At 68.3% G+C, this 55,524-nt stretch carries 60 protein-coding genes and 2 pseudogenes (2 of these 62 running past the window's edge); 26 read left to right on the top strand and 36 right to left on the bottom strand.

Annotated elements, in window-relative coordinates; genetic code table 11:
- A protein-coding gene (locus LK06_RS21780) for a glycoside hydrolase family 18 protein (protein ID WP_052270338.1) crosses the window boundary here: on the bottom strand, nucleotides 1-906 show its 5' portion. The gene continues 156 nt to the left of window position 1, outside the view; only the first 906 of its 1,062 coding nucleotides appear in the window; it begins with the start codon at nucleotides 904-906; its stop codon lies beyond the left edge, outside the window.
- A gap of 290 nt (nucleotides 907-1,196) precedes the next feature.
- Between LK06_RS21780 and LK06_RS21775 the strand changes: the two genes are divergently transcribed.
- Entirely contained in the window at nucleotides 1,197-2,762 is a 1,566-nt protein-coding gene (locus tag LK06_RS21775) for a hypothetical protein (protein WP_043408949.1), read from the top strand.
- A gap of 40 nt (nucleotides 2,763-2,802) precedes the next feature.
- On the opposite strand, the gene LK06_RS21770 is transcribed toward LK06_RS21775, so the two are convergent.
- The 7 genes from LK06_RS21770 to LK06_RS21740 form a co-directional block, all read right to left on the bottom strand.
- Nucleotides 2,803-5,445: a SpoIIE family protein phosphatase gene (locus tag LK06_RS21770; protein ID WP_039657966.1), complete on the bottom strand. Its 2,643-nt coding sequence runs from the start codon at nucleotides 5,443-5,445 to the stop codon at nucleotides 2,803-2,805.
- A 289-nt stretch (nucleotides 5,446-5,734) separates the two neighbouring features.
- On the bottom strand, nucleotides 5,735-6,193 hold the full coding sequence (locus tag LK06_RS21765) for an ATP-binding protein (RefSeq protein WP_071659284.1): 459 nt from the start codon (nucleotides 6,191-6,193) through the stop codon (nucleotides 5,735-5,737).
- A 309-nt stretch (nucleotides 6,194-6,502) separates the two neighbouring features.
- Nucleotides 6,503-6,940, bottom strand: a complete 438-nt coding sequence (locus LK06_RS21760) for a (deoxy)nucleoside triphosphate pyrophosphohydrolase (protein ID WP_039657959.1) — start codon at nucleotides 6,938-6,940, stop codon at nucleotides 6,503-6,505.
- Between the two features lie 30 nt (nucleotides 6,941-6,970).
- Nucleotides 6,971-7,162 carry an SPOR domain-containing protein gene (locus LK06_RS21755; protein ID WP_174673911.1) on the bottom strand — a complete coding sequence of 64 codons (192 nt, stop codon included), beginning with the start codon at nucleotides 7,160-7,162 and terminating at the stop codon, nucleotides 6,971-6,973.
- A gap of 434 nt (nucleotides 7,163-7,596) precedes the next feature.
- Nucleotides 7,597-8,349 carry a GntR family transcriptional regulator gene (locus LK06_RS21750; RefSeq protein ID WP_039657962.1) on the bottom strand — a complete coding sequence of 251 codons (753 nt, stop codon included), beginning with the start codon at nucleotides 8,347-8,349 and terminating at the stop codon, nucleotides 7,597-7,599.
- A gap of 234 nt (nucleotides 8,350-8,583) precedes the next feature.
- A complete protein-coding gene (locus LK06_RS21745) occupies nucleotides 8,584-9,813 on the bottom strand; it encodes a DUF4190 domain-containing protein (protein WP_234367475.1) in 1,230 nt (409 codons plus the stop codon).
- 375 nt (nucleotides 9,814-10,188) lie between these two features.
- A complete protein-coding gene (locus tag LK06_RS21740; protein ID WP_043433460.1) occupies nucleotides 10,189-10,629 on the bottom strand; it encodes a MarR family winged helix-turn-helix transcriptional regulator in 441 nt (146 codons plus the stop codon).
- 115 nt (nucleotides 10,630-10,744) lie between these two features.
- Between LK06_RS21740 and LK06_RS21735 the strand changes: the two genes are divergently transcribed.
- A complete protein-coding gene (locus LK06_RS21735) occupies nucleotides 10,745-11,731 on the top strand; it encodes an SMP-30/gluconolactonase/LRE family protein (protein ID WP_234367474.1) in 987 nt (328 codons plus the stop codon).
- A gap of 64 nt (nucleotides 11,732-11,795) precedes the next feature.
- Here the strand turns inward: LK06_RS21735 and LK06_RS21730 are convergent, their stop codons facing one another.
- The 3 genes from LK06_RS21730 to LK06_RS21720 are packed head-to-tail and all read right to left on the bottom strand — an operon-like array spanning nucleotide 11,796 to nucleotide 13,626.
- A complete protein-coding gene (locus tag LK06_RS21730; RefSeq protein ID WP_043408952.1) occupies nucleotides 11,796-12,758 on the bottom strand; it encodes a hypothetical protein in 963 nt (320 codons plus the stop codon).
- On the bottom strand, nucleotides 12,755-13,441 hold the full coding sequence (locus LK06_RS21725) for a cytochrome b N-terminal domain-containing protein (RefSeq protein ID WP_052318911.1): 687 nt from the start codon (nucleotides 13,439-13,441) through the stop codon (nucleotides 12,755-12,757). The genes LK06_RS21730 and LK06_RS21725 overlap by 4 nt, the downstream gene beginning before the upstream one ends.
- Nucleotides 13,438-13,626, bottom strand: a complete 189-nt coding sequence (locus LK06_RS21720; protein WP_043433455.1) for a hypothetical protein — start codon at nucleotides 13,624-13,626, stop codon at nucleotides 13,438-13,440. The genes LK06_RS21725 and LK06_RS21720 overlap by 4 nt, the downstream gene beginning before the upstream one ends.
- A 410-nt stretch (nucleotides 13,627-14,036) precedes the next feature.
- On the opposite strand from LK06_RS21720, the gene LK06_RS33825 reads away from it, so the two are divergent.
- The 4 genes and pseudogenes from LK06_RS33825 (at nucleotide 14,037) to LK06_RS21700 (ending at nucleotide 15,874) form a co-directional block, all read left to right on the top strand.
- A complete protein-coding gene (locus LK06_RS33825) occupies nucleotides 14,037-14,384 on the top strand; it encodes a hypothetical protein (protein ID WP_167747928.1) in 348 nt (115 codons plus the stop codon).
- 79 nt (nucleotides 14,385-14,463) lie between these two features.
- A pseudogene (locus LK06_RS21710) lies at nucleotides 14,464-14,871 on the top strand (type II toxin-antitoxin system VapC family toxin).
- 477 nt (nucleotides 14,872-15,348) lie between these two features.
- Nucleotides 15,349-15,618 (top strand): type II toxin-antitoxin system Phd/YefM family antitoxin, encoded by a 270-nt coding sequence (locus LK06_RS21705; RefSeq protein WP_039658109.1) that lies wholly within the window; start codon nucleotides 15,349-15,351, stop codon nucleotides 15,616-15,618.
- Nucleotides 15,611-15,874 (top strand): type II toxin-antitoxin system RelE family toxin, encoded by a 264-nt coding sequence (locus LK06_RS21700; RefSeq protein ID WP_039658108.1) that lies wholly within the window; start codon nucleotides 15,611-15,613, stop codon nucleotides 15,872-15,874. The genes LK06_RS21705 and LK06_RS21700 overlap by 8 nt, the downstream gene beginning before the upstream one ends.
- Before the next feature lie 17 nt (nucleotides 15,875-15,891).
- Here LK06_RS21700 and LK06_RS21695 read toward each other — a convergent pair whose 3' ends face one another.
- Nucleotides 15,892-16,929 (bottom strand): tyrosine-type recombinase/integrase, encoded by a 1,038-nt coding sequence (locus LK06_RS21695; RefSeq protein ID WP_234367473.1) that lies wholly within the window; start codon nucleotides 16,927-16,929, stop codon nucleotides 15,892-15,894.
- Between the two features lie 376 nt (nucleotides 16,930-17,305).
- Here LK06_RS21695 and LK06_RS21690 point away from each other — a divergent pair, with 376 nt between their 5' ends.
- The 5 genes from LK06_RS21690 (at nucleotide 17,306) to LK06_RS21670 (ending at nucleotide 20,845) form a co-directional block, all read left to right on the top strand.
- Nucleotides 17,306-17,572, top strand: a complete 267-nt coding sequence (locus tag LK06_RS21690) for a hypothetical protein (protein WP_039658197.1) — start codon at nucleotides 17,306-17,308, stop codon at nucleotides 17,570-17,572.
- Entirely contained in the window at nucleotides 17,569-17,961 is a 393-nt protein-coding gene (locus tag LK06_RS21685; protein WP_039658199.1) for a PIN domain-containing protein, read from the top strand. Before LK06_RS21690 ends, LK06_RS21685 begins: the two co-directional genes overlap by 4 nt.
- A 1,136-nt stretch (nucleotides 17,962-19,097) precedes the next feature.
- A complete protein-coding gene (locus LK06_RS21680; protein ID WP_039658200.1) occupies nucleotides 19,098-19,484 on the top strand; it encodes a CPCC family cysteine-rich protein in 387 nt (128 codons plus the stop codon).
- The gene (locus LK06_RS21675; RefSeq protein ID WP_039658202.1) at nucleotides 19,481-20,212 is read left to right on the top strand and encodes a HEAT repeat domain-containing protein; all 732 of its coding nucleotides are present in this window, start codon (nucleotides 19,481-19,483) and stop codon (nucleotides 20,210-20,212) included. Before LK06_RS21680 ends, LK06_RS21675 begins: the two co-directional genes overlap by 4 nt.
- A gap of 3 nt (nucleotides 20,213-20,215) precedes the next feature.
- On the top strand, nucleotides 20,216-20,845 hold the full coding sequence (locus tag LK06_RS21670; protein WP_078858898.1) for a DUF6000 family protein: 630 nt from the start codon (nucleotides 20,216-20,218) through the stop codon (nucleotides 20,843-20,845).
- A gap of 17 nt (nucleotides 20,846-20,862) precedes the next feature.
- On the opposite strand, the gene LK06_RS21665 is transcribed toward LK06_RS21670, so the two are convergent.
- Both LK06_RS21665 and LK06_RS21660 read right to left on the bottom strand, forming a co-directional pair.
- Complete coding sequence (locus LK06_RS21665; protein ID WP_039658229.1) at nucleotides 20,863-21,399, bottom strand: CbrC family protein; 537 nt, start codon at nucleotides 21,397-21,399, stop codon at nucleotides 20,863-20,865.
- A gap of 66 nt (nucleotides 21,400-21,465) precedes the next feature.
- Complete coding sequence (locus LK06_RS21660; RefSeq protein WP_039658204.1) at nucleotides 21,466-21,822, bottom strand: hypothetical protein; 357 nt, start codon at nucleotides 21,820-21,822, stop codon at nucleotides 21,466-21,468.
- A gap of 97 nt (nucleotides 21,823-21,919) precedes the next feature.
- Between LK06_RS21660 and LK06_RS21655 the strand changes: the two genes are divergently transcribed.
- On the top strand, nucleotides 21,920-22,462 hold the full coding sequence (locus LK06_RS21655) for a hypothetical protein (RefSeq protein WP_039658206.1): 543 nt from the start codon (nucleotides 21,920-21,922) through the stop codon (nucleotides 22,460-22,462).
- A gap of 18 nt (nucleotides 22,463-22,480) precedes the next feature.
- Here the strand turns inward: LK06_RS21655 and LK06_RS21650 are convergent, their stop codons facing one another.
- Genes LK06_RS21650 through LK06_RS21640 form a run of 3 tightly spaced genes read right to left on the bottom strand, consistent with a single transcriptional unit; the run spans nucleotide 22,481 to nucleotide 24,832 of the window.
- Nucleotides 22,481-22,942 carry a hypothetical protein gene (locus tag LK06_RS21650; protein ID WP_052270360.1) on the bottom strand — a complete coding sequence of 154 codons (462 nt, stop codon included), beginning with the start codon at nucleotides 22,940-22,942 and terminating at the stop codon, nucleotides 22,481-22,483.
- On the bottom strand, nucleotides 22,939-23,475 hold the full coding sequence (locus tag LK06_RS21645; RefSeq protein ID WP_039658207.1) for an NUDIX domain-containing protein: 537 nt from the start codon (nucleotides 23,473-23,475) through the stop codon (nucleotides 22,939-22,941). The genes LK06_RS21650 and LK06_RS21645 overlap by 4 nt, the downstream gene beginning before the upstream one ends.
- A 1-nt stretch (nucleotide 23,476) precedes the next feature.
- Nucleotides 23,477-24,832, bottom strand: coding sequence for an NsdA family TPR-like regulatory protein (locus LK06_RS21640; protein WP_039658232.1), 1,356 nt, complete (start codon nucleotides 24,830-24,832; stop codon nucleotides 23,477-23,479).
- A 223-nt stretch (nucleotides 24,833-25,055) separates the two neighbouring features.
- Here LK06_RS21640 and LK06_RS21635 point away from each other — a divergent pair, with 223 nt between their 5' ends.
- The 4 genes and pseudogenes from LK06_RS21635 to LK06_RS21620 all read left to right on the top strand — a co-directional run bounded on the left by LK06_RS21635 (nucleotide 25,056) and on the right by LK06_RS21620 (nucleotide 28,069).
- The gene (locus LK06_RS21635; RefSeq protein WP_039658209.1) at nucleotides 25,056-25,805 is read left to right on the top strand and encodes a hypothetical protein; all 750 of its coding nucleotides are present in this window, start codon (nucleotides 25,056-25,058) and stop codon (nucleotides 25,803-25,805) included.
- Between the two features lie 76 nt (nucleotides 25,806-25,881).
- Complete coding sequence (locus tag LK06_RS21630; protein ID WP_039658210.1) at nucleotides 25,882-26,793, top strand: phosphotransferase family protein; 912 nt, start codon at nucleotides 25,882-25,884, stop codon at nucleotides 26,791-26,793.
- A gap of 1 nt (nucleotide 26,794) precedes the next feature.
- A pseudogene (locus LK06_RS21625) lies at nucleotides 26,795-27,488 on the top strand (class I SAM-dependent methyltransferase).
- A gap of 35 nt (nucleotides 27,489-27,523) precedes the next feature.
- Nucleotides 27,524-28,069 (top strand): HAD domain-containing protein, encoded by a 546-nt coding sequence (locus tag LK06_RS21620; RefSeq protein ID WP_039658214.1) that lies wholly within the window; start codon nucleotides 27,524-27,526, stop codon nucleotides 28,067-28,069.
- Nucleotides 28,070-28,189: 120 nt separating this feature from the next.
- On the opposite strand, the gene LK06_RS21615 is transcribed toward LK06_RS21620, so the two are convergent.
- The 4 genes from LK06_RS21615 to LK06_RS21600 form a co-directional block, all read right to left on the bottom strand.
- Complete coding sequence (locus LK06_RS21615) at nucleotides 28,190-28,762, bottom strand: hypothetical protein (RefSeq protein ID WP_039658216.1); 573 nt, start codon at nucleotides 28,760-28,762, stop codon at nucleotides 28,190-28,192.
- Between the two features lie 169 nt (nucleotides 28,763-28,931).
- Complete coding sequence (locus LK06_RS21610) at nucleotides 28,932-29,372, bottom strand: FHA domain-containing protein (RefSeq protein ID WP_039658218.1); 441 nt, start codon at nucleotides 29,370-29,372, stop codon at nucleotides 28,932-28,934.
- Between the two features lie 56 nt (nucleotides 29,373-29,428).
- Nucleotides 29,429-31,126: a relaxase/mobilization nuclease domain-containing protein gene (locus LK06_RS21605; RefSeq protein WP_043433765.1), complete on the bottom strand. Its 1,698-nt coding sequence runs from the start codon at nucleotides 31,124-31,126 to the stop codon at nucleotides 29,429-29,431.
- The gene (locus LK06_RS21600) at nucleotides 31,116-31,613 is read right to left on the bottom strand and encodes a hypothetical protein (protein ID WP_052318940.1); all 498 of its coding nucleotides are present in this window, start codon (nucleotides 31,611-31,613) and stop codon (nucleotides 31,116-31,118) included. Before LK06_RS21600 ends, LK06_RS21605 begins: the two co-directional genes overlap by 11 nt.
- Here LK06_RS21600 and LK06_RS21595 point away from each other — a divergent pair.
- Nucleotides 31,594-32,160: a site-specific integrase gene (locus LK06_RS21595; protein ID WP_234367472.1), complete on the top strand. Its 567-nt coding sequence runs from the start codon at nucleotides 31,594-31,596 to the stop codon at nucleotides 32,158-32,160. The two genes, LK06_RS21600 and LK06_RS21595, sit on opposite strands and share 20 nt — an antisense overlap.
- A 227-nt stretch (nucleotides 32,161-32,387) precedes the next feature.
- On the opposite strand, the gene LK06_RS21590 is transcribed toward LK06_RS21595, so the two are convergent.
- Together LK06_RS21590 and LK06_RS21585 are read right to left on the bottom strand one after the other, a co-directional pair.
- Nucleotides 32,388-33,566: a tyrosine-type recombinase/integrase gene (locus tag LK06_RS21590; protein ID WP_078858897.1), complete on the bottom strand. Its 1,179-nt coding sequence runs from the start codon at nucleotides 33,564-33,566 to the stop codon at nucleotides 32,388-32,390.
- Complete coding sequence (locus tag LK06_RS21585) at nucleotides 33,541-34,107, bottom strand: hypothetical protein (protein ID WP_052318939.1); 567 nt, start codon at nucleotides 34,105-34,107, stop codon at nucleotides 33,541-33,543. Before LK06_RS21585 ends, LK06_RS21590 begins: the two co-directional genes overlap by 26 nt.
- Before the next feature lie 129 nt (nucleotides 34,108-34,236).
- Here LK06_RS21585 and LK06_RS21580 point away from each other — a divergent pair, with 129 nt between their 5' ends.
- Complete coding sequence (locus LK06_RS21580; protein ID WP_043433762.1) at nucleotides 34,237-34,419, top strand: helix-turn-helix domain-containing protein; 183 nt, start codon at nucleotides 34,237-34,239, stop codon at nucleotides 34,417-34,419.
- A gap of 114 nt (nucleotides 34,420-34,533) precedes the next feature.
- Nucleotides 34,534-35,493, top strand: a complete 960-nt coding sequence (locus LK06_RS21575) for an AAA family ATPase (protein ID WP_043433760.1) — start codon at nucleotides 34,534-34,536, stop codon at nucleotides 35,491-35,493.
- Nucleotides 35,494-36,362: 869 nt separating this feature from the next.
- On the opposite strand, the gene LK06_RS21570 is transcribed toward LK06_RS21575, so the two are convergent.
- Entirely contained in the window at nucleotides 36,363-41,258 is a 4,896-nt protein-coding gene (locus tag LK06_RS21570; protein ID WP_043433758.1) for a DEAD/DEAH box helicase, read from the bottom strand.
- A gap of 234 nt (nucleotides 41,259-41,492) precedes the next feature.
- On the opposite strand from LK06_RS21570, the gene LK06_RS21565 reads away from it, so the two are divergent.
- On the top strand, nucleotides 41,493-41,708 hold the full coding sequence (locus tag LK06_RS21565; RefSeq protein WP_043433757.1) for a hypothetical protein: 216 nt from the start codon (nucleotides 41,493-41,495) through the stop codon (nucleotides 41,706-41,708).
- A 134-nt stretch (nucleotides 41,709-41,842) separates the two neighbouring features.
- Here the strand turns inward: LK06_RS21565 and LK06_RS21560 are convergent, their stop codons facing one another.
- The 7 genes from LK06_RS21560 to ychF form a co-directional block, all read right to left on the bottom strand.
- On the bottom strand, nucleotides 41,843-42,049 hold the full coding sequence (locus tag LK06_RS21560) for a hypothetical protein (protein WP_043433755.1): 207 nt from the start codon (nucleotides 42,047-42,049) through the stop codon (nucleotides 41,843-41,845).
- Nucleotides 42,050-42,124: 75 nt separating this feature from the next.
- Nucleotides 42,125-42,367 (bottom strand): DUF7848 domain-containing protein, encoded by a 243-nt coding sequence (locus tag LK06_RS35455; RefSeq protein ID WP_043433754.1) that lies wholly within the window; start codon nucleotides 42,365-42,367, stop codon nucleotides 42,125-42,127.
- On the bottom strand, nucleotides 42,364-42,585 hold the full coding sequence (locus LK06_RS21550; protein WP_043433781.1) for a hypothetical protein: 222 nt from the start codon (nucleotides 42,583-42,585) through the stop codon (nucleotides 42,364-42,366). Before LK06_RS21550 ends, LK06_RS35455 begins: the two co-directional genes overlap by 4 nt.
- Before the next feature lie 263 nt (nucleotides 42,586-42,848).
- On the bottom strand, nucleotides 42,849-43,655 hold the full coding sequence (locus LK06_RS21540; protein WP_267894090.1) for a helix-turn-helix domain-containing protein: 807 nt from the start codon (nucleotides 43,653-43,655) through the stop codon (nucleotides 42,849-42,851).
- A 23-nt stretch (nucleotides 43,656-43,678) separates the two neighbouring features.
- Nucleotides 43,679-44,188, bottom strand: a complete 510-nt coding sequence (locus tag LK06_RS21535) for a DUF6879 family protein (protein WP_043433750.1) — start codon at nucleotides 44,186-44,188, stop codon at nucleotides 43,679-43,681.
- On the bottom strand, nucleotides 44,175-44,390 hold the full coding sequence (locus LK06_RS21530; RefSeq protein ID WP_199838666.1) for a hypothetical protein: 216 nt from the start codon (nucleotides 44,388-44,390) through the stop codon (nucleotides 44,175-44,177). Before LK06_RS21530 ends, LK06_RS21535 begins: the two co-directional genes overlap by 14 nt.
- Nucleotides 44,391-44,756: 366 nt before the next feature.
- Nucleotides 44,757-45,845, bottom strand: coding sequence for a redox-regulated ATPase YchF (gene ychF / locus LK06_RS21525; protein WP_039653123.1), 1,089 nt, complete (start codon nucleotides 45,843-45,845; stop codon nucleotides 44,757-44,759).
- Between the two features lie 178 nt (nucleotides 45,846-46,023).
- Here ychF and LK06_RS21520 point away from each other — a divergent pair, with 178 nt between their 5' ends.
- A complete protein-coding gene (locus LK06_RS21520) occupies nucleotides 46,024-46,581 on the top strand; it encodes a DUF6542 domain-containing protein (RefSeq protein ID WP_174673910.1) in 558 nt (185 codons plus the stop codon).
- A 43-nt stretch (nucleotides 46,582-46,624) separates the two neighbouring features.
- Here LK06_RS21520 and ppgK read toward each other — a convergent pair whose 3' ends face one another.
- Entirely contained in the window at nucleotides 46,625-47,377 is a 753-nt protein-coding gene (gene ppgK, locus LK06_RS21515; RefSeq protein WP_039653119.1) for a polyphosphate--glucose phosphotransferase, read from the bottom strand.
- 64 nt (nucleotides 47,378-47,441) lie between these two features.
- Nucleotides 47,442-48,467: a 4-hydroxy-3-methylbut-2-enyl diphosphate reductase gene (locus LK06_RS21510; RefSeq protein ID WP_086083453.1), complete on the bottom strand. Its 1,026-nt coding sequence runs from the start codon at nucleotides 48,465-48,467 to the stop codon at nucleotides 47,442-47,444.
- A 348-nt stretch (nucleotides 48,468-48,815) separates the two neighbouring features.
- Here LK06_RS21510 and xseA point away from each other — a divergent pair, with 348 nt between their 5' ends.
- The 3 genes from xseA to LK06_RS21495 all read left to right on the top strand — a co-directional run bounded on the left by xseA (nucleotide 48,816) and on the right by LK06_RS21495 (nucleotide 50,974).
- Entirely contained in the window at nucleotides 48,816-50,024 is a 1,209-nt protein-coding gene (xseA, locus tag LK06_RS21505) for an exodeoxyribonuclease VII large subunit (protein WP_043406049.1), read from the top strand.
- Entirely contained in the window at nucleotides 50,021-50,251 is a 231-nt protein-coding gene (locus LK06_RS21500; RefSeq protein WP_039653113.1) for an exodeoxyribonuclease VII small subunit, read from the top strand. Before xseA ends, LK06_RS21500 begins: the two co-directional genes overlap by 4 nt.
- Before the next feature lie 132 nt (nucleotides 50,252-50,383).
- Complete coding sequence (locus LK06_RS21495; protein WP_043433748.1) at nucleotides 50,384-50,974, top strand: malonic semialdehyde reductase; 591 nt, start codon at nucleotides 50,384-50,386, stop codon at nucleotides 50,972-50,974.
- 78 nt (nucleotides 50,975-51,052) lie between these two features.
- On the opposite strand, the gene LK06_RS21490 is transcribed toward LK06_RS21495, so the two are convergent.
- Nucleotides 51,053-51,580, bottom strand: coding sequence for a DUF4245 domain-containing protein (locus tag LK06_RS21490; protein ID WP_039653110.1), 528 nt, complete (start codon nucleotides 51,578-51,580; stop codon nucleotides 51,053-51,055).
- Nucleotides 51,581-51,707: 127 nt separating this feature from the next.
- Here LK06_RS21490 and glpX point away from each other — a divergent pair, with 127 nt between their 5' ends.
- Nucleotides 51,708-52,742, top strand: coding sequence for a class II fructose-bisphosphatase (gene glpX / locus LK06_RS21485; RefSeq protein WP_039653108.1), 1,035 nt, complete (start codon nucleotides 51,708-51,710; stop codon nucleotides 52,740-52,742).
- A gap of 198 nt (nucleotides 52,743-52,940) precedes the next feature.
- On the opposite strand, the gene LK06_RS21480 is transcribed toward glpX, so the two are convergent.
- Together LK06_RS21480 and LK06_RS21475 are read right to left on the bottom strand one after the other, a co-directional pair.
- A complete protein-coding gene (locus LK06_RS21480) occupies nucleotides 52,941-53,315 on the bottom strand; it encodes a WhiB family transcriptional regulator (RefSeq protein ID WP_039653107.1) in 375 nt (124 codons plus the stop codon).
- A 177-nt stretch (nucleotides 53,316-53,492) separates the two neighbouring features.
- Entirely contained in the window at nucleotides 53,493-54,206 is a 714-nt protein-coding gene (locus LK06_RS21475) for a DUF1707 SHOCT-like domain-containing protein (RefSeq protein WP_039653105.1), read from the bottom strand.
- Between the two features lie 167 nt (nucleotides 54,207-54,373).
- On the opposite strand from LK06_RS21475, the gene LK06_RS21470 reads away from it, so the two are divergent.
- Nucleotides 54,374-55,524 carry the 5' portion of a fumarate hydratase gene (locus tag LK06_RS21470; protein WP_039653103.1) on the top strand. The gene runs 538 nt beyond the window's last position, so only the first 1,151 of its 1,689 coding nucleotides appear in the window; it begins with the start codon at nucleotides 54,374-54,376; the stop codon falls past the right edge of the window.

Here is a 55,524-nt window from a genome sequence, read left to right as displayed (position 1 = left end):
CCAGTGGCCGAAGCGGTTCTCGTGATAGAACGGCAGGCCCATGAGGAGGTCGGTGGTGTCCGGGGTGACCTCCAGGGCCAGGCTGGTCTGCTCGGCCACATATCCGCCGTACAGGCTCTGCAACGGCTGCATGGTGTCGTACGACATCACGGCGATCTGGTCGACGCGTCGGGCCACCTGCCCGAAGTAGGACTGCGACCACCATTTGGGGTGGCCGGTGGCCGCACCCCAGAACGAGTGGAAGGCCGGAAGCGGGTCGATCTGGTGCGCGGCGACGGAGAGGACGGCATGGTGGGCGTGGGTGAGGGTGCGCAGGTCGTCCAGGAGACCGAGGTAGTCCTCGTCACCGGAGTGCAGCGGCTCCAGGTCGAAGTGAGCGCCCTCGAAACCGACGCCCAGGACACGGCGGGTGGAAGCGACGATCGCGGCCCGGGTGGCCGGTCGTTCCAGGTGCAGGCCGTCCGGACTCTCGGTGGCGAGCTTGTCGCCGAGCCAGGCCTGCACCCTCACCCCGGGAAGTTCGCGGTGGACGGCCGAGATCAGCCAACGAGCCCTCGGGTAGGCCGAGTCGGGCAGTGTGCCGTCGTGCTCCAGCGGCCCCGAATGGACGTACAGATCGCGGATTCCGGTGCCGCGCAGCCGCACGGCGAGGTCATGGAGATCCTTGTCGGTCTTACGTCCGTCCACCCAGGCGTGGCCCAGCCAGATGGCGTCCCGGTGCCGGGTGCGGGTACCGGGGGCCGGATCGCCGGTGTAGTTGAGCCGGAGGGCCGTTTCGGCGGTGAGGAGGGGGAGGAGGAGAAGGACGAGCGCGCCGAGGGCGCGCCGGAGGATCCGCCGCCCTCGCACACCCGTCCTCCCCCGCGGCTCGGCCCCTTCCCCGGACCACTGCGCCCCTGACGGCATCGCGGCACCGGCGCCGTCCGCAGTCCCCTCCGGCGGCGTTCCTTCCGCAGCGCCCTCCCCGGACACGGCACCGGAATCGTCCCCACCGGACAGGGGCGCGGCACCGGCCTCCTCCGCCCCGGGCGCGGGCACCCCGCCGGGCTGCTGCGCCTCCGGCCGGGCCGTGGCGTCGGTCTGCCTAGGCCCCGGCCGGGTCGGCCTTCCATCCATCCCATCCCCCTGTCCGTCTCGTCCCCCACCCGCATCCGTCCCGCTCGCGAAGCCGCCTACCTGCCCATACGCTCCGAAATGTGACGTCCTCCCTGATCCGGGGCCGCCCCCGGCACGCCAAGGCGCACATACGGGTGCGGGTGGTGCATGCCGCACTGGGTGCCGCGGCCGGGGTCGGGTGGCTGGTGTTGCCGGTGATGACGGACGGTGACCCGGATCCGGTTCCCCCAACCTCCGCCGAGCACGTCACCGTTGTCACTGCGCAACAACAGGGCGGGACGTCCACCGCCGACCTGGTACTGCCGCTGGTCGCAGGGGGCGTGGCCGTGGTGGTGGCCGGCTACGGCTATCTGCGCCGCACCAGGCGCGCCCGTACCCGGACGACCCCGGGGATCGTCTCCGCGCACCCGCCCGTCGCGGCACCGGCCGAGTCCGAGCGCCAGGCCGGCGCCGCACTCCGGCTCGCCGACGACTGTGTGCGCACCAGCCGGGAGGAGCTGTTCTTCGTGCGGGAACGGTTCGGCGAGGCGGAAGCCGAACCGCTCACCCACGCCCTGCGGGCCGCCGAGACCGAACTGTCGGCCGCGTTCGCGATCTGGTCCCGGTACGAGGAGGGGGCGCCGCAGACGGCGGACGCCCGGCGACAGGCGCTGGTGGGTGTGGTCGGACGGTGCGCCGAGGCAGGCCGACAACTGGATGCCCAGGCGACTGCACTGGACCGGCTGCGCGGCCTGGAACAGGAGCTGGGCGGGGCGCTGGAGATCGCTGAGGAACGGTTCAGAAAATGGGCGGCGCGGACGGCCGCCGCCCAGACGACACTCACCGCGTTGCGGGACAGCTACCCACCGGCGGCCGTCGCATCCATCATCGGGTACACCGAACAGGCCAAGGACCGGTTGGTGTTCGCCACTGCCCGCCTCAACCAGGCCCGGCAGGCCGACGACGCGGCCGACCGCGAGCGGGCGGCGGCTCACCTGCGCGCCGCCGAGGGTGCCATCTCCCAGACCGACGTGCTGGTGGGCGGTGTGGAACGGCTGGCGGCCCGGTTGCACGAGGCGACCGCGCTGGTGCCGACCGCGTTGACCGGCGCGGAGACGGTGATCGCGAGGGCACGCAAGAGCGAGGCCGGGGCGTCCCTGGCTGCCGGGGAGCTGCACGCCCGGCTCGCCCACGCCGACCGTGTGCTGACCGCCGTACGCGAGGAGTTGACCACGGGGCCGTACGACCCGCTGGACGCGCTGCGCCGGATCACCCGGGCCGTGGCGCGGCTGGAGGCGGGATGGTCGGGAGTGTTGAGCGTGGCCGTGCTGCTCGTGGCCCGCGCTTCGGTCTCGGCGGCGGAGGAGTTCGTCACGGTGCACCTGGGGACGGTGGGTACGAAGGCACGGGCTCAGCTGTCGCAGGCGGAACGGGCGCTCGCCGCGGGGGACGCCGACCAGGCCGACGTGGTGTCCCGCAAGGCCCGCGAACTGGCCGAGCTGGATGTGCGGGCGCACGGCAACCCGTACGCCGCGGGGAGTTCGGCGGGACTGGCCAGTGCCGTACTGGGCGGGATACTGCTGGGCGAGGACTTGGACGGGGGCCCGCCAGCCGGCTTCGGCGGCCCGGAGACACGTGGACGGCTCCGTGTCCGGGCGGATCCGTAGCCGAGCCCCGGGGGGCGCGTCCCGAGGGGCCCGGGCCCCCTCAGAACAGGCTCAGCAGGGCCTCCGCTGGATCGGTGAGCCCGCTCCCCCCGCCCGGCAGCGGAAGCTCGAACCACACCGTCTTGCCGCGGGGTGTCCGCCGCGATCCCCACGCCGCGCTGAGCAGCCCGACCAGTTGCAGGCCCCGGCCCCCCTCGTCCGTGTCCCGCGCACGCCGCCGTCTGGGCTGGACCAGTCCGGAGTCCCACACCTCGCACACCAGTGTCCGGTCCAGCAGCAGCCGGAGCCTGATCTCCCCTTCGCCGTACCGCAGTGCGTTCGTCACCAGCTCGCTGACCAACAGTTCCGCCGTGTCGGCCAAGGGCTCCAGGGCCCAGTTGAGCAGTTGGGCGCGTGCGTACTCGCGGGCCCGCCCCACGCTGCGCGGCTCCCGCGGGAGCGTCCAGTCGCCGACGGAGTCCGCGGGCAGCCCCTGGACACGGGCCATCAGCAGCGCGATGTCGTCTTCGCCGTGGTGGGTGTCGAGGGTGTTGAGGACGTGATCACAGACGTCCTCCAGATCTCTGTGGCTGCCGGCGTGCGGCGCCGTCGTCCAGGGGTGGTGACCGGGTGACGGGCGGGCGGGATCAGTCAGCGCCCCCAGGAATGCCTGCAGGCCCTCGTCCAGCGGATGGTCGCGGGACTCGACCAGGCCATCGGTGTAAAGGGCCAGAAGAGCACCCTCCGCAAGCTCGACCTCGACCTCCTCGAAGGGTTCGCCGCCCACGCCGAGCGGCATACCAGGGGGCACGTCGAGCATCAGCGCGGGCTCGCCCGGCTCGACCAGGACCGGGGGCAGGTGGCCGGCGTTGGCGAAGGTGCAGCGTCTGGTCACGGAGTCGTAGACCGCGTAGACGCAGGTCGCCAGGTACACCTCAGAGAGGTCGGCGTCACGGGGCTGCCGGGCCGTCCGGGTGGCCTGCTGCACGCCACCCGGGGCACCGAGACCCCGCGCGATCTCGTCCAGGGCGGACAGTACCTCGGCCGGTTCGAGGTCCAGCAGGGCCAAGGTGCGTACCGCCGTGCGGAGTTCCCCCATGGCCACGGCCGCCCGAAGCCCCCTCCCCATCACATCACCGACCACCAATGCCGTGCGGTGACCGGGGAGTTCGATGACGTCAAACCAGTCGCCGCCGACCTCCGTCGCCGCGTTGCCGGGCAGGTAGCGGCAGGCGATGTCCAGGCCGGAGGCTTCGGGGTCGCCGGGCGGGAGCAGGGACCGTTGCAGTATCAGTGCGCGTTCGTGCTCACGACGGTAAAGACGCGCGTTGTCGATGCAGACCGCAGCACGCGCGGCCAGTTCCACCGCGAGGTCCCGGTCGCGGTCGCCGAAGGGCTCGCTGCCCTTCGTCCGCGCGAACTGGGCCAGGCCGACGACCGTGTCGTGGGCGACCATCGGCACGGCCAGCGTGGACTGCACGAGGCCGCCTTCCTCGGCGGGAACGCGCCGCGGGCGGGCGGTGCGCAGGGCGTCGGCGCACGGCGAGCTGAAGGGGAAGTGGTGCACCGCACCGACCGCGACACGCTCGCCGGAGCCGCTGAAGGGCGCGTCGGAAACGGCACTGGCAAAGGCGACACGCCGCAGTTCGGCGCTGCCATCGGCGAGTCCGGGCGGGGCGTCGTCGCCGGCCAGCAGGCTCTGGTAGAGGTCGACGGTGGCGAGGTCGCAGAAACCGGGGACGACCACGTCGAGGAGTTCGCGGGCGGTGGTCTCCAGATCGAGGGAGTTGCCTATGCGGGCACCGGCCTCGTTGAGCAGGGCGAGGTTGCGCCGGGCGGCGGCAGCCTCGCGGGCGGCGGCGCGACGCGCGGTGATGTCGATGCCGAGCCAGGCGATACCGATGGGCCGACCGCTGCCGCTGTGCACGCGGTAGAGGTTGACCGACCAGTGCCTGCGCTCCTCGGAACCGGGCACGAAGCCGGTCACGTGCATGTCGGTGACGGACTCGCCCGTCTCCAACACCCGTCGCAGGGTAGCCGAAACCCGCTCTGCCTCGCCCCTCGGCAGATAGTCGTGAACACCCTTGCCCTGGTGCTCTTCCGAAGCTCCGCCGAAGAGGGAGGCGAACCGCTCATTGGCCCGGCGGACCCTCAAATCGGTATCGATCAGAAGGAATCCAAAGGGCGACTGGCCAAAGATCGCCTGCGATGCGGCAAGGTCGGTCTCGATGCTGCGCAGGGTGCGGACGTCCACGACGACACAGACGGCGGCCTTGTCACCTTCGACGGTGCGCGTGGGCATGACGTAGAGCTCGGCCAGCCCCTCCTCCCCCCGCGTTCCGTCAGGTCCGTCCGGCATCCGGAAAGGCACGGCTCCGGTCCACTCACGTCCGTCGAGGATTTCGGCCATCTTGCGCTGGCCGCGCTCGTGGAGGTCGGGGTCGACGAACGCCTCTATGGGGTCCAACCCGACGGCGCGTTCGGCGGGGATACCGAAGATCTGCTCTGCACGCAGGCTCCACTGTTCGACCAGGCCGCCGGGACTGATGGAGAAGGACGCAACCCTGATGTAGTCGTAGATCGAACCGGGGGGACTGCTCTGCCACATGGCGTCGCCGGGTACTGCGGCGCCCCCTGCGGCCTGGCTCCTCGCGCCGTCCGACGGGTCCTCGGACTCCGTGGCCTTCGCTGGTATCTCGCCCACGCGAACCGTCCCCTCCAGCTCACCGCGTCCGGCACCGGTCACCGGGGGCGGCTGCCCGCAGTATCCAGCACTACGGCGCCGCGCAACACGGTGTTCACGATCACAGCTCGGTCCAGGCAGTTTTCAGACCGGTCAGTGACCACACTTTCACTCTTCTAACCAGGGAACACACCGTCGAATCACGTGCTCCTGGACCGGGCGCCGACCCGGGGCACAGGGCGTACGACATGCCGGCCGATGCGCACCCTGTGCACCCTGCGCATCCCGCACACTCCGGGGTGCGCCCGTCTCACCCTGGCACCGCCAGCTCGAACCAGACGGTCTTTCCGCTCGGCCCGGGCCGGGTGCCCCAGCGTTGCGAGGACCCGGCGACCAGCTGCAGGCCGCGTCCACTCTCGTCCTCGGGCCGGGCGACGCGCTCACGCGGTGGGTCTGGGAGCGGGTCGGAGACCTCCACCAGCAGCGTGCCGTCGAGCACGGTGGGACGCACCAGCCGTACGCCGATGGGGCCGGTGGCATGCCGGAGCGAGTTGGTGACCAGTTCGCTGACCAGCAACGTGGTGAGGTCGGCCAGGCCATCGAGGTCCCAGCGGTGCAATTGGCCACGCACCGCGGTCCGCGCGGTGCGCACAGCGCCGGGTTCCGCGGGAAAGGACCACTCGGCGCGGTCGCCACCGGTCTCGATCACGCCGATCACTTCCCAGGCCAACGAGCCACATGTGTCCGGTTTCTTGGGGTTAATGGGCACATACCCGATATTCGGCGCGCAGTACCGCGCGGGAGGGCGCACAGTGGCACGAACGGCGTACGAGGCGCACACCCGGCCGCCGTGAGCGTCAACCCCGACGTGACGGCCGGGCCTGTCGGTGCGGCCCCCGAACCCGCGCGGGTTCCAGGGCGACATGAGGCTGGGACATGAGCCCGTGTCGGCACCGGTCGGGGCGAGGCACGGACGCTGGACAGACTCGGACGCCGGCTACGCGGACACCGGGCCAGTGCGCATGACCGCCCCGTGCAGACGTCAGGCGGGCGGGCACCGGGGCGAGGGGGCGCCGGGCTAGAAGAAGGGCAGGGTTTCGACCTTCCGCACCGCCGCCACGTCCTGGTCCAGCCATGCCACGTCCCAGACCTCGGCCGGAGCCAGCCACCGCAGTGCGTCGTGATCCTGCAGGGGTTCGGGCGCCCGGGAGCCCGGGCGAAGGCGGGCGGTCCACACCTGGAGCACATAGGGGGCTTTCAGTGGCCACTCCCCCGGTACACGCTCGCCCGGCTCGGCGTCGACGCCGAGTTCCTCGCGCAGTTCCCGCACCAGCGCATCCTTCGGCCGCTCGCCCGGCTCGACCTTGCCGCCGGGCAGCTCCCAGCGGCCGGCGAGTTCGACGGGCGCACTGCGGCGCGCGGCGAGCAGGCGGCCGTCGTCGAGCACGGCGGCTCCCACCACCACGATCCGCTCCGGCTTGTCCGTCTCGTCCGTCCTGGACGTCCTGGGCACCATGAGGCGGAGCCTACGGGAGGGCGCAGCTGGTCAGTTGTGGACGCCGTCCCCGTTCTGGCCGATGCGCTCGACCCAGTACAGCTGCTTGTGCCCGTGGTCGTCGAGGCTGTCAGCGATCTTCTGAGCCTCGGCCCGCGTCGCATACCGGCCGACGCGGTAGCGATTGCCGTTGTCGTCCTGCCGTATCACGATCCAGGGCAGGGAGACCGCGCTCTCACTCATGGCCCCCACCGCCCCCGCAGCTCCATCTCGCACCGCCCCACCGTCTTCCCGTTCCGGGCCCTTGCAGCACTCCTGCTAAGGAAACCGCAATCCGCATATGCCTGAGCGTACGCCCTACCTTCACAGAGCGAATACGCCTTTTCACAAAGAGGTACGCAACCAGCCAGAACCCAGGGGGCGCACGAGGCCGAATGCGCCGTCGCGAGCGGCGCTGTCTCGGGTCAGAGGCCGTCTGCGGCAGCTGGACCCACCTGGGAAAACGGCCGGATTGCTGCGGCCCACCAAGCCCTGGGCAGGGTCGCGCCTCCCGGGCACCCACCGGCAGAGCACGACAGGGGTGTGCGCTAGCTCACGCGGAGGGGAGCACGGACACCCGCTCGCATATCACACCGAAGCACGGACCCACGGGCCGTCACCCGCGGCACCAGACCCCGTCACTTCACGGGCAGGTGGTAGGCCACCCGGTACCGGTCGGCTGGAATCACCACGTCGGCGGTCTCCACCGGGCGGCCGGAGGCGAAGTACGTCCGGTGGACGACCAGGACCACATGGCCCGGGACACCCCCGAGCAGGTTCAGCTCCTCGGCGAGGCCAGGGCGGGCGCCGACCTCCTCGGTGACGTTGTCCACGATGACGTCGATGGCACGCATCCGCTCGACCACGCCCATGCCTCCGAGCGGACCCTCCTCGGGCAACATCACTGGGGTGCGGCCGGTGATGGCCAGCGGTTCCCAGGAGGTGGAGAGCATCATCGGCTCACCGCCCTCACGGAACAGGTATCTGGTACGCATGACCCGGTCACCGGCCTGGATCGCCAGCCGGTCCGCAACGACGGCCCCGGCCTCCGCCTGCTCGCTACTGGACTCCCAGGTGCCGCGCACCGAGGCGTCGGCCTGCTCCTGCCGGAAAGGCGTGGCGCCGCCAGCCGGACGGAACCCGGAGCGCGCGACCGGCCGGGGCACTGGCCGCTCGCGCACATACGTCCCCGAGCCGGAGCGGCCCTCGACCAGACCCTCGGCCATCAGCACCTTGCGAGCCTCCAGCGCGACGGTGTCCGAGACGCCGTACTCCTCGCGGATGCGCGCTTGGGAGGGGAGGCGGGTGTGGGGCGGCAGTGAACCGTCGACGATCTTCTTGCGGAGATCACCTGCGACACGCAGGTACGCCGGCTGCTCACCGAAAGCCACTGGCCGCTCCCATCAGGTTGTACAGACAGCAACAGACTGGCAACCGTGGGTTGTGCCACGCAAGCAAAGGGCAGAGAATCACTCGATGTGATGACATGTGGTGGGGGAGGGCTTTACCCAGGCGTCCTCCCCCGTATAGCGCCGCTCACACGTACCTGCGCTCCCCCGGTCATGCGCTCGCAGACGCAGATGCACGCCTCTCCCCAGATGCTCGCCCCTCCCCCGCGGGTCCGGTCACACCTGCAACCCGGTGTCGCCGTCGCCCCCGGAGCCGGCGGGCCCGGCATCACCCGAGGGCGGCGTGGTGGCCAGCCCCAGTGCCTGCCGGGCGGTGACCGTCTGCAGCGGGTCGATCAGGTTGGCCCCGGCGTCGCAGTGCTGGTAGAAGGCGTCCATATCCTTGGCCCTCGCGGCCTTCGCCCATTCCACACGCGCCTTGTCCAGACGTGCGGTCAGCACGGCGACCGGCTTGCCGGCGTCGTCGGGCCAGTCGTGGGCCCGCAACATCCGGGCCTGCCGCTCCAGCGCGACCGACACGCGGCCCGCCCACGCCTCGCGCTTCGCCAGGTCGCCCTCCGTGTGCGCCGTGTCGGGGGCCGTGTCCAATGCGGAGTTGAGAACGTGGGCGGCCTTCAGATAGGCCACCTGATCGGCGTCGAGGACGGACTCGTCGTTGCGCAGCGAACCGGTCAGGTTCGCGCTCGCGTCCGTGTTGCCGAACACGCAGGTGACCTCACGGTCCCCGGCCGTCCAGCTCTCCTCGGTCGGCGTGAGGTAGTACACGTCGACGCCTTCCGGGACCGCCCAGCTGTCCATCGCGTAGTCGCCCTGAAGGCTCCAGCAGCGCTTGTCGGCGGTGTTCGTGACCGAGTGCTGACCGGGGTAGCGGCCGTCGTCCAGCCGGAAGGAGGCGAAGACCTCACCGTCGTGCTCGCCGGAACAGGACACCTTGTCGAAATCGCGGGGCCTGCCGCTCAGTACGCCGCCGGGCGCGTCGAAGCACTCACCCTTGGTCAGGGAGGTGCTCACGCTGCCGCGCGCACCGTCCTTGACTCTCTGCCAAAGGCCCGACGGGCTGCCCATGGTGAAGAGCAGCACCCACAGCACAAGCCCGATCCCGGACAGGATCATGCCGCCGACGGCCAGTCCCGTACCGCGCTCGCCACGCCGGCGGATCTGCCGCAGCGCGACCAGCCCGAGCAGCAGCCCCACACCGGGCAGGAAGCACAGCACACCGAGCACGAGGGAGGCGATGGCGAGGCCGTTGACGGGCGCCGGGCGGTTGTACGGGCTGTAGCCCTGCGCCCACGGTTGGTACGGCGGCACACCGGACGGGCCGCCCTGCTGCTGCGAGTACGGTGACGCTTCGTAAGGCCCTTGCGCGCTCGGTGCCTGCGGGTACGGCCGAGGCGGCTCGTACGGCCCGGCCGGCTGGCCTGGGCTGGGAAGCGGAGGTATGGACACCGGTTACCGTGCTCCTGGTTCGGGCGGCTGCAGCGCAGGACCGGCGGACGGACCGCCGACTGAACTGACGTACGACTGGGCGCATGGTAAGCGGGACACACCCGGGTGACGGAACGAGGGTGGGGCCTCCTGGGGAAACCGGGGAGTCGGCGAGGCCATCCGCGCCGCGAACGGGCCAGCCCGCGGCGGGTGGCGGACGACGACAGTGCACAACGGCACGGTCGTCACAGCGGCTGGACCCGCTCCTGCCGCCGGAGGCGCCCACCACGGCCACGGCAAGCGACACAGCACATCAGCGCCTGCCCGACGATCCCCCTCAATCCCTCGCCCCCCCCTTACCCCTTCGCCCCCGTCGGCATCGGCGTCGGCGTCAGGTCACGCCGGTCCCGGACGCTGCTCCTCCAACACCCTGACGCAGCGCGCGAGCAGCGCGGTCAGCGTGTCCCGCTCCTCGTCGGTGAACTCGCCGGCCAGGGCCCGCTCGACGCGAACGGCGCGTGCATCGGCGTCGACCATGACGGCACGACCCTCATCGGTCAGACGTGTCTCGAGGACGTTCCCGTGCCACTCGTGCGGCGTACGGACGATCAGTTCACGGTCCTGAAGGTTCTTCAGAACCGTGTTCATTGTGGGCGGGGTGACTCCGCAGAGCCGGGCCAGTGCCGCCGCGGAGATACCGGGGTTGCCGGAGAGATGCAGCAGCGCAGCGTACTGGGCGACCGTCAGACCGGCCGGCCTGAGCACCGCGGCCTTGGTCGCACTGAGGGCCTGCTCGGCCCGCTTGAGGTGGGAGCCGAGGCGCTCGGACGCGGGCATGGAGGTCACCCGGAACAGGGTAATCCGTCGGGGATTTAATCCATGGTCAATGATTAGAGGTCTAATCTATATTCGCATCTGACATACAGTGAGTAACCTAATCGAGAGGCTCCTCGTGTCCCGTTCGATGCACCGCCGCACGTTCCTGACCGCTGCCGCGGCCACCGCCCTCACCGCCGCGGCACCCGTGCCCGCCCTGGCGGCCACCGGCCCCCGCATCTCCACGGCCTTCACCCTCCCCGACGAGCACGCCTATCCGGAGGGCATCGCCCTCGACCCGCGCACCGGCGACGCGTATGTCGGCTCGTACACCACCGGAGCGGTCTACCGCGCCGCCGCCAAGAGCCGCGCCGCCGAGGTCTTCCTGCCGGCGGGCACCGACGGCCGGACCACCGCCAACGGCCTGAAGGCCGATCGCGCGGGTCGACTGTGGGTCATCGACTCCACCACCGGTATCGACGTCTACGACCTGCGCGACCGCTCTCTGCTGGCCCGCTTCGAGGTCCCGGAGGACGACCCGCGCTTCGTGAACGACCTGGTGATCACCGCGGACGGCACGGCCTACGCCACCGACAGCGTGCGTCCGCTGGTGTACCGCGTCACCCCGGCCGAGCTGCTGCGTGCCCGCGGCGGCGGCGCGCCCCTCACCGCGCGCTACGACCTGAGCCGGCTGCTGCCCCCGCACCAGCCCGGGACGTTCGCCCTGAACGGCATCGCCGCGGACCGCTCCGGACGCCTGCTGTTCGTCGTCGACATGACCGGCGGCGGCCTGTACCGGATCGACTCGGTCACCGGCTCGATGCGGCAGGTCGCCCTGCACGGTGGCGATCTGGTGCACGGAGACGGCCTGGAGCTGGCGCACGGCACCCTGTGGGTCGCCCACAACGCGAGCAACACCCTCACCCACTGGCACCTGTCCCACGACGGCACCACCGCCCGCCTCAGGCGCCGGTTCACGGACCCGGCCCTGCAGATCCCGACCACCCTGGCCCACGATCACCACGGTCTGCTGGTCGTCCGCTCCCAGTTCGACAAGGGCGGCCCGATGGGGCAGGGAACGCCGCGGACGCCGTTCACGGTGGCCCGTGTGAAGGGGATGTGACGCCCACTCGACACTGCCGAAGGTCAGCCCGGCAGAACCGGCCGTACGCGCACGGCCCGTACCGTCAGGGCTGGCGCCCCGTTCCGCGGGAACGGTAGTAGTCGCGCCAGACGAGGCGGTAGACGCGAGTCCACCGCGGGATCGACCTGACGCCCGGGATGAACGGCACCAGGACGAACCCGAGGGTGAGCAGTGCCATCAGCCCCCAGACCAGGGCGTCGGCGTTGCCCGAGCTGCTGAACGGTTCGACCTGGTACCACAGCGTGTACAGCCAGAGCCAGGGCTGACCGGGGTAGTTGCCGGTCTCGTTCATCATCCCCCACTGGTCACCGGCCAGGTGCCGGGCCCGGGCCTGGTCTTCGAGGTACGAGCCGTCCCCCAGGAACAGCAGCGGCTTGGTGTAGTCCGTCTGGTAGAACTGCCCGGTGGCAAGCAGTTCGCCGTCGAGGGCCCCGGTCTTGGCGAGTTCCAGCAGGCGTGCGGTCAGGACCGGGACGGGGCCGTAATCACCTGGCGGAACCTGCGACGGGTCGCCTCCGGGAGCCTTGTCGAGCGCATCGGCGTAGGCAGCCGCCCACTGCCGCTGGCGCGGGATGGGTGCGGTGCGCCATGCCGCCAGGCCAGCGGACACGGCGGGAGGCTCCGGCGCGTCGGTGAGCGGGCGGAGCACGAAGTCGCGTGCGGTGTTGATCGGGATGGTCACCCCGGCCGCGCGCTGGAGACTCACCGGCCCGATCTTCTGTTCGGCACCTGCCGTGGTGGTGTACGGCGGGCCGTATTCCGCGGTGCCGCTGGTACCACCCAGCTCGGCCACCGAGGTGGCGGTGAAGTCGTGGGGTGCGGCCCTCGCCCAGCGCGCAAGGGTGACCGGTTTCTCGTTGGGTGAGGAGAAGACCGCCGCGAGCCCGACCGTCAGCAGAGCAGCCGCCACCAGAGCGATGGTGAACTCCTTGACCAAGTCATAGGGCCGCTGGCGGAAGGAGCCGGGGTCGGGCACCGGTGCGCGGCCGTTCTTCCGTTCGCTCACGCGGACTCCCCTGATCCATCGGCGCCGAGCGCGCCATCGGCCGTGGTCACACCGATGGGCGGCACCACGCCGCGCAGCCGCACCAGCAGCATGTGCAACACCGCCAGGGCGACCACGGCCAACGGCAGCAGCACGATGTGCCACATGAACATCTGGCCGAAGTCCAGCACGTTGAACCAGGCACCGATGCCCACCGAGTTCAGGCCGTCCTTGGCCTGATCCGCGATCCACTGGGAGTCGAAGTTCTGCTGCACCAGATATCCGGTGAAGGCGGCACCGACCGAGGCGAGGAAGGTGATCGCCCCGGTGATCCAGGTCAGTGCCCGGCGCCCGCGCCAGGCGGCCATGAAGAACTTTCCCCACAGGTGGACGACCATGGCGAACATGAACAGTTCCACACTCCACAGGTGGAGGCTGTTGATGTACCTGCCAGCGTCCGAGACGTGCCACCAGGCGGGGCCGAAGAGCGCCAGGACGCATCCCGTGACGACGACCACCACCAGGCTGGACAAGGTGAGGACCCCGAAGACATAGATCCAGGAGGCCACGTATTCCGGCTGTGTGGTGGGCAGCAGCTTGTCCGGGGGAAAGGCGCGCAGAGCGCGCCGCTGCACAGCGCCGGTCCACCCTCCGGAAAGGACGCTGTCCGGGCCGCCGGGCCGGTCGTCCGCGGTGCCGCTCATCGCCGCTGCCGGCCACGGGGGAAGGGCAGGAGCAGCGCCAGCACGAAAACCACCAGCATCAGGACGATGACCACTGCGTTGGCCGCCGAGATCTGCAGCACGCCCCAGTGGATGTAGTACCCGGTGCCGCCCAGATCCACAGGCGCCGCCAGGGCACCGCCCGGATGCATCGGTCCCTCTGTCATCGCAGCCACCCTTTCCCGATCAGACATCGCCTATCGACTACTACCAGCGGGACCGAAACCGCGCCTGCCGTGGCTGCGCCATCTGGCACAGGGCGCGGCACGTTCGCGGGAAAAGCCGTGGCCAACCGGCGGTGCCGTCCCGCCCCGGCCCGGCGGACACCGCTCCGGGCCGGTGCCGCTCGACGCACTGAGCCTGGACGGAGTGAAGGACGTTCTGGCGGACGACGTGGGCAAGCATCTCGTCGAGGTCCTCGCTGAGTTGGACGCGGCCCTGGCCCGCTAGGAGGAGATCCGGCAGCGCCGCTTCCGCCTGGGTCGGCGTTCGGCCGTCGTCGAGAACGTGGTCAGGACGGCCCATCGACCTGACACGCGACTCCGTCGAGGACTGGGCAGCCGAGGACCGCGGCCCCGTGGCCCGACGACCGCTCGGCGCTCTGCTGGTGACTACCCACCCTCTGGCGTCGCGGCCCCGACGGCATCACGACGCCCCCATCGAGGCCCTCGTTCAACGGCTCGGCGGTGATGGCGACGCCTCGTACGCCGATGGCATGCAACTGGTCGACTGCGGCACGTACTACCTGCGCGGGGAGGCTGGGGTCGAGGAGAGGCCCGTCCCGTATGCCGACTCGGAGGGCCAGGCCACGTGGATCGGCGCCGACCTCGTCGAGGCCATCACGCTCATCGTCGTACTGCCCTTCTGGCGATGGACGGCCTCGCCGAGATCGTGGCCGCCTAGGAAACCGAGCATGAACCGTTGAGCGAGGCCGAGGTCCAGGCCGCGCAGCACGAACTCTTCGGTGACGCACCGGCGCCGTACGCATCCGGCGACAGCGCCGCATGAAGGCACCCGCGGCCGGTTCCCTGGTTCTGGACTCCCAGGCTCTGTCGCTGCTCCTGCGCAACGACCGCCAGATGATCACCCGGATCGAGGCCGCCCGGCGCGTGGACGTGCCCGTCCTCGTATCAGCGGTGACCGTGGTCGAGGCCGTCTATGGGAAGACTGACACCGTCCGTCTGCACGGGGTGTTCTCCCGCCTTCAGGTCCAGGACGTCACGCAGGCGGACAGCCTCACCGCGGTGCAGTTGCTGAGCGACGCCGGTGGACTGCACCTCCACACGTAGGCCATCGATGCTCTCGTGGCCGCGATGGCGCTCCGCGTCCCGGCGCCCGTCCTCGCACTCATCTCGGACCGCGACGACTGGTCGAAATTGTGCGGCAACCGCGTACAGATCAAGGATGTCTAACCTCGGCGTTGACCATGTGCTGGCCAGGCCCAGTTCCCCCGCACCGGATCGATCGCCACGGAGACGGCCGCGACCGCCATTCTGGTGGAGGCAGACGGCGTCTTCCTCCACCAGCCCAGCTCCAGAGGTCGCCCGTGCCCTCTTTCCAGCCCTCGACAACACCAAGTGAGCCACGGCCCGATGAGAAGATGACACACGATCCAGCAAGGGGCCGACTCCAGAGAGTCCCCCCCTTGACCTGCATGTTTGCCAGATCAAAGGTGTGGTGGCACATCACCCGCTCCCCATTGCACCGGAGCGTGCATCGCAGCCCTCCCCTCTGCGAAAACGCGGCTCTCGGAGATCGCATCCGGCACCGATCCAGCACAGTGCGCGTTCATCCAGCACATCCAGCACGCGCGACTACGGCGAGGACGTCCCCTCCGGTCGCCGAGCTGAGCTTTGTGTACACTCGGTACACTCGGTACTCTTGGGCTCATGACGCAGCCACTCCCCATAGAGTCCATCCGCAATGTGCGCGCGCACTTGGCCGAGGTCGTGGAGCGCGCCGATCGGGACGACGTACCAACGGTGATCACGCGCCGCGGCAAGGAAGTCGCCGCCGTGGTGTCGATCGAGGTGCTGCGCAAGTACCAGGAATGGGAAGAGCGCGAGATCAACCGGATCATCGACGAGCGCATGGCCAACCCGGCACCCGGCATCCCGATCGAGGACGTCATGAAGGAGACGCTGGCGCGCGGTGACTGACTACCGGACCGCCTTCCGGCCCGAGGCGCAGGCCGAACTCCGGAAGATCCCCCGCGACATGGCGCTGCGCATCCTGGCGAAACTGGCCGAGCTGGAGAGCGACCCCCTGGGCTTCAACACCACCGCGCTCGTGTCGCAGCCAGAACGCCGTCGGCTCCGAGTCGGCGACTACCGCGTCGTCTACACGATCGACAACGGAGAGCTGGTGGTGTGGATCGTGCACGTCGGGCACCGCTCCACCGTCTACGACACCTGACCCAGACTGACTCAACGTCAGAACATCTGTGCGCTGGGCAGCAGACGCCCATAGATGTCGACTGTCGTCCTGACCGAACGGTGCCCCAGCCAGCGCGAGACCTCGTGGATTGGCACACCGTTGGCCAGGGCCGTGGATGCGAAGAAGTGCCGCAGGCTACGAGGCGTGTACCTGGCATTGCCGTCCAGATCGACAAGGCCGCCCGAGTGGCATGCCTTCTTGAACTGGTAGCCGTAGGACGCGATGGACGGCATCACGCCAACGCCAGGCTGACGTGGAGCAAAGAAGGTCTCAAGCCGAATCCGTTTCCCCTTCTGCCCAGTGAAGACGACGGGCACCGACTTCCACTTCAGAAGGTGCGCGTCGATCTCCTGCTCAACGAACGGAGCAGCCGGGACGTCCCGGTACTCGCCCTCCGTGCGGTGCTTGAGCGGCACGATGCTCGTGTGGCAGTCACCGCAGTACGCTTTGACGCTGACCTGCCAGCGGACCCTGACGAAGCCGGACCGTCGGCACTCGGTGGAGAAGGCGAGGGCCTCGCTGGGGCACTGGCCGGTGCCCGACTGCAGGTAAACCGCGAGACGGTACTGCGGGGCGATGTGCTCCGCGATCAGATCAACCTCGCCCAACGTGGGAATCTCGCCCTCGTCCACCGCGCACGGGGCCGCCCGGGATACCCGGACGCTGCGCGCGGGATTGTGCCGGATGCGTTTCTCAACGACGGCCACCTCTAGCATCGCGGCCACCATCACCAACCGATCGTTGATCGTGGGGACCGCCAACCCGGCGCCGGAGGAGTGCAGTTCCTTGGCGAACTCCTCGAAGTCGCGCCGTGCCAGCCCGGCCAGCATCTTCCGTCCCAGTCGCGGCACGAGATGGTTCTGGATGAACCCTTCGTAGTTGCGGCGCGTAGATTCACCGATGACCCGGCGCTCCAGCCACTCCTGAGCCCAGCCCTGCAATGACACCCGCCCAGGCGCAGGATCGAAACGAACGTCGGCCTTCTTGTCGCTCTCGACCTTGTCGGCGAAAGCGTCCGCACCATCCGAGCCCACCCGCCGGGCAAACGACCTCTCCCGCTGCCGCCCTCGCCTACCGCCCGGCTCCCGGTAACGCACCGTCCACCCGTGCCGACACCGCGGACGGTCACAGGGGAAGTTCCGGTCCCGGACGTCCCTCTTGCACCTCTGAAAAACGCTCGCCACCCAAGCCCCGATCCGTCGCCTGGCCCGTGCTCGAAACCGTGCACTGGCGCCCCAGGACCCAGCAAGGCATTCATCGCCAATCCGCTCTTTCTAGCGAATATGACCCCAGCCTCACCCGCAGCCCCGGCCCGCCGAGACCCCTCACCGGACGCGCTCGCACCTCAACGCCCGCTGGCGCGTGAAGCGCACATCGACACCGGAGGCCATACCGCACTATGGTTAATGTATGGCTACCAAGAAGGTGACTATCACCCTCGACGAATCCCTGGTCGAAGCCCTGGCCGGAGCTGCCGAGGAAGAAGGCATCCCACTTTCCCGCCTCGTCGCTGGAGCAGCCGAACGCGAGCTACGTCTGCGGGCCGGCCGCGCCGTCATCCAGGAGTGGCAGGCCGAGCACGGAGCCTTCACCCCGGAAGAGCTTGCCGCCGCCCGCGCGGATCTGGCCGCCGCTGACGCCGAATACCTCAGCAATCCGGGAGCCTCGGCCGCGTGAACATCCCCTACCTGTACGACGCCGGGGTCCTCATCGCCATCGACAATGACGACCGGCGCATGTGGGCCCGACACAGCCTGGCCCTAGACGACGGACGGGATATCCACGTCCCGTCCGTCGTCGTCAGCCAGGCATGGCGGGACTCCCGCCGCCAGGTCAGACTCGGCAAGTTCCTCGCTGGATGCCACGTCGTACCAGTCGGCCTCGAAACCGCCAAAACCGCAGGCATCCTCTGCGGCAAGGCCGGCACCTCCGACAGCGTCGACGCCACCGTCGTGACCATGGCAGCCAGCCTCGGCGCCATCATCTGGACCTCGGACCCAGACGACATCCGCACCCTCATCGACGCCCAGGACATCAAACCCGCCCCTGTCATCCGAACCGTCTAACCACAGATGATCCCCGGCGACCAGCCCCTACGGGCCCCAATAGCGCAGGGACGGAGATAGGCACGGCTACCTGATCGCGCAGGAGTGGACGGGCAGTGCCAGGTCCTCCCGACAGGGGCGCCCCACGTACTGGGCAACAGACATGATCTTCGATGATTCCCGTCGAAGTCGATCGGGATCTTGACGGACTGATGGCCCAGCCAGCGCGAGACTTCCTAAGCGGAGCGCCGTTGGGCACAGACCCCGCCGAGGCAAGCAGGTGAACTCGTCCGGTGATCCCACTCGGAGCTAGCGTTAGTTTCCTCCGACGCGGGCTGCCCCGTTTTCCACGTCGTCAAGGTGAACGATAATGTCCGCAATTGAAAGCGAGTGCATCAACGCCTTCGTAGGCGCCTGAATACTACTTCCCATGCGCGTAGTCAGGCAAGGGAAAGATCTCGCTCTCACCATTTTATACGTAGTATATTTGGCGATTCCCAACGCTTCGGCAGCAGCCGGAAGGGCAACGGATTTGGGGTAGAAGTCGGAGGTGTAGTAATACTAATTACTACCCGTAACCCAAGTACGGGCCAACATCGCTTCTGTCGCGAGGATGCCTCGCAGGCCCGGGCGACGACCTGCACGGAGATCCTCATGATGGCGATTACCTCGCTTCCTGGTGCTGGATGCGCCTGACGGCTGATGCTCCGCTTTGTCCCGCCGTAGCGGCATCGGCAAGCGGGCTGACGTGCATCGCATCATCGGGGGGAGTGAGGCGATGCACTGCCAATCAGGCGCAGCCACTCTGCAGGCACAACTGCCATGCAAACGCCATCTGCAAGGCGCAGGACGGGTCAACACAGGGACTCGCCAAGGGGTCGAGCTCAGGAGAGGGCTCGACCCCGAACTCGCACGTTAACGAGTCGCATAACGCACAGCAGTTGATCGATCACACATTGAAGCGGAATACCTGAAGCCCGATCCTGACCTGCGGTGGAGTGCCCTCCAGGACTCTGACCAGGGATTTCCTCGTTGGCATACGTTGGCTCCCGACGGCCGTTTACGGGTGTCCTGCGGACTGGCTGCGGACTGACCGGGTACCCCGGAGGCAGAGAAACCCATGGCACACCGGCGGGACCTGCCGCGAGACTACGCAGGTGAGCGACTCCTATCCCTGCCCGTGCTGCGGACACCGCGTGCTGAGCGCGATGCCCGGCTCGTACGAGATCTGCCCCGTCTGCTTCTGGGAGGACGACGGGGTCCAGTTCCGCTGGCCCACCATGGCCGGCGGGGCGAACAAGGTCTCCCTGATCGAGGCCCAGCGCAACTACCAGGACTTCGGCGCCTGCGACGAGCACGGCCGCCGGTTCGTCCGCCCGCCCGCCGAGGACGAGCCGCTCGACCCCGCCTGGCGCCCCATCGACCTGACACGGGACTCCTTCGAGGACTGGGCGGCCGAGGACCGCGCCCCGTGGCCCGACGACAGCTCGGTTCTCTGCTGGTGGCTCCCCGCTTTCTGGCGCCGGGATCACTCCGCGTCATGACCTCCCGCATCGAGACACTCGTCCAGCAGCTCGACGGCAAGGCCGAGGAGTCCTACGACGCCCGCGCGGAGCTGATCTGGATCGGCGCCGACGCCATACCCGCCGTCATCGACGGACTGCGTTCCCTCGGCGGCTTCGGTCAGCTGACCGCCATCGAGGTCTTCGAGGAGGTGGGCGATCCCCGTTGCGGCCCCGCTCTCATCGGCCTGCTGGACAGCGACAACCCGACCGTCCGCGAATGGGCTGCCATGGCCCTGGCGAGCCTGGAGATCGACGGCGCCATCGAGCCCCTACGCCGCGCCTACCGCGCCTGTCTGGAACGGGCGACCCCACCGGACTGGACCGAGCCCGTCGGCATCCGCTGGGCCCTGACCGAACTCGGCGCACGCAGCCCCGTCGTCCCGCCGCTCACCGCGCGCCTACGACCCACCACTGCGGACAACGCCCCAGGCTGGCCTTCAGCCCACTTCACCGAGATCATCAACGACCTGGCCGACCACGCCCAGGTGATCCTCTACTCCCAGTTCTGGCGCGTGGACGCCGGCGGCACATACGGCGTCTCCGGCCCCGCCCTGGGCTGGGAACTCGACTGGACTGCGCCCTGGGAGCACCTGGTCGAGGAGTCCCGCACCTGGTCCCTGCTGGAAGCCTCCGAAGCCCCCACCGGCGACAACATCTTCGTCGCCCCCACCTGGATCGACCGTACCGACCTGCACCCGGAGAGGTGACCGATGCCGTTCCAGCACCCCGAGGAAGTCGGCTACGGCCATGTGGTCGAGAGCTACGTGACGAGGACGTACGGGGGCCTCCCGCGCTATCTCGTACTGAACGGCGGGCGGTTCCTGGGCCCCCGGTGGTGGCACACCACACGCTTTACCCGGCATCTGATCGCTGACGCCGCCGCGATCAACGACGAGGAACTGGAAGCCCTCCTCGGGTACGAATGGCGCTCGCGTCTCACCGCCAGCTGGCTGATCGGCGTCGACCGCCGCGAACAGTTCCGAGCACGCATCGGCGACCTGCTCCTGGCCAGCGAGGTCTGCTATTCCGGCGGCGCCTACTGCTTCGCCTTGGCCCGCTTCGACACACACGCCGACGCTGAGATCCTCACCGCCTACCTCGACCGCTACCTCCCCTGCACCGACCTCCACTACGACCAGCCCGCCGCCCTGGGCGCCCTCCTCCGCCTCGACGCCCTCCTCGGTACCCGCCACGCCGACCGCTTCACGGAGCCCGACGGCCTCTGGGACGAGTGGGTCACGGGCGTGGGGCGCCTCGGCTACCCCAGCTACACCCCCGCCGAACAGCGCCGCTGGACGGACCTCCAGTGCGAGTTCGCCAACGGCTGGACCCGGCCGTAGCAGCCGCCTGACTGCGGCTACGTGAAGTCCGCGTACGCCATGTATCGGCCGCACGTGCGGCACATGAAGAGGTAGCCCGTGGGCTGACTGTCCTTGTCCAGAGCACCCAGATAGCTCTCCACCGCCTCGGCAGACCACCCCCACGCGCCAACCTCGCTGCGCAGCGCCTGCAGGGCATCCGGGAACATGGCCAGCTCGGCCATCCCGACCGCCCCCAGGAACGCCGCACCATCACCGCAGTGGAAGAACCACTGCGGGTCCTGCCAGGAGGAGAAGCCCGGCGTACACGCGTCGACGGACATCACGACCTCAAGCGGGACATCGTCTCCTACCGGGTCACCGATGAAGTGCGCGTCGTACTTCGCGGCCGCGCTGCCATCCGCGATGCACCACGGGCACAGCAGGTTGGAAAGTTCCTCGACCGCGTACACCGGGCCCGTGTAGATGAACCCCCGCGCCCTCCCGCAGCAGAGGCACGTCGTGCTGGACTCAACGACCGCCCCGGTCGCCAAGGGGTCGGGGTGGTAGTGAAAACCGGGCAACTCCTCGGACATGCCAGTCACGCTACCTGCGTACAGGAAGGTCGTGCCGGACTGCACCCGCCCTCGGTCCGAAGGCGGTCACGGCCGCAGCAGCCGAGCCTGCGGGTCATAGCAAACGAGCCCCATCGATGCCGCGAGATCGGCGGCGTAGGCCGAAGCCTCCTCGGCCATGCTGTATCGCATCGGGAAGTAGATGAACGGCCCGGACGCCTCGCCGATCAACGGCCCCGTCGACCAGGGGGAGGTGTCCTCCTCGTCCTCCGTGAGATCCACCCATCGCGCCAAGAGCCCAGCAACGTACTCCGCGATACGCGGTGACGGTGGAAACTCTTCCTCCGTGTCGATGTAGCGGTCGTACAGCTGGGTGAGGACCTCGCCCGCGATCACATCGTCAGCCGGCTTGCTGCCTTCCCACACCGCCAGGTCGTAGCTCATGGCCGAACTGTGCCACGCCCCACTGACAGCACCGCTTTAGCGTCGATCAGCAGGCCAGCCGCACCAGACGTCCGAGGGCGCTGTTACGTTCCGTCCCATGACCGCATCAGACGATCTACTCCGCCGGATCGAGCAGGAGCCTTTCCTTGCTACCGCGCTCGCCTGGCCTGGCGATTTCGACGTCGAGCGCCGGGATCCCATCGAGCAACTTGCTCTTCCTACCAGGATCCCCCTACACCCGATAGCCGGCTGCGGCGCCGGCGGCACGTACTACCTGTGCGGGGAGGCTGAGGCCGAGGAGAGGCCCGTCCTGTACGCCGACTCGGGGGGCCAGGCCACGTTGATCGGCGCCGACCTCGTCGAGGCCATCACACTCATCGCCGTACTGCCCTTCTGGCGCGACCTGGCAAAGAGCTTCGCGATCAGCGAGCGTGGCTCGGACCTTCGGGCCGACCACCCGGACTTCGACGCCGAACGCGACCGCCTTCTGCACGCCCTCGGGCTTGCCTCCATCGCCGAGGAGGAGGCTGCCGCTCGCCTGCTGGCTGTGGCTGCACGCACGGCCCCGGACTACGTGCCGCGCGTACCGGACGACGATCACCTGCCGTACGAGCCTCTGTTTCCGAGCAGCCCTGCATAGCGAAGCCAGCGCTTGACGTCAGTACCGGGCGATGACCTGTCGCAGGTCCGTGCCCAGGAGGTCCTCCAGCGCCTGGATGCTGGCTGGTGATAGTGGCAGCTCGCATTCTGGGTCTGTGGTGACGAGGCTGTACCTGGCGAAACCCGCAGCCTCGACGTAGTCGAGGGCGTTCAAGTCCGTCTGGGCAGAGCAACAGGGCATCGTCACGGTAAGCGCGTCGAAATAGCCGTCCGGAAGGGCCGCCGTGTCCATCGCGTCGCCCCACCAGTCTTCGATGTCGGAGCCGCATACGGGGCACCGGACACCACACCAGTTCTCCCCGGGATCAATGAAGGCTGTGCCGGGGATGTCCCAGACGTCGTAACCGCCCAACGCCTCAGGAACCAGTTGTCGTAGCCGGGCTTGCGCAGCCTCGCTCGCAGCGGGCGCAGGCGAAAAGTGCGGGTCCTTGGATATGAGGTGGAGCAGCGTGATGCTCACGCTGCCGACCAGCCGTCCAGCGAGACCTCCGAGCCGTCATTCAGGTAATGGTGGAGGGCTCTGGCGGTGGTGTCGACGAAGGCTTCGGGGATGGCGTTGGCGTCGACCCAGCGGACCTGAGAGTGCTTGCGGGGTTCGCGGTTCTCGGGTTCGCCAGTCCATTCGTGGGCGGCGAAGACGACCGTGAGGAAGCCGTTGGGGGCCTCGACGCCCCAGGCACCGTGGATGATGTGGGCGACCTTGAGGGACTCGGGCTTCACCGTGAGGCCGGTCTCCTCGTAGAGCTCGCGGACGGCCGTCTCGGTGATCGGTTCGCCCGGTTCACTCTTGCCAACGGGGAGGTCCCACATGCCCTGGGCGAACTTGGCGTTCTCGCTGCGCTGGAGGAGGACGACGCGGTTGGTGGCCTTGTCATGGACGATGACCGCGGCGACCAGCAGGGTCATCGATTCGAGCGCCGGCTTGAGGGCCTTCGGCTGGTCGTCGGTCTGCTGGGTCACGGTGTTCCCTTCGTCGGGCGGGTTGTTGGGCATGTTAGGCGAGGGCCTCGCGGGCGCGGCGTGCGAGATCGGCAGCACCGGGAACGCGGCGGCGCTGGTAGACCGCGAGCGTGGAGCGGATTGAGGTGATTGCCTTACGGGTCCGGTCGGAGGTCATGCCCTCCATGAGGACCAGGGCCTGGGTCCAGGCGGCGACGGCCTCGTCTGCGCGGGCCTGAGCGGCGAGGCTGTCGCCGAGGTCGGCGTGGGTGAGGGCGTGGACGCGCTTGTACTTCTCGGGGTCCCAGCGGGTGAGGGCGTCGCGGTGCTGCTGTTCGGTGCCGATGTGGTCCGCGAGGTCGGTCAGGGTGCGGGCGGTGTGGCTGGCCACGGTGCCGGCGGCCGGGCCGCTCACGCGGGAGTAGCTGGGCTGAGGGCCGTCGTCACGGAGGAGGGCGTCCTCGGCGGCGAGCAGGGCGCGTGCGGCCGACGAATTCTCGTCGGTGGCGGCGTAGGCGCGGGCGTGAGTGATGTGGAGGAGGGCCTCGGTCTGGCCGTCGACGTGGCCGAGACCGCGTCGCAGGGCGCCTTCAACGAGGTCGACGCAGTGGTGGGGCTGTTTGAGGCTCAGGGCCTGGTGGGCGAGGGCGCGCATCACCCAGGCTGCGTGGCCGTGGGGGTCGGCTTCGCAGGCGAGCTTGTAGCCGACCTGGTAGTAGCGCTGGGCGGCGCCTTCCTGGCCGAGGTCGTGGTGCTTCCACCCAGCGAGGTAGGCGAGTTCGGCGACGGCGCCGAAGGCGGCCCAGCGTAAGCCTTCGCTGGGGAAGCGTCCGCGCAGCATGGGGGCGGCGGTGTCGGCGAGGTACGCGGTGACGGTGGTCAGGCCGTGCCCGCCGCCGAGGCGCTCGTCGGCGGCGCTGAAGGCCGCCGTGATCTGCCGTACGACGTCCACGTCCTCTGCCCCGACCATGGACGTGCCGGTGCGGGCGCGGAGCATGCGGGCGGTGGCTTCGTGGTCGTAGCCGAGCGGCATGGCGACGCCGGCGGTGGTGAAGGCCGCGATGGCGAGGAAGCGGCGGCGCTCGACGTCGGCGCGGCCCAGGTCGGTGACCGCGAGGACAGGGTCGGATTCCGCTGGCTCTTCGTCATCACCGGCCTGGAGGCCGATCTCGGTCTGGGTGACCGTGCGCCCCGCTCTGCGGGATAGCGCCTCGGCCAGGTACTGGCCTACCCGGCCCGAAGGGGCACGGGTGCCGTTCACCCAGTGCGAGATGGCCGACTTATTGGTCTGGAGGATCTCGCCGTTCTCGGCGGCGATGCGCCGCACGTCTCTGGCGAAAGCCTCGTAGGTGCAGCCGACCGCCTCAATGGCGTCGCGCAGACGGGAGTTGGGTTCTCTCTGCGCCGTCACGATCGCCTCCACCCTGGAGCTGTAAACCGCGTATACCGCTTCAACTGCCTTCCACCGTACCCACTGAGCGTGACCACCGGTTCACTTATCAGTAGCCGCCCGGAACGGCGCGACCGTGATCCAGGCTCCCCCTTGGTCCAGGCGGCACCCCGAAGTTCCGTACGCCCACACCAGGCTCGGGCATTCCTGTGCCCGAGACCGGCCAATCAGAGACGGAGACACGGTGACCACCATCGACACCACGGCCATCACGGTCGAGCTGCCCGAGGCGTTCGACCCGCGCTGGAGCCGCCTGCCCGGCATCCAGGTCGACGGCCGGCGCATCACCATCGACCCGGCCGAGTACTTCTTCCGCTTCGAGTCGAACACCTGGCTCGTCGCCGACTGGGAGCTGGTCAAGTCCCAGCTCCTGGACGTGGACGAGACGACCGAGAGCGCGGTCGAGCAGCTCGCGCTCGACTTCATCAAGCAGCACAGCGAGTCCACGTCCGACGCGTCCCGCGTCCTGGCCACCGCGTACGAGGTGTACGCGTACCTCTTCCGCGAGGAGCACCTGGCCAGCCTCGGCCTGCCGCAGATCACCGCCGACCACCTGCGGATGCTCCGCGAGGCGGCCACGCTCATGGCGCTCAACAAGGTCGAGCTGGACGGGCACATCTCCAACGTCGGCCCGTGCTGGTTCTTCCCCGCCGCCACGTCCGTCGTCTTCGACCTGGACGACGAGATGGGCGGGATGCTCGACGAGGTCTACCACGGCGGCTGGTTCAACGAGCACCGCCGGATCGAGTCCATCAAGGCCCACGCGGCGCTCGGCGGCCGGCTCGTGCATGGGTGCCAGTCCGTGCCGGACCAGTCCGGCGGCGTGGTCGCGCCCTACGGTGCCTCGATGGCGAACTTCCGTGACGACCTCGCGGCCTTCAAGGCGGGCTGGATCGAGCAGGTCTACGCCCACCGAGTGAACCCCGCCGCGTAACCCACCCGATCAGGCTCCGGGACGGGCCGGTATCTCTCGCCCGCCCCGGACGCCACCATCTCCCCGGAGCCCTCCTGTGACCACGAACCCCAGCGCCGAACTCCTCGACAACCTGCTCACCGCGACCGGCCAGACCACCGCCGTACGGGAGGAGGTGCGCGTGTGGTCCATGTCCGGCGTCGAGCGCGTGGCCTTCCCCGACGGCTCCACGGCCATCTTCAAGTACGCCAAGAAGCCCTTCGACAGCGAGGACCAGACCCTCCGCCTGGCCCACACCCTCGGCGTACCCGTCCCCCAGGTCCACGCCTCCGCCGTCCTGGACGGCTGGCTCGGCATGCTCATGGAGGACCTCGGACCGTCCGTCCGCGAGGCCGACGACCTCGACGGCGTCGCCGCGGCCGTGATCCTGCACGGCACCCGTACGGCTCCGCCCTTGCCCGTCCTCGACCAGAACCGGCTGCGGACGCTGCCAGCCACGGCGCTTGAGCATCTCGAACGGCTCCGCAAGGCCGATCGGTGGCAGGACGCCGACGACGTCGAGGACGCGCTCGACCGTATCGCCCAGGCCGCCGAGGCCCGCTCGGCCGGAGCGACGCTGGAACCGTTCGGCTGGGTGCACTCCGAGTTCCACCCCACCAGCCTCCACATCGGTGATCGCGGGTGGCGACTACTCGACTTCGCTCGCGCCTTTACCGGCCCCGGCCTGCTCGACCTCGCCAGCTGGCACGGCACCATCGAGCCCCCGCACCCCGTACGCCTGCGCGTCTTCCTGGAGCAGTACGTCACCGCCGGCGGTACCCCTGACGCCCTCGCCCCGCGCGGCGGGCTCACCGCCGAACACTGGGCCCTGGGCTGGCACCGCATGTGGGCCGTCGAGTGGTTCATGGAGCAGTCCATCCGCTGGATCAACGACCCGGCTACCGACCCCGCCTACATCAAGGCCGTCCGCCGCCACCTCACCGACGTCCTCCACCTCCTGGAGATCTGACGTGCTCGCCCAGGCATCCCCGTGGCATGCCCACGCCGCCCAGCGCACCGCCGCCGGACTCGCCGAACCCCTCTCCGTACCCGCCCGGATGGAATGGACCACGAGACCCCGGCCAAGGACCCGGAGCCGACGCCCTCGGCCCCGACCTGCGCGGCAAGCGACTGCTGGAACTCGGCTGCGGCCCCGGCCACAACGCCGCCCACCTCGCCACCCGACACGGCGCCCACGTCACCGGCGTCGACCTGGTCGGCCTCCAGGTCCGCCGCGCCCGCTCCCACTACGGACGGCTGAACAACCTCACCTTCGTCGCCGGTCACGCCCTGCACTACCTGCACGCCTCCGACGAGCAGTTCGACGCGATCTACTCAGTCTTCGGAGCCATCGGTCTCGGCGCCCCCGAGCTCCTGCTCCCGGCCATCGCCCAGCGCCTCACGCCCGGCCGGGTGCTCACCTTCTCCGTTCCGCACCCGCAACGTGGCGGCCGAAGCCCCTCGGGTGACGACCGGCCTCGTCGCGACCACGTCACTCTTCCCGACCGCACTCGGCTTCCCATCGCCCGTTGGGAGTTCTCCACGGACCGGTGGGAGAAGCACCTCAGCCAGGCGGGCTTCTGGCTCACCTCGGCCCAGGAGTTCCACGACCCCCGCATGGGCCACTGGCCTACCACCCTGCTGATCCGCGCCCGCAAGCTCTGACCAGCCATTCGCCCCGACTTCCCCCGGAGGAACCGATGCGCCCGCCCTACCTGCTCCTCGACATCGACGGCGTCCTCATTCCCTTCCCCGACGCAGCGGGCTCGGCCCCGGCCACCCACGCCCGCCACGACGTCGTCCCCACCGGCCGCAGCGCCGACAACCCGGTCACCGTCTGGCTCAACCCCGACCACGGCCGCCTTCTCATGGACGTGATCCGCACCGGCCTGGTCACTCCCGTCTGGTGCACCAGCTGGCGCCAGGACGCCACCACCCTCATCGGGCCCCTTCTCGACCTCCCGGCCCTGCCGCACGTCGACCTGCCACGTCCCCAAATCACCACCAGCCACCCCAACGGCTACCTCTGGAAGCGCGACCACGTCGACGCCTGGCTGGGCGACGCCCCCGCCGTCTGGATCGACGACGACTTCACCAGCCTCGACCACGCCTGGGCGGCGGAGCGCACCGCCGAGGGAACGCCGACTCTCCTCGTTCAACCCGACCCGCACCTCGGGCTGCAGCCCGAGTACCTGACTGAGGTCACGACGTGGGTCGCGCAGTTACCCGTAGCCCGAGCCGCCTGACGACTGATGCCCTCGCTGCCACGGACAGCGAGGGCATCAGGGTGCGTAACGGGCGGCCCGAACGCGACCTCGACTGGTGGGCTGGCGTATTCGGGCCTCCTCGTCATGAGTCACGCCACGTCAGGCCGTCGACCCGTTGAGGCGGTACTCCTCGGAGGGCATCGAGTCCCATTCGGTATTCGCGCCGTCGCGCGTCACCAAGAACAACGGGCGCGATCGAAGGACCGACCCGACCAGCTGCCCACGCATGACGACCCCGGGATCATCCGGTCCTGCGTAGCCCTCGGGCGTGTAGCGGAAGTGCACGTCCATTGCCTCGGCATACGCGATTGCGTCGCTCTCCAGCTCCGACAGGTCTCGCCCGACCAGCGGGATTCCGTCGTACGCGACCTGGGGACCGTACACGGCGTCGACAACAATGCAGAAGAGGCCCACAGCTTGACTCACATAGGTTGTGACGGCAGATGGAGAAGGAGCCGCCCCGTGACGGCGGACCTCGACCTTCCAGGTCGGCGAGAAGATCGCGTGGTCCGGTGCACAATCGCTGACCTTCGTCTGGCCGAGTGTCTCAGCCGCCTCGACCACTTCGTCGACGGTCATACCGAACCGGAGCGGTCCCACGCCGACAGCCGGCGCATAGGACCACTCGTCCCGTCCGGCGACTCCGAAATCGGCTTCGGCCTTGACCGCCATAGTCGCCCCTCTAGAGACACCTGAGAACTCACCGGCGCACATCATGTCAATCGCCGACCAGCAGACTGCCGGGTGCGGCCGGGCGCGAAAGGCTGTGTACTCAGCGATCGCCTCCGGCGACGGCTTCCGGTGCCCACGCGAGGGCTGGATAACGGGTCCCGCTGATCGTCTACGAGGTCGCCGACTTGGCGGCCGACGACTGCGGAGTGGGCCACGGCCGGTCGTCAGGTGTCGTTGCGGGGCGGCCGGCCAGTACGTAGTCGCGGTACTCATCGCCCGCCATGGACTGGTTCACCCAGCGTTCAAGTGCGGCTCCGGTTTGACTCTCGGCAGCGTGCATAGCAGCAAGCGGCTCACTCGTGGTTGCCAAGAGCAGGCCGAAGTCCTCTTCCTCGTCGTCGAACAACGGTGGCAGCGAATCCAGGTCGCCGGTCAGGGGTTCGCAGTCGAGAGCGGTGTGGAGGTAGACCTCGTAGGACCCTCGGGACGGTCGTATTTCGACCCAGCGGACCCCCGGCCTCTCGGGGGTTCCAGTCGGTCCAAGGAACTGCTCGACGGAACGCCCCCGCTTCAGGGCGCCGAGGATGAATGGTTCTGCGAGATAGCGCACGCCGGAAGGCTACGGCGTGATGAGGACGCGCGCCCGCAGAAGGGCATCTGACGGGGTCAGCGGTGTCGACTGCGCTCTTCGGGCCTCATGGCCACTGGTGTGGCCGGAGGGTGTGGCGTGGCGGACATGTGCGACGTTCCGCTGATCGTGCTTCGGCTGCGAGCTGCTTGCGTGCGCTGGTTCGGCTGAGCCGTGATGCGCCAGTTGAGGACCTCGGCGGGGTGCTCGGCGCTGTCGAGTTCCCGCTGGGTGCCCACTTCGGCCAGGAGGCGTCGGGGGTTGTGGCTGGCGGTCTCGGCGCGGGCGAGGGTGGTGGTCAGGGCGGTCCAAGTGGGGTCGGCGAGGATCCGGTCGGCGTGGTTGGGGAGGGCTACGCGCACGTCTTGCTCGAAGCGGCGGGCGGTTGCGGCCCGTGGTGCGCGGCGGGTCAGGTCAGCCAGGACGGGTGTGGCGGCCTGCTGGTAGCCCGCCTGGAGGTGGCGGAAGGCTTCTTCGGCCGCTGCGGCCTGCTGTTCGTGGCCGCGCTGCTCGTGCCACTTGGCGGCGGCGCGGGCCAGGTGCACGGTGGCGAAGAGCAGGGCAATGGCGAGTCCGCCCGGCTCGCCGGAGGCGTAGGCGAGTTCCTTGGCAGCCTTGCGCAGAGCGGTGGCGGCCTGGTGGTCGGCGCGGATGGCGGAGCGGCGGGCGCGGTTGAATGCCATCGCCGCCGCTTGTAGTTCCGCCCGGTGTGGGCCGGTCGTGGCGCTGGCGATGTTGTACAGGGCGTCGCCGAAGGCGCCCAGGTGGCCCTGGGCGGCGGCATCGTCACCGGAGTCGAGTACGGTGCGTGCCGCGTGTATGGCGGTGGTGGTGTGGCGCCATGAGTCGGCGGGGTCTGCCACATACCGCGGGTGGTCGGCCACCTCCTGGTCGGGGAGGCGTTCGCGCAGGCGGTTGATGGAGAGGTCGGGGGCGAGTTTCGAGCCGCCGTACCAGACGGGTTCGCCGGCCGCGTTGGTGTCGCCTGGGGCGGCGAGGCTGTAGCCGATCACGTCACCGGTTTCTGGACCGAGGCGTGTCTTGACCTTGATGCCGAGGGACTGCAGCACGGTGAAGTAGTCGGCTTCGTTGCGTACGGCTGCGGCGACCGCGTACGCCTGCTCGCGCAGCCACTGCCGTGCCGTGACCGTCTGGCCCTGGCGCTCGGCCTTGGCGCGTTCGGCGCCGGTGGGGGTGCGGGGCGCGGTGAGGTCGCCGGACTTCAGGCGGCGCAGGCCGAACTCGGCCTCGATCTTGCGGCATTCGGCTTGGGCCCGCTGTCCGTCGCGGTGGGTGCGCGGGCGGCGTCCGTCAGCGCGGACGGTGGTGGCCATGATGTGGATGTGGTCGTCGGCGTGGCGCACCGCGATCCACCGGCATGCCTTCTCGTCGCCTTCGGGGGCGATGCCTGTGGCGTGAACGATGCGGCGAGCGGCTTCGGCCCACTCGGCGTCGGTGAGGTAGCGGTCGCCGGGCGCGGTACGGACCGGGCAGTGCCAGACGTGCTGAGGTGGTTTCTTGCCGCCCAGCTCGCGGGTGCGCAGATCGACGTGGTGTTCGAGGCGCTTGGCGAGCAGGGAGTAGGTGGCTGCCGGGTCGCGGCCGGGGTCGGGGGCGCCGGCCATGTCCCAGGCGGCGACGATGTGAGGGTCAGTGTGTTCGTCGCGGCGGCCGGGGCCGAAGAGGTAGACGATCAGTCCGCGGGTGTCGGAGCCGGTGGAGACGTCAGGAACCATGCGCGGTGCCTTCCGTCAGGAGCTGGTCGATCAGTCGATAGCTGTTCTCGGCAGCTTGCTCGACGCAGTCCAGCACCGCCTCGGCACGCTCGGGCACCGTTCCTCGGTGGATGGCTGCGGTGATCTGGTTGAGGTTGCCGCCGATGCGGTTCAGCGCGACCGTGTGTGCCTCGACGGCCTCGATCAGCGGGCGGACCGGGTCGTCCTCCGGGCTGCCGACCAGCCCTGCCTTGCCCAGTGCGACGGCGAGGGCGGCGTCCCCGACGAATCCGGCGAACTTCTGACCGCGCTGGTGAGCGGCGGCGCTGATCACGCTCACAGCGGTCCGCGTGAAGCGGATGGTCTTCTCCTGGTCGCGCTTCTCCACGGTGCGCTTGCGGTTCATCAGTGCGGGCAGGGCGGGGGCATCGAGGTCCCGCCAGGAGGGCTGCTCGACGGGTGGTTGGACGTCGGTCGGCGGCTGAATCGTGCTGCTCGGCGCGGCCACCGGGCTCCGCCCCGGCGAGCTGTTCGGCCTCCAGCTCCGGCACGTGGACCTGCTGCACGCGACCGTCTCGGTCGAGCAGCAGATCCAGCAGACCGCCAAGCACGGCGTGTACGTCTGCCCGCCCAAGACCGCTCGCTCGCACCGCACGGTCCCGCTCCCTCGCATGGCGGTGGATGCGATGAAGGCCCACCTGCGGGACTTCCCCGCCGATGGGCCCGAGGGCTGGATCTTCACAGCGCCGCAAGGCGGGCCCGTGGTCTACACGCACTTCATGGACGGCTCCTGGCGGCCCGCCTGTGCGAAGGCCGGCATACCGAAGGGCACGGGACCTCACGCCCTCCGGCACCACTACGCCAGCCTGCTGATCAAGCACGGCGAGTCCGTGAAGACGGTCTCCGAGCGCCTCGGCCACACCAACGCGGCCATGACGCTGAACATCTACACCCACCTGTGGCCCGACTCCGAGGAGCGGACCCGGGCCGCCGTCGACAAGGCGTACGCGGACCAGTCCGCCGACGCCGAGCCACAGCTCGACGAAGCGGCGTAGCCGCTTCCCCGCGCGCTGACCGAAGTCAGCGCGCTGCGGACTCTGTGCGGACCGCAAAGGCCGCCCAACCCGCTCCGCCGCAGGTCAGACGGCCTTTCGCTCAATGGATCAGACGTTGAAGCGGAACGTTCAAGAAGGCCCCTCCTCCCCAGTGTTCCCAAGGGTTCTACCTCCTCGACCCCGTGCTGAGTCAGCACCAAGTCAGCACCATGTCGCGGGGTCAGCACTCACGCCGCCATGGCCATGGGTGCCCCAGGGTGAAGCGCCTTCTGGATCACGTCTCGGCAGCGGTCCCACGCCTCCGGCACCAGGTGTCCGTACGTGTCGACGGTCGTCTTGATGTTCCGGTGCCCCAGCCAGCGGCTCACCTCATGGATCGGAACGCCGTTCGCCAGGGCGGTCGAGGCGAAGAAGTGGCGCAGCGAGTGTGGCGTGTACTTGGGCTTGCCGTCCGGCTTCACCACGCCAGCGGCCTTCAGCGCCTTGCTCCAGTGGTAGCCGTACGTCGAGGCTGTGGGCATCTTCCCCTTGCCCCGCTCGCGTGGCGCGAACAGCGCCTCCAGGCCGTCGATCTCCACCGTGCCCCAACGCTTCAGGTGGTTGCCGATTCCCTGTTCGAGGAACGGCGGGATCGGCACGTCCCGGAACTCGTCCGTGGTGCGGTGCTTCAAAGGCACGAAGCGTGTTACGCAGTCACTCTGGTTGGCCTTGGCGCTGATCTGCCGGCGCAGCCGCAGGAAGCCGTCGCGCTGGCAGTCCGCAGTCAGACCCAGCGCCTCGCTGATACGCAGCCCAGCGCCCGCCTGGAGCCACACCGTGAGCCGGTACTGCTCGGACATGGCCGCGGCGATGGCGTACACCTCGGCCAGGGTCGGTATCTCGTCCGGGTCGACGGCCACGTCCGCCCCCTTGAGCGGCGGCACGTCGTCGCACGGGCTGAAAGGAATGCGCCGCTCTTTCACGGCCGCCGACATCATGGCCCGCAGGATGTTCATGCGGTCGTTGATGGTGGAGGCGGCAAGCCCGTCCGCAGCCAGGGACGCCTGAAACTTCTTCACGTCCGAGACCGTCAGGCCGGCGATGGTGCGCGCCCCCAGGGCAGGCTCCAGATGGTTCGAGATGAACCCCTGGTAGTTGCGGCGGGTGGACTCGTTGACCTGATGCTGGGCCAGCCACTCCTCGGCCCACTTACGCAGGGAGATACGGCCGAGCTGGTGGTCTATGTAAACACCTTCCCGCTTGTCGTTCTCCGCCTTGATCCCGAAGTCCTCGGCCTCCCGCTTCGTCGGGAACGACTTCTCACGCTGACGTGCGCTGCGTCCTCCCGGCTCCCGATAGCGGACCGTCCACAGGTGTGAGCACCGCGACTGGTTGCGGCAGTCACACTTCTTCAGAACCTTCGCCAACCTTCATCCCCTCCAGAATCTTGGTTGCCTTCTCGGTCAGGCGACCGCCGGCCTTGCCCTCCACCTTGGTCAGGAAACCTCGCTGCCGAGCAGCACGGAGGTGGCCCTTCAACGTGGGCTGCTTCGCGCCCGTGATCTCTTCGAGCGCCTGGATCGGCGCCCGCTCCCCGATGTCGACCACACGCACGTAGAAGGCTGCGAGCATCGCCAGGTAGCGATCCGACAGCCGCTTCGAGGCTTCCGCCAGCTCTGCCCGAAGACGCTCTGCTTCCCTCTCGGCATCGTCGTCAGCTGGTTGCCCCGTGCTACTGAGCGCGTCGACGAACGCGCCCGTGTCGATTTGCCGAAGAACAGTGCTTGAGATACCCCGGGCGACCTCCTGGGGATCACCGTCCTCATGCGGCTCGATCCGGATCTCCACTGGACCACCCGAGGAGGGGGTGATCGGCCTCCACATGACTACCTTCCACGAACCGATGCGCTGCTCCATCTCGATGCCCGCCCGGGAGGGGGGACCGTCAGCGCCGTATGCGATCTCCATGCCTGAGACCCTACTCAACTCATCTACCTCTGACAAGTCCGGATAGGGCAGATGTGGACTTGACGTAGGTGGACCAGTAGATCAGGATGCTTCCGTAAGCCCCGCGATCCCATCTGGAGGAATCAGCCCTTGCAGGACAAGCGACTCATGACCGTGAACGAGCTGGCCGACTACCTGGCGGTCAAGCCGGCGTGGATCTACAACAACCACCGGGCTCTCGGCATCCCCTCGCGCAAGGTCGGCGGCAGCCTGCGTTTTCGGCTCTCGGAGGTCGACAGGTGGCTCGACCGAGAGTGCCCGGTCGCTGCCTGACCAGCACGGTCATCTCCGTTCCAGCCACTGAAAGGAGGCACATGCCCCGCCATCCGGCGGGACAGCGGGCGCGGATGCGCCCTGCTTGGCGTATCCGAAGGGAGTCCCGCACCAGTGGGAGTCATCAGCGACACCGGGCGCACACTCGACCAGATCGAGGCCGTCCCCTATGAGCAGGCGTTCCTCATCAGCGACCTACTCACCACCAACATCACGATGCTGTCCGGAGAACCCAAGGCCGGTAAGTCTCTGCTCGCCGCAGGGATGGCGACAGCCCTGATCAACGGGCACAGCGAGTTTCTCGGACTGCCCGTGTACCAGCGCCTCGATCACATCGTCTTCGGGGTGACCGACGAAGGGGCCGCCGCGGAGCTGAAGGCCCGCCTCTCCGGCACCGTGCCAGACAACAGCGTGACCGTCTTCCCCGTCGAAGACACCGGACGAGAGGGTTTCTGGCGCAGCATCCTGGAGGACCTCGCACAGGTGCGGCCCGGCCTGTTCGTCCTGGACAACGTGATCGGCGCTCTCGCCCCTGGTGAGGACATCTCCGATCCCTCCGCCGCAGCACGCTTCATGCGCAGTGTGCGCCCCATCAGCTCAGCCGGCATCCCCACCCTGCTGGTCACCCACACCCCGAAGGGCACTGCCGAGGGCATGACCGTCGCGTCCTCTCCCATCGGAGGACGACAGTTCGGTGCAGCCGCCCGGTCACTCATCACCCTTCGCAACTCCGGCAAGAAGGGGCGCCGCATCCAGACGGCGATCAACCGAGCCCGCGAAGAACTCGACCTGAAGGTCACTGTTCGCCACGCCACCCCGGGCAGCGAGGTCCCTCTGTGGGAACGCGTAGAGGCACGGCCGAACATCGTCCCCCTCCGCGAGGCAAAACCCTGGCACCTCGACCTCGCGGACCGGATCGTCCAAGAGCAGCCGGAGGAGATCTCCTTCATGGCGCTGGCACACAGGTACGCCCAGGACGTAGGCAGAAAGCCCGAAACCATCCGCCCGAAGCTCGCCGAGGTGCTGACGCGTTCCGACGACGGGTGGGTCAGGAAGTCCGCAGAAGCAGCCTGACCTCTTGGTGGTGGCCCAGCCCCCCTTATAGAGAGTGTCACCACCACCATCTACCTCGCTCCGCTCGGCAAGCCTCGCTCCGCTCTCTGCACTTGTGCAGGCAGAGGTACAAGTACGTGCTGATCCAGACAGGTCGGCCGCTCTCGCGGCCGTCAGTCTCAACGGCAGAGGAGAACAACGCCGGCCGCAAGGCCGGCTTGGAGGAAGAAGGCCGAGAGCAGTACGGCCCCTTACGGGGCCGACAGAACGAAGCCCACTTGACCCAACGGCACAGAGATGAGGGGCGCGGCAGCGCCCCCAGAAGTCAGCCAACGGACTGGGGTAGTGCGGCCCCGCAGGGGCCGACAGGAGCAAGCCTCGAACGGGCGCCATCGCGCACCGTGTGTGAAGGCGAAGTGCTTCTGCCGTTGGGTCGCTGTGCGGTCCACTGAGCAAGCCCCTAGTGGAGGCCGACGCCTACGGGTAGCAGCACGTAGGCGTCTACCGAGCCCCACGTACAGCCCCTGCCACAAGCGATGTGGCAGGGGCTCTACCGCTCGGGGTTCACTTGTCCGGGCAGTTGCGCTTGTCGTGCCCGTGCTTGTGACACACGCTGCACTCCCCAGCGTTGGGCGGGACGTCGCACGTCCGCTTGTCGTGCCCGTCCTCGCCGCACCAAGAACACCTGCGAGTCCCGCTCGCGCTCATCTTTGTCCCCTCCACATGGTCCGTGGCTCGCCGCCCCTCACGGGGAGTTTAACGCCGCGAACCCGTTAGTCTTCTGGCGTTTTGTCAGACTGCTGCGCTGGGGCCGACGAGGCGGCCCACTCTGGCAAGACGTCTTGGCCGATCCCTGCGCCGACGCCCTCCCCCGTCACGCTGGGATCCAGCTACTCCAGGATGTCCAGCTCAGGGAGGCTATCCACGATCTTCATCGTATCCAGGCTGACAGTGACGATCCGCTTGAGCAGGTCGATGATGTAGCGCGGGTTGTCGGACCAGTCGTTGGGGTCGTTGACAATCTCCGACGCCTTGTCCACCTTGACCTGATAGCGGTCGATGATCCACTCGATCGCGGAGCGAGCACCGAGCTGGTAGCGGTACGCCTCCTCCGGGATGTTGGTCAGCTTGACCCGGTTGTTGTAGACGATGGTCGAGCGGTCGGCCTGACCCTTAACCTTCGGGATCTTCATCTTGGTGACGCGGTACAGCTCCCCGGCGGGCGTGGCGGACGCGTCACCAGTCACCGTCTCGACGATTCCCTTATACGGCTCGGCCTGCTCATAGTTGAGGTGCAGGTCGGCGAGCTTGCGGCCAGCCTCGGCAAAGCCACGGAAGTCCCGCACCCTAGGAATACGCGGAAGGGACTTCTTCAGGTCTGCGGCGAATCGCTCACGGTACTGAGGGGAGTGGAGCAAACCGTAGGTGTAGTAGAAGATGTCATCCTTGATGATGGCCGGATCGGCATACGCTTTACGATAGTTGGCCAAGGCTGTATCGGTGATGTTGTCGACTCGCTCATACCCTACCTGATCTTCCGAAAGGGAGAAAAGGTCATCTCCAGCGCTGAGCATCCGGTAGGAGTATCGAGGAAAGAACTGGCCGTTTGTCTGGCCGCCATAGTTCGCCACGTCGGGAACCTGGTCAACTATCAGAGAAGTGAAGTCCATGGCAGCTCCCACCCCCGTCATCATGATGCCGAGGTTTTCATGCTCCACTGTCGGGAACATGTGTGGGAGCTGGTTGAGGTAGCTGTTCATCTGCGAGTCAAAGTAGACCCACTGGCTGGAGAAGGGGCGATAACTAGCCGTTCGCACACGCTCCCCCTGGTAGGAATACTGCGTCCCCCTGGCCAGTCGGGTTTTGTCAACACGATTCCAGCTGATCTTCGTAGCATCGCGATCAATAAACGCGTCTACATCACGCGAGCTCGGACTAGTGATGCCCTGAACCTTGCAATACCTGGAAAAGCTCGACACTTGCTCGTTATAAAAGTCGATCGACGCCTCAACGTCCTCGACTAGGTGCGAGCGCGAAAATCGGTAAACCCATGCATCACGACCGGTTTCTAGGCCACGCGAGAAGATCGCGAAGACTGATTTCTCCGCCGCCTTCTTGTCCTTATCTCCGATGGCTTGGAACTGGCCGAATCGCTCGTCCCGCTGGTTGATCCAGTCTCCGTCCGCGTTCGACTGGAGTTGCTCCCACTTTACCGTGTTTAGGTCTTGCGTGCTGATGGTGCGGAGCTTGTCCTCGCGGCTGCGGTAGTCGCCGATGTCTCGGTAGTACAATTCGCAGCCCGCGACCGTACCGACGCTCTGCCCGCTCCTTACCAGGACCAAAATGGCGACGGTGTTCCGGCTCCCCGAGCCGAAGATTTTTCCGCCTTCCTTACGGGACTGCTCCCCGGCCGTACGCTGGTTGCCGCGCAGGTTGTAGCAGTAGATCGCGTCGAATTCCTCGACCAGCGACTTACGCAGACCGTCTGCCGTGTTGCCGTCGATGTATCCACCGTTGGAAACGAAGGCGACCACACCCTCACCCTTGATGCGGTCGGAGGCCCAGCGGATCGCACGGATGTAGGAGTCGTAGAGCGAGTTCTTATTCGTCGCCGTCGACTTGGCGGCATACGTCTCCTGGATGCGAGCGTCCAGGGTCTCGTACTTCACGTTCTGGTTGTCGTCGTTCTGGCTCTCCTGCCCCACCGAGTAGGGCGGGTTGCCGATGACGACCATGACGGGCTGGGCCTTCTGCTTCTTGGCTCGGTCACTGTTACCGGCCAGCACATCCATACCTTCAAGCTGCGCCGCCCGGCCCTCGGCAAGCTGGAAAGTGTCCGCCAGCACGATGCCCTCGAAAGGCTGGTACTCCGCTTCCTTCCCAGCCAGCTCCATGTACGCCGCTTCGATGTTCACGGCAGCGATGTAGTAGGCGAGCAGCACGATCTCGTTGGCATGCAGTTCCCTGCTGTACTTGCGGAGCAGGTCTTCCTGCGTGATCAGGCCGGACTGGAGCAGGCGTACAGGGAAGGTCCCGGTGCCGACGAAGGGGTCGAGGATGTGGACACCCTCGTCGCTCAGCGAGCGGCCGAGGTGCTTCGCCATCGCTTGCTCGGTGGCGCGGATGATGAAGTCGACAACCTCGACCGGGGTGTAGACGATACCGAGGGCCTCGGCTGCCTTCTTCGTCGCCGTCTTGAAGAACTTGTCGTACAGCTCAACGATGACGCGCTGGCGGCCTTGGTGGTTGTCGATTCCTTCAGCCCGGACACGGACCGAGTGGTAGAAGTCCTCCAGTGTCTTGGTCTCAGATTCCAGGCCCTGATCGTCAAGAATGTCGAGCATGCGCTGCATGGCCTTGGAGACCGGGTTGTGCTCGGCGAACGCATAGTCCTTGAACAGGGCATCGAAGACCGGCTTGGTGATGATGTGCTGCGCAAGCATGTCGATGGCGTCGGTACCGGTGATGCCAGGGTTTATTGTGGCGCGCAGCTCGCCGACGAACTCCTCGAAGGTTGCCTTCTTCTCCGGGATCTCCAGTGCGGCCTTGATGCGGGTGACATGGCGGTCGGCGATCTGGGCGATGTCCTTTGCCCAGTCCTCCCAGTAGTGGCGCTCGCCGACCTTGTCGACGATGCGGGCGTAGATCGCTTCGCGCCAGTCGCTTATGGAGAACAGGGTGTCCTGAACGTGCTGGGCGTTCTGGGCTTCCTGCTTCTTCGCAGCCTTCGCACTATCCGCGGTGCTGGATCCGTCCTTGTCGCCGACCTCCTCGTCGCCAGCACCGATGTGACCGTGGCCGATGATGTCGGGCTTCTTCTTGTTCAGCTCGATCTGGTTGACGGTCGCGTTGAAGCGGTCGTCGTGGGCGCGCAGCGCCTGGAGGACCTGCCAGACGGTCTTGAAACGCTGGTTGTCCGCGAGGGCCTTCTCCGGTGAGACCCCGGCGGGGACGGCTACGGGCAAGATGATGTAGCCGTAGTTCTTGCCCGGCGCAACACGCATGACACGTCCAACAGACTGGACGACATCCACGACGGAGTTGCGCGGGTTGAGGAACAGCACCGCGTCGAGACTGGGGACGTCCACGCCTTCGGACAGGCAACGGGCGTTGGACAGGATGCGGGCGTTGTTCTGGCCAGGGTCCTGCTTGAGCCAGTCGAGGAGCTGGTTGCGTCGCAGGGTGTTGAACGTGCCGTCAACGTGTTCAACCTCGCAGTGCAAGACGTCGTCATCAGCGTCGTCATACGCATCGACGACCTCGTTGAACCGCTCCATGATGGCCTTGGAGTCGGCGATGGATCGGGAGAACGCGACGGCCCGCTTCATCGGTGCTTCGTCCTTGCCAAACCCGGAACCATCAGCGAAGGTGCCGGTGCGCTTGGCCAGGGCGTTCCAGCAGCCGATGATCTTCGCGGCATCGTCGAGCCGCAGTTCGGAGTCGCCGCCGGCGAAACCTTCCTGAAGGGTCTTGGCAACCACGCCCTCGTCGATGGTGAGGATGAGGACCTTGTAGTCGGTAAGCAGCCCCTGCCCAACAGCCTTGCCGAAGCCGAGGCGGTGGAACTCGGGACCGTACTTGGTCTCGTCATCCATCGAGGCGACGGCCGCGGAGGCGCCCTTGGCTTCCTGCTTGGTGTCGTCGCTGTACACGCGGGGGGTAGCGGTCATGTACAGGCGGCGGTCGGCGCCGATGAAGTTGTCGTCGTGGACGCGGACGAACGCGGACTCGTCGTGACCGGACAGGGTGACACCGGTGGTGCGGTGGGCCTCATCGCACAGGATCAGGTCGAACCGCGGCAGGCCCTGCTTCTGAGCGGCGGAGATGGTGGCGATCGACTGATAGGTCGAGAACACCACCGTCAGGCCCGGCACGGCCTCGACACTGGCCATCTGTGCGATCAGCCGGTCGGGGCTGGTAGTCGCCGGCAGAGCGAGGTCGTGGGTGGACATGTCTTTGTCATCACCCTGGGCCTTCTGCTTGCCGACCTGGGCGTCGGAGCAGACCGCGAAGGCACGTAGCGGGACCTCAGACTCATACGACCACTCACGCAGCGACTGCGAGAGGAGGGCGATAGAGGGCACCAAGAACAGGACGGTGGTGTGCTCACCCTGCCCAGCCTCGGCCCGCTCCTGCTGAAGCCGTTCGGCGATCTTCAGGCTGGTGAAGGTCTTGCCGGTGCCGCAGGCCATGATGAGCTTGCCACGGTCGCGCTCGACAAAGCCAGCGAAGACATCATCGATCGCCGCCTTCTGGTGGGGGCGCGGACTCTTCTTATCCCGCAGCGTCATCTGGACTTCGTGGTCGATGCCCTCCGCGGGCAGGTGCCACTCGACAGCACTGTTCGCGATGTCGGCCAGTCCTATCCGGGTGACCGGGATCTGCTGGCCATCGAGCGCGGCTTCGGCGTTGTCACTCCACTTGTCCGTCGTGGAGATGATCACCCGACGGGTGAAAGGACCCTTGCCGGAGGCCGTGAAGAAGGAGTCGATGTCCTCCTTGCGGACCGTGTGATGCGGCTCGTAGAACTTGCATTGGATCGCGCAGAACTCGCCGGTCCCACGGTCCTGTGCAACCAGGTCGATACCGGTGTCCCGCTTGTCCTGCTCCGCGCCCGGCCAGTCGGCCCACATCCACACCCGGGTGAACTGCTCGGTCCACTGCGGATCGGTGCTGAGGTACTGGACCATGAGTTCTTCGAAACGGGTGCCCCGGTCCCGGTTCCCGGTGGCTCCGTGACGAATCGCCCTGAGTACGTCGTGCACCGTCGTCGTGGTCGCAGCCAACGCGCTCCCCACCCCATCAACTCAGCAGCGCGCCCGTCCGCGCGCCGCATGCCTCACACCAGAATCTTCACAACCCTACTGGTGAGCCCCAGGGCGGAGGGCCAGATCGGCCCTAAAACCGTGACGCGCTCTCGGCTGGCAAGAACGCGGCGGTCAGGAACCTCGGCCGCGAGACAGCCGCACAGCGGCCCAGAATCCCGAAGACGGCAAACCTCCCGAGCGTACCTTGGGGCGATGTCCAACCATCACGTCGACCCGGACGACACCGACCTCCGCTTCGCCCTCCAGATCGCCGGCGCCGAGCTGGCGGATGCGCCCCCGCCTGCCGACTCCCCGCTCGGCCGGCTGCGTCTGTTCGCCGCCGCCAACCCTGGCACGGTCCTGACTGCCGACCACGTCCGCCAGGCCCTCGCCGGCACTCTGCGGGTCATCCCCTCAGATCGCCCCTGAAACCGTGGCGCAATCTTGGCCGCTAAGACTCGGCGGTGCGCGCCGGTCGCCCAAGGGGGCATACCCCCACCCCTTCGCCAATCTCGGCTTCCAGGGCACTGGCGCGGCCGACTCCTGCCTGACGTCGCGCGACGTCAGCGAACGGGTGGTTCCTCGAAGCCCGGCAGGCCCTTGAAGAGAATGCGAGCAAGACGGAGCCGCTCCTCCTTCGACCACTTGACCCTGCGCCACTCCACCGCTATCTGGGGGTTGGTCGTCGACCGGTAGCTGATGACCTCAGGCCGCTCGGCCAGCGGCTCTCCTTCGGGTTCATCATGCTCCGGTACCGGCATCTGCACCATGAGTTGGCCTCCCGCATTTCCGTTCGTCCATCGTTACGTGCGGGACTTCGTCCAGCACTCGCACCTCGCCGGTGTTCAACGAGCCGAGGCGGCTTCCGTACCGACCCTGGTCACCATGGCGAAGGAGGTACAGGTGCGCCGAAACTCCGGGTGTCCCGTCCGACCGGTATGGCTCATGCAGTCGATGTCCACCGCTGCGCCATCGGCCGACGGCTTCACCTTCCACTCGCACGCCATGCACTCGGCCGCGAAGGTGACGTCAGTGCCTGGCTGCTGTGTGATCCGGTGCTTCACGAATCGCAGGACAGAGCGGGTCACGAAGCGTTCTCCGGTGCCCTCAAGGCCTTTGCCATCTGTTCCACCACGTCCGCTCGCACCATGCCGATGTGCACGTACGCCGCGCCCTTGTGGGTGACCATCGGGCGGACGCTGCCCCACACGCTCTCAGGGGCGCCGAGGGCGGCAAGAGCCGCCCGCAGTGCCTCGGTTGCCTCAGTGGCCCTTGCTCGGCTGTCCCGCCACGTCTGCATGTCCATCACCGGCGCCCTCGCGTCTTGTGCGGGTGGCTTCGGATCTCGACGTCGGCGTCCGTGGCCGCGGACAGGTCTCCCCTGTCTCGCGCCTCCTGCCGTTGTCCTACGAGTGCGGCGCATACGTCGCACCCCCGTACCGGTTCCGGAGGCGTCAGTGGAAGTGGCAGGTTCACGGGTCCTGACTGCGTGGTCACGGTCGTTGGCATGGCTACTCCCCGGCTTGGATCTCGCTGCCAATCCATCCTTGGGGCTCTGGCCGAGCGTTCCTACCGTCTTTCCTGTTGCCGCAAGAACTCATCCCGGACGCCCTCGACGAGACTGCGCATGTCGTCGCCGTAAAGCGCCACCGCGGCGAACCTGTCGAACGTGTCAACGTACGTCTGGACGTCCCGCGGGTCCCGCGTTGTCACCTCCGAGTGGAAGGTCTCGACGATGACGAGGCTGTCGTCGTGGATGCTGAAACAGGTCATGGGGAAGTCCGGCTTCCGGCCCGTTTGAGGGACGACGCCGATGGACACGGCGGGGAGCCGTGACAGGGACGCGAGCCGGTCGAGCTGTACGGCCATGACGGCCGGCTCGCAGATCAGCCACCGCAGTACGTGCTCGCAGATGACGAAGTGGAACGAGCGCCCCTCCTCGTACAACACGGCCTGCCGCTCCAGCCGGGCCACCACCGTCCGCGCCTTGGTCTCGTCCGGCAGAGCCGGAGGCAGTGAGAACACCGCCGTGGCGTACTCAGGAGTCTGAAGAAGGCCAGGGATGAGCTGCCCCTGAAACAGCCTGAGTGCCTTCGTGTTGGCCTCGATGCCCTTGATCGTGTTCTGGTGCTTCCACGCCCCCATACGGCGCAGCAGGCGCCACGCCGTGGCTTCCGTGGCCTTGACTCGGGCCGCCGCGAGGAACTGTTCCTTGGCCTCCTCAGACACCCCGAGGGCGGACAGGACGAGGTCGACGTCCTGCACCGTGGGCATGGTCCGGCCGTTCTCGATCTTCGAGAGCTTGGCTGCGGACATGGAAGCCCTACGAGCCACTGCGCTGCCGGTCAGTCCCGATGCCTCGCGCAGTGTCCGCAGTGCTCTTCCGAGGGATTCAGTGGTCAGTGGTGCCGCTCCCAGTAGGTCGCGAACAGCACGGCCCGGGAGAGAGCCAGGTCCCGGTATCCCCGGTACTCCGGGAGGCGGTCGGCGGGCAGGAGTTCACCGCCGAGGAACCGGCCCTCGGGGGTGTAGTGCATCCGGTACACGTCGCGGTCGTCGAAGAGCCAGAAGTCGTGGTCGGGCAGACCCTCCACGTCTTGTTCGGCAAGGTCGATGATGCCGATCGACTCCCCGGCCTTGATGTTGCCGGGGTAGGCCGCCAGCTCGTAGCGCAGGTAGTCGGTCAGCGGAGAGCGCAGGACGTGGACACGGGATACTTGCTTGCCCTTGTCGGCCATGGACCGCACCCACGGGTTGTCGTCCCACTCCGGCCCCATGTCCTCGCCGGCCAGGAAGCGCGCGATCTCCTCGCGCTCCTCCTCCACGTCGTACTCGGCCAGCGTCTCCAGCCGGAACGCGGTCCGCTCGAACGTTTCGAAGAGGCGCCCGAACCCCTCACCGGTGAGCACGGAAGTACTCCTCCAGCACGGCCGCGGGGACCATGACCGCCGTCTCGCCCTCGGGCAGGTCGAGTTGTGCCAGGCGCTCAGGGTCGTTGATCACGTAACCCTGCACGACGTAGTCCTTCCCGTCGGCTGTGCCCCACAGGGTGGGGCAGGTGCCGTTCTTGCAGTCCGGGTCTCCCGAGAGCTTCCGCAGCGGTGCGCCCACGGCTTTCCCCCTCCTGTCGGCAGCTTGGTCAAGCCCGATGCTCCCGACCTGCCAACTTCCGGGTCAAGCTCCCCGGCTTTCCAGAACAGGAAACCCGGCAGGCACCCGGTCGTCAGAGATCCCGCACCCGGGAGCAGCCCCGACCGAAGGCGTGCGCAGGTCCCTGCCTTGCCCTCATAGCCCGGATGTAGCCCCAGGTCAGGACCGGTACGGGCACCGTCAGCGGGTCAGCACCAAGTCAGCACGCTCCCAGGAAAAGCCCGGAATCAGCCCGAGAAAGCAAGAAGGGGCCAGACCTTGCGATCTGGCCCCTGACCTGGGGTTTCATGATCTGACCAGCGGTTCAGCCGATCAAGGAATCACCCGTCACACGTTGAAGCGGAACTCCACCACATCCCCGTCCCGCATGATGTAGTCCTTGCCCTCCATCCGCGCCTTGCCCTTGGCGCGGGCGTCGGCGACCGAGCCGGTCTCGACCAAGTCGGCGAAGGAGATGACCTCGGCCTTGATGAACCCCTTCTGGAAGTCGGTGTGGATCACACCGGCCGCCTCGGGGGCCGTGGCGCCCTTCTTGATGGTCCAGGCGCGGGACTCCTTGGGTCCGGCCGTGAGGTAGGTCTGCAGGCCGAGGGTGTGGAAGCCGACACGGGCGAGCGTCGCCAGGCCGGGCTCCTCCTGACCGACCGACTGCAGGAGTTCCAGGGCCTCATCCTCGTCCAGTTCGGCGAGGTCCGCCTCCAGCTTGGCGTTGAGGAAGATCGCCTCGGCCGGGGCGACCAAGGCACGCTGCTCGTCCTTGAAGTCCTCGTCGATCAGTTCTTCCTCATCGACGTTGAAGACGTACAGGAACGGCTTGGTGGTGAGCAGGTGCAGGTCGTGCAGGAGTTCGGCACGCTCACTGCCCTGGACGATGCCGTGGGCGAAGAGCGTGTCGCCCTTCTCCAGGATCTCCTTGGCCTCCTCGACCGCCTTGACCTTGGACACCACGTCCTTCTTGATCCGCGACTCCTTCTGGAGACGGGGAAGTACCTTCTCGATCGTCTGGAGGTCGGCCAGGATCAGCTCGGTGTTGATCGTCTCGATGTCGTTCTTGGGTGAGACCTTGCCGTCGACGTGGACGACGTTCTCGTCCTTGAAGGCGCGGATCACCTGGCAGATCGCATCGGACTCGCGGATGTTCGCGAGGAACTTGTTACCCAGGCCCTCACCCTCCGAGGCACCCCGCACGATGCCGGCGATGTCAACGAAGTCGACCGTGGCCGGAAGGATGCGCTGCGAGCCGAAGATCGATGCCAGCTTGGCGAGGCGGCCGTCCGGGACGCCGACCACGCCGACGTTCGGCTCGATCGTGGCGAACGGGTAGTTGGCCGCCAGCACGTCGTTCTTGGTCAGGGCGTTGAACAGGGTCGACTTGCCGACATTGGGCAGGCCGACGATTCCGATCGTGAGCGACACGTTGCGACTTCCCGTAGATAAGAGGGCCAGGGGCTGCCAGGGCCAGGGACACTGGCCGATCCACCAGTCTACGGCGTCCCCGGCGGGGGCCTCCCGGAAGCGTCGAACGCCCGCCAAGGTCTCTTCATCGGCGTGTCTGAGGGGCGATTCGACACATAAGCAGACCTAAGTTGGTCCAGTGGAGCAACACAGAACGCGACCTCCGGGCGACGGACCGCGACGGGGTACGCCATCGCCCGCCCAGCTGCCCCCGCAGGAACGGCGCCGACCGGGCGGCGGGCGCAGGCCGGTGCAGGGCGGGGAGCGGAGCGCACGACGAGTACGGGTCCCGCGGCCCGTGCCGCCGGGCCGGAGGCTGCCGAATCCCCGGCTCACCGGGCTCGGTACCGGGCTGTTCTGCGCGACGGTGATGCTCCTGCTCGGCTGCCTGGACCGCCTGCTGTTCGGCGTGTCCCTGCCGGTGTACGGGGTGCTGTTCCTGCCGGTGTGCGTGCTCACCGCGCTGTGGGTGCGGGGCGGGGACATCCTGACCGCCCCGGTGGTCGTACCGATCGCGTTCACCGTCGGCCTGTTTCCCCTCGCCGACGGCAGCGGTGGGCTGCTCGGACGCTTGATGGGGCTGGTCACCGGGCTGGCCACCCAGGCCGGCTGGCTGTACGGGGGGACGCTCGTCACCGGGGTGATCGTGCTCGTCCGGCGGGTGCGGTGGGTACGGCGGCGCCGGCGGCGCGGCTGAGCGGTGCCTGCCAACGGCACGGCTCAGGGTGCCAGCGGCGCCGCTACCGCTGTTGGGCCTGGGCCGCTCTCATGGCCGCCCCGACGATTCCCGCGTTGTTCTGCAGCCGCGCGGGGACGATCTCGGCCTCGATGCCCTCGATGTAGTGCAGGTACTTGTTCGCCTTGCGGCTGACCCCGCCGCCGATGATGAACAGTTCGGGAGAGAACAACATCTCCACGTGTGCCAGGTACTTCTGGACACGGTGCGCCCAGTGTTCCCAGCTCAGGTGGTGGTCCTCCTTGGCCTTGCTGGACGCGCGCTTCTCGGCGTCGTGACCGTGCAGCTCCAGATGCCCCAGTTCGGTGTTGGGGACCAGGGCACCGTCCACGAGGACGGCGCTGCCGATGCCGGTACCGAAGGTGAGCAGGATGACCGTGCCCCGGCGGCCCCGTCCGGCACCGAACTGCATCTCGGCCACGCCCGCTGCGTCCGCATCGTTGACCACGGTCACCGGCAGCCCGCCGAGTCTGTCGCTGAACAGGCCGCGCGCGTCCGTGTGGATCCAGCTCTTGTCGACGTTCGCCGCCGTACGGACCAGGGCACCGCCGGTGACCACTCCGGGAAAGGTCAGCCCGACCGGGCCGGTCCAGCCGAAGTGGTCGATCACCTGCTTGACCCCGTCGGCGACGCCGTCCGGCGTCGCCGGATGCGGGGTGAGTACCTTGTGGCGCTCCTGGGCCAGGTCCCCCCTGTCCAGGTCTACAGGGGCGCCCTTGATCCCGGATCCGCCGATGTCCACGCCGAAGATCTGCATGGCTCCACGTTACGACGGATCACGGACAGTCACTGCGGAATGCAGCGTCGCGCGCTCCCGCCGTTCACCGCCCGGTTGCGTCCGGGGCGCCGGACCCGCCTCGTTCGGCGACGAGGGCCGCGGCCTCCTCGCGCAGGTCCCGACGGAGTTCCTTGGGCAGCGAGAAGGTGATGGACTCCTCGGCCGCCTTGACGATCTCCACGCTCCCGTAACCGCGCTCGGCGAGCCACTCCAGGACCTGCTCGACCAGGACCTCCGGCACGGAGGCGCCGGAGGTGACACCGACCGTGGTGACGCCCTCCAGCCAGGCCTCGTCGATCTCAGCGGCGAAGTCGACGAGGTGGGCATCGCGTGCACCGGCGAGCTTGGCGACCTCGACCAGCCGCTTGGAGTTGGAGGAGTTGCGCGAGCCGACGACCACGACCAGCTCGGCCTCGGCGGCCATCTGCTTCACGGCGAGCTGACGGTTCTGCGTGGCGTAGCAGATGTCGTCGCTGGGCGGGGAGAGCAGGTGCGGGAACTTGGACTTCAGGGCGTCGACGGTCTCCATGGTCTCGTCGACGGAGAGGGTGGTCTGGGAGAGCCAGACCACCTTCGCCCGGTCGCGGACCTCGACCTTGGCGACGTCCTCGGGGCCGTCGACCAGCTGGATGTGGTCGGGGGCTTCGCCGGAGGTGCCGATGACCTCTTCGTGGCCCTCGTGCCCGATCAGGAGGATGTCGTAGTCCTCGTTGGCGTAGCGGACGGCCTCCTTGTGAACCTTGGTGACCAGGGGGCAGGTGGCGTCGATGGTGGTGAGCCGGCCCCGCGCTGCCTCCTCGTGGACCACCGGTGCGACGCCGTGCGCCGAGAACATGACGATGTTGCCGGGCGGCACCTCCTCGGTCCGCTCGACGAAGATCGCGCCCTTCTTCTCCAGGGTCTGCACGACGTACTTGTTGTGGACGATCTCGTGCCGGACGTAGATCGGGGCCCCGTACTGTTCGAGCGCCCTCTCAACGGCGATCACGGCGCGGTCCACACCGGCGCAGTAGCCCCGGGGGGCGGCGAGCAGGACACGGCGGCCAGGCGAAGCGGTCATGCCCCCCATCGTAAGGCCGGGTCCGGCGGCGCAGGGATCGCGCGCGCGGGGTCCCTGCGGGGAAGAGCGGTGAACGCGCCCGACACCGGAACGGCGGTTTCCGTAACCGGCGGTGACCACCGGATGCGGTGCTGTCCCGATTCCGTGACCTCACCGCCGTCCTGCTGGTGGTTCGCGGTGCCGGCGATGGGGGTTGCCGGCAGGGGGCGGGGCGGTCCGAGGGCTGCTGTCACCGCCGCCGGGTGACGGCACGAGGGGCAGCAGGGCCACCGCCGCCAAGGCCCTGCGCGGCGGGCGTCGCGAAGGGGGCCGGGAACTGGCGGCGTTGATGTCGGTGCCGGCCGCTACCCTCGCCGCATGGCTGTGAACACGTCCCCCGAAGCCCCGCTCCCCGTCGGCGAGGTCTCACGGATGATCGGGGGCTGGATCGACCGGCTCGGGACGGTCTGGGTCGAGGGACAGATCACGCAATTGTCGCGGCGGCCGGGTGCCGGGGTGGTGTTTCTGACCCTGCGGGACCCGTCGTACGACATCTCCGTCGGCGTGACTTGTTACCGGCAGGTGTTCGATGCCGTGGCGAATGTGGTCAGCGAGGGCGCCCGCGTCGTCGTACTGGCGAAACCCGAGTGGTACGCGCCGCGCGGGCAGCTGTCGCTGCGGGCTGCCGAGATCAGGCCCGTGGGCGTCGGTGAGCTGCTGGCCCGGCTTGAGCAGCTGAAGAAGGCACTGGCGACCGAGGGCCTGTTCGCGGCGGAACGAAAGAAGCCGCTGCCGTTCCTGCCGCAGCTGATCGGCCTGGTCTGCGGGCGCGCCTCGGCCGCGGAGCGGGACGTGCTGGAGAACGCCCGGCACCGTTGGCCCGCCGTCCGCTTCGAGGTGCGCAACGTCGCCGTCCAGGGCGTGCACGCCGTCCCACAGGTCGTCCGGGCGGTGAAGGAGTTGGACGAGATCGCGGACGTGGACGTCATCATCGTCGCCCGGGGTGGCGGCAGCGTGGAGGATCTGCTGCCGTTCTCTGACGAGCAGTTGGTGCGAGCAGTGGCACGGTGCCGTACGCCGGTGGTGTCGGCGATCGGGCACGAACCCGACAACCCACTGCTGGACCACGTGGCCGACCTGCGCGCCTCCACCCCGACGGACGCGGCCAAGAAGGTCGTCCCGGACGTGGGCGAGGAGTTCGAGCGGGTGCGGATGCTGCGGGACCGGGCGCGGCGCTGCGTGCACGCGTTCCTGGAGCGGGAGGAGCGCGGGCTGGCGCACGCGCTGGCCCGGCCCTCGATGGAGGACCCGCACCGGATGATCGACGAGCGGGCCGACCACGTGGCCTCCCTCCTCGGCCGCAGCCGGCGCACCCTGGGGCATCTGTTGGACCGTGCGGACTCGGAGCTGGCGCACACGCACGCGCGCGTGGTGGCCCTTTCCCCCGCGGCCACGCTGAAGCGGGGCTATGCGGTGCTGCAGAAGTCGGACGGGCACGTGGTGCGCGGTCCGGACGAGGTGTCGGAGGGCGAGGCGCTGCGGGCCCGTGTCGCCGATGGTGAATTCACAGTGAAGGTGGACGAATGACGGGCAAGACGGACGAGACGCTCTCGTACGAGCAGGCGCGGGACGAACTGATCGAGGTCGTACGGCGGCTGGAGGCGGGCGGCACGGCGCTGGAGGAGTCCCTGGCGCTGTGGGAGCGCGGCGAGGAGTTGGCCACGGTGTGCCGGCGCTGGCTGGAAGGGGCGCGGGCCCGGCTGGACGCGGCGCTGGCCGAGGAGGCCGGGAGCGAGGACGGCGGCACCGAGTAGGTCCGGACGGAGGCAGTGAATCGGATCACCACACCCCACTTTTCGTTGAACATTAAATCTAAATGCGCGTAGGGTCGGTGCCGTAAGCCGGTCCGGTACCCCGGACCGGACGTGCACCCGAGGAAGTCACCCATGTCTCTCGCTCTTGACCCCGCCGCCCAGGACCTGCTGTTCCGTGAGGCCCGCACCGCGAACGCCTTCACCGACGAGCAGGTGACCGACGAGCAGGTCCAGGCGATCTACGACCTGGTCAAGTACGGTCCCACCGCCTTCAACCAGACCCCGCTGCGCATCACCCTGGTCCGCTCCCCCGAGGCCCGTGAGCGCCTGGTCGAGCACATGGCCGAGGGCAACCGGGCCAAGACCGCCATCGCCCCGCTGGTCGCGATCCTCTCCGCGGACAACGAGTTCCACAAGGAGCTGCCGACCCTCTTCCCGGCCTTTCCACAGGCCAAGGACGTCTTCTTCGCCGAGCGCCCGGCCCGCGAGGGCTCCGCGTCGATGAACGCGGCCCTGCAGGCCGCGTACTTCATCGTGGGCGTCCGCGCCGCGGGCCTGGCCGCAGGCCCGATGACCGGCTTCAACGCCGAGGGCGTCCGCAAGGAGTTCCTGGACGACGACCACACCCCGCTGATGGTCGTCAACATCGGCAGGCCGGGCCCCGGCGCCTGGCACCCCCGCTCGCCCAGGCTGTCGTACGACGACGTCGTCACGACCGTCTGACCCGTTCCGCACATGGCAGAGGCCCCCGGTGTCACCGGGGGCCTCTGCCATGGCGTGGTGTGGTGTGCACGGGCGGGCTCACCGCATCTTCAGCGCCTCCGCCATCTTCGCCAGCTCCGCGAAGGGCGCCGTACCGGCCACGACCGTCGTGGAACCGGGCGTGTCCTGCAGGACGAGGGCGTCGTAGCGACCACCGGTGTAACGGGTCCAGGCACGGTCGCCGATCTTCTCGGTCTGCTTCGTGGCCGAGGCGCCCTGGCTGGCCTGGTCGATGAAGTCGGCGCGCCTCTGCGTGGACTGCTCGATCTGCACGTACTGGCCGTCCGGGGTCTGGAAGCCCAGGTGCCAGCGGTCGGAGTTCTCGCCCTGGAAGCGTACGGAGGTCGCCTTCCAGGTGCTCGGCAGTCCTTCGGGTGCGGCCACCGGGTAGCCCGCCGCCCGGCGGGCCGTGAGCAGCTCGACCTGGTAGTCGACCCGCTTGAGGTCAGGCGCGTGATCGTCGTGCGGGATGGCGAACAGGTAGACGACCCCCGCCGCGATGCTGATCAGGGCCAGGGAGAGGATCATGTCCCGGGCCGTCTTCTGCTTGCCTTTCAAACCTGCCACGCCCTCTATCGTCGCAGGTGCCCCTTGCGCTCATCCGTGGGGTCCACTGCTCACTTTGTCTGCCCAACGATAGAGTCAGGGTCATTACCCTCATCCGGCCGTCGTCGTATCAGAAAGGTGCGCTCCGATGACCGAGCATCATCATCTCCCGTCCGAGCTGGACGTCCCCTCCGAGGCACCCGACCGCAACCTTGCCCTGGAACTTGTCCGGGTGACCGAAGCCGCCGCCATGGCCGCGGGCCGCTGGGTCGGGCGCGGCGACAAGAACGGCGCCGACGGTGCCGCGGTGCGCGCCATGCGCACCCTCGTCTCCACCGTGTCGATGAACGGTGTCGTCGTCATCGGCGAGGGCGAGAAGGATGAAGCCCCGATGCTCTTCAACGGGGAGCGCGTGGGCGACGGCACCGGTGCCGAGGTCGACATCGCCGTCGACCCGATCGACGGCACCACGCTGACGGCCAAGGGCATGCCGAACGCGATCGCCGTCCTCGCCGCCGCCGAGCGCGGCGCCATGTTCGACCCGTCCGCCGTGTTCTACATGGACAAGCTGGTCACCGGCCCGGAGGCGGCGGACTTCGTCGACATCGACGCGCCGGTGGCGGTGAACATCCGGCGGATCGCCAAGGCGAAGCGGTCCACGCCGGAGGACGTCACCGTCGTCATCCTGGACCGGCCGCGACACGAGGGCCTGATCCAGGAAGTCCGGGAGGCCGGCGCACGCATCAAGCTGATCTCCGACGGAGACGTCGCCGGCTCGATCTACGCGCTACGCGAGGACACCGGCGTGGACCTGCTGCTCGGTATCGGCGGTACCCCCGAGGGCATCATCTCGGCCTGCGCCGTCAAGTGCCTCGGTGGCACGATCCAAGGCAAGCTGTGGCCCAAGGACGACGAGGAGCGTGCGCGGGCCATCGACGCCGGGCACGATCTGGACCGGGTACTCACGACGGACGATCTGGTCTCCGGTGAGAACGTGTTCTTCGTGGCGACCGGCATCACCGATGGCGAACTGCTGCGGGGCGTGCGCTACCGGTCGGAGACCGCGCTGACCGAGTCGATCGTGATGCGGTCGAAGTCGGGAACGGTGCGGCGGATCGACTCCGAACACCGGCTCAGCAAGCTGCGGGCCTACAGCGCGATCGATTTCGACCGGGCCAAGTAGCGCACCGGCACGACAACGACGAGGCAGCGCCCCCTGTGCGGAGGGGGTGCTGCCGGGTCAACACCCAAGCGCTCCGCTGTCACGTGCCGCACCCTGTGCCGTCGGTCGCTGCGGCACCACCGCGGCTGGTCACGCGGTTCCCGCGCCCTTTGAGGACGCTGTGGAACCGAAGACCGCAGTGTGCTCCGCCCGACTCGCTCAGCCCGCAATGCGATCCGCCGTCGCCCGCGCGGCCTTCTTCAGCTCCATCTCCCGGCGGCGACGCCTTGCGAGAACCACTCGGCGTTCCGCCGCCGTGAGGCCGCCCCACACTCCGTACGGCTCGGGCTGGAGGAGAGCGTGCTCACGGCACTCCACCATCACCGGGCAACGGGCGCAGACACGCTTGGCCGCCTCCTCGCGGGACAGCCGGGCGGCGGTCGGCTCCTTCGAGGGGGCGAAGAACAGGCCAGCCTCGTCGCGCCGGCACACTGCCTCGGTGTGCCAGGGAGCGTCTTGGTCCCTGTCGCGCGTCGGCACCTGCTGGGCCGGAACGGCAGCGACCTGCAGGGACGAATGCGGCGGTTGCAGCACGGTCTACTCCTGACGACGGCTTCGCGAGCGAGAGACGATGCAGCAACCCCTACCCGCTGTGCGCGCTCCTATGCACAGCGTCTCCAACCACGGGCGCACGGCGGCTCGTTCACACCCCTGGGGCCAATTCCGGCCGAGCAGACCGAGCCCTTCCGGCCGCCCGCGTATTCGCGACCGTCAACGGTCAAGATGTTTGCGCAGCTTCCGTTCCACCTTGTCCTGGACCCGCTCCAGGATGTCCGCCACGCGCTTGCCACGCCTGGGGCGCGCCTCGACGTTGCCCAGGACGGCCCACCCGTCGACGTACACGACCGGGGCGTCGGGTGCGACCGAGTCCAGCGTGTCCACCTCGAAATTGCCCAGCACTCCCCCGCCAGTGCCACGCAGCGAGATGTTCTCCGGAACCCGGATCTGGACGTCGCCGAAGACCGAGACTGCCTTGATCACGACCTGCTGGTACTCGAAGATCGCCTCGCTGAGGTCGATCTCGACGCTGCCGAAGACCGCGTAGGCGTGCAGCCGGCGTCCGGCACGCCAGCGCCCCCGGCGCACGGCGCTGCTGAAGACGGCCACCACATTGGCGTCGGCCTCGACCGGGACCGTACCGGACGCGGGGCGGGGTGGGACCGGGGTGTAGGAAGGGGCGGACGGGCCGTGGTGAGCGGCGGGCAGGTCTCGGACGAAGACGTCCAGTTCACCCACCGTCTTGGCGTGCAGCACTCCGTCGACGCGCTCGGCGTGCTCGTCCGCGGTCAGCCGCCCCTCGGCGAGGGCCTCGCGGAGGATGTCGGCGACCCGGTCACGGTCGGCGTCCGATGCGCGCAGTTCGGAGACGCGCGGTCCGGCGTCCTGGGTTCGGGCGGGCTTCTGGGCGGGCTTCTGGAGGTCCACGACAGTAGCGTACCGAAACGCGATAGATCGCGACTAGGGGCTGTGGACAACCCGCGTGTCCGAACTGAGCCTCACCTCACAGGTTCGGCGTCGGCGGCAGGTTCTACGCTGGTGAGGCCCGTCGGCGTCGACGGGCGGCCGTCCGTCAGAGTGAGGAATGGGCTGAGATGCCGAGTAGTTCCACCCGCCCAGCGTTCGAGTACACCGACCTGCTCCCCCAGGGTGAGGACACCACCCCATACCGGCTGGTGACCTCCGAGGGCGTCTCCACGGTCGAAGGGCCGGACGGGCGGACGTTCCTCACGGTGGAACCGGAGGCGCTGCGCAAGCTGGCCGCGGAAGCCGTCCACGACATCCAGCATTACCTGCGCCCGGCCCACCTGGCACAGTTGCGCCGCATCGTCGACGACCCGGAGGCGTCGAGCAACGACAAGTTCGTCGCGCTCGACCTGCTGAAGAACGCCAATATCGCGGCGGCCGGGGTGCTCCCCATGTGCCAGGACACCGGCACGGCGATCGTGATGGGCAAGCGCGGGCAGAACGTCCTGACCGAAGGAGAGGACGACAAGCACCTCTCACACGGCATCCACGACGCCTACACCAAGCTCAACCTGCGCTACTCGCAGATGGCTCCGCTCACCATGTGGGAGGAGAAGAACACCGGCTCCAACCTGCCGGCCCAGATCGAGCTGTACGCGACCGACGGCGGCGCCTACAAGTTCCTGTTCATGGCGAAGGGCGGCGGCTCCGCCAACAAGTCCTTCCTCTACCAGGAGACGAAGGCCGTCCTGAACGAGTCCGCCATGATGAAGTTCCTGGAGGAGAAGATCCGCTCGCTCGGTACGGCCGCCTGTCCGCCGTACCACCTGGCGATCGTCGTCGGCGGTACCAGTGCCGAGTACGCGCTGAAGACCGCGAAGTACGCCTCCGCCCACTACTTGGACAACCTGCCCACCGAGGGCTCGCCGCTCGGCCACGGCTTCCGGGACGAGGAGTTGGAGGAGAAGGTCTTCGAGCTGACCCAGAAGATCGGCATCGGCGCGCAGTTCGGCGGCAAGTACTTCTGCCACGACGTCCGCGTGGTCCGTCTTCCCCGGCACGGTGCGTCCTGTCCGGTCGCCATCGCCGTCTCCTGCTCGGCCGACCGCCAGGCACTGGCGAAGATCACTCCCGAGGGCGTCTTCCTGGAGCAGTTGGAGAAGGACCCGGCGCGCTTCCTGCCGGAGACCACGGACGAGCACCTCGACGAGTCCTCCGACGTCGTCCGGATCGACCTGAACCAACCGATGGAGACGGTCCTCGCCGAGTTGACCAAGTA

Origin of the sequence: Streptomyces pluripotens (assembly GCF_000802245.2) — a bacterium.
GTDB lineage: Bacteria > Actinomycetota > Actinomycetes > Streptomycetales > Streptomycetaceae > Streptomyces > Streptomyces pluripotens.
Note: the sequence above shows the minus strand (reverse complement) of the source record. Positions and strands in the feature narration are given on the sequence as shown.

Excerpts from the sequence above, each read along its gene's own strand:
- LK06_RS21760 (WP_039657959.1), bottom strand. The coding sequence starts at position 6,940 with ATGGTGCCCAGGACGTCCAGGACGGACGAGACGGACAAGCCGGAGCGG.
- LK06_RS21755 (WP_174673911.1), bottom strand. The coding sequence starts at position 7,162 with ATGAGTGAGAGCGCGGTCTCCCTGCCCTGGATCGTGATACGGCAGGAC.
- LK06_RS21740 (WP_043433460.1), bottom strand. The coding sequence starts at position 10,629 with ATGCCCGCGTCCGAGCGCCTCGGCTCCCACCTCAAGCGGGCCGAGCAG.
- LK06_RS21725 (WP_052318911.1), bottom strand. The coding sequence starts at position 13,441 with ATGAGCGGCACCGCGGACGACCGGCCCGGCGGCCCGGACAGCGTCCTT.
- LK06_RS21720 (WP_043433455.1), bottom strand. The coding sequence starts at position 13,626 with ATGACAGAGGGACCGATGCATCCGGGCGGTGCCCTGGCGGCGCCTGTG.
- LK06_RS21705 (WP_039658109.1), top strand. The coding sequence starts at position 15,349 with ATGACGCAGCCACTCCCCATAGAGTCCATCCGCAATGTGCGCGCGCAC.
- LK06_RS21690 (WP_039658197.1), top strand. The coding sequence starts at position 17,306 with ATGGCTACCAAGAAGGTGACTATCACCCTCGACGAATCCCTGGTCGAA.
- LK06_RS21675 (WP_039658202.1), top strand. The coding sequence starts at position 19,481 with ATGACCTCCCGCATCGAGACACTCGTCCAGCAGCTCGACGGCAAGGCC.
- LK06_RS21670 (WP_078858898.1), top strand. The coding sequence starts at position 20,216 with ATGCCGTTCCAGCACCCCGAGGAAGTCGGCTACGGCCATGTGGTCGAG.
- LK06_RS21665 (WP_039658229.1), bottom strand. The coding sequence starts at position 21,399 with ATGTCCGAGGAGTTGCCCGGTTTTCACTACCACCCCGACCCCTTGGCG.
- LK06_RS21660 (WP_039658204.1), bottom strand. The coding sequence starts at position 21,822 with ATGAGCTACGACCTGGCGGTGTGGGAAGGCAGCAAGCCGGCTGACGAT.
- LK06_RS21655 (WP_039658206.1), top strand. The coding sequence starts at position 21,920 with ATGACCGCATCAGACGATCTACTCCGCCGGATCGAGCAGGAGCCTTTC.
- LK06_RS21645 (WP_039658207.1), bottom strand. The coding sequence starts at position 23,475 with ATGCCCAACAACCCGCCCGACGAAGGGAACACCGTGACCCAGCAGACC.
- LK06_RS21620 (WP_039658214.1), top strand. The coding sequence starts at position 27,524 with ATGCGCCCGCCCTACCTGCTCCTCGACATCGACGGCGTCCTCATTCCC.
- LK06_RS21615 (WP_039658216.1), bottom strand. The coding sequence starts at position 28,762 with ATGGCGGTCAAGGCCGAAGCCGATTTCGGAGTCGCCGGACGGGACGAG.
- LK06_RS21605 (WP_043433765.1), bottom strand. The coding sequence starts at position 31,126 with ATGGTTCCTGACGTCTCCACCGGCTCCGACACCCGCGGACTGATCGTC.
- LK06_RS21585 (WP_052318939.1), bottom strand. The coding sequence starts at position 34,107 with ATGGAGATCGCATACGGCGCTGACGGTCCCCCCTCCCGGGCGGGCATC.
- LK06_RS21565 (WP_043433757.1), top strand. The coding sequence starts at position 41,493 with ATGTCCAACCATCACGTCGACCCGGACGACACCGACCTCCGCTTCGCC.
- LK06_RS21560 (WP_043433755.1), bottom strand. The coding sequence starts at position 42,049 with ATGGTGCAGATGCCGGTACCGGAGCATGATGAACCCGAAGGAGAGCCG.
- LK06_RS21550 (WP_043433781.1), bottom strand. The coding sequence starts at position 42,585 with ATGGACATGCAGACGTGGCGGGACAGCCGAGCAAGGGCCACTGAGGCA.
- ppgK (WP_039653119.1), bottom strand. The coding sequence starts at position 47,377 with ATGCAGATCTTCGGCGTGGACATCGGCGGATCCGGGATCAAGGGCGCC.
- LK06_RS21510 (WP_086083453.1), bottom strand. The coding sequence starts at position 48,467 with ATGGGGGGCATGACCGCTTCGCCTGGCCGCCGTGTCCTGCTCGCCGCC.
- xseA (WP_043406049.1), top strand. The coding sequence starts at position 48,816 with ATGGCTGTGAACACGTCCCCCGAAGCCCCGCTCCCCGTCGGCGAGGTC.
- LK06_RS21500 (WP_039653113.1), top strand. The coding sequence starts at position 50,021 with ATGACGGGCAAGACGGACGAGACGCTCTCGTACGAGCAGGCGCGGGAC.
- LK06_RS21495 (WP_043433748.1), top strand. The coding sequence starts at position 50,384 with ATGTCTCTCGCTCTTGACCCCGCCGCCCAGGACCTGCTGTTCCGTGAG.
- glpX (WP_039653108.1), top strand. The coding sequence starts at position 51,708 with ATGACCGAGCATCATCATCTCCCGTCCGAGCTGGACGTCCCCTCCGAG.